This is a genomic window from Paraburkholderia sp., assembly GCF_035948235.1.
GTDB lineage: Bacteria > Pseudomonadota > Gammaproteobacteria > Burkholderiales > Burkholderiaceae > Paraburkholderia.
The window spans coordinates 1-57671 of sequence record NZ_DASZJJ010000301.1; the positions used below are offsets into that span (position 1 = coordinate 1).

Here is a 57671-nt window from a genome sequence, read left to right on the forward strand (position 1 = left end):
CTGATTATTGTATCAACTCCAGCAGTGCGTATGCCTACTCAGCCATTTTTGACCCCGCAAACCGGCGCGTCGCCTTTTTTAATTTCCACGATGTAAAGAAATACTCCTTTGACCAGATTAAGTCATGGGCAAAAGACGGCACTCATTTTCACATCAACCTGTCGGATGTTGAAAATCCGCTGATCAAGATCCCAACATCGAGGAATACAAGGGATTTGTGGTACGCCAAGCTGGATGCGATGATCAACGTCAGCCCAAAAAAGGCGCCCCAAAAAGCGTCGTCACCTGCTGATGATTATGATGATGCATTTGGGCCACGCGATCCCGCCTTCGCGGAGCTTGAATCTTTTTCTGACGAGGACATCCTTAACAATCCGGCTAATGAAGAAACCTGGTTCCGGCAGGTGTTTAAGCCTTATGAGGTTTTCGCAAAACAGGTTGACCTGCATCCCCGCCTGGTGAACTTCGAAAGTTCGAAGATTGGCGGAACCATACTTCACACCGCTTGCCTGATTAGCGATAAAGAGAAAGTGATTAAACTTGTTGATGCTGGGGCGAATATCGAAATCCTGAATAAGAGTGGTGAGGCCTGTGACTTCTCAACGTCGGCAGAGATAAAGCAACTGATTGCTCAGCTTCGAAAGCGGGTGCAGGTTTAAGCACCGAATCAGCTGGCTCCCCGAAACCACGTCCGTCCGGGTAAGCGAAGCGGTTCCGAATCGATTGCCCCGCAACGCATGCGGAGCATTCTTTTTTTGCGCCGCCAGTTTAGCTGCATATTGCTGCAGCCACTGCGGCGCCAGGAGCTTCAAGTAGAGCTTGATCGCTCGAATGCGTTCTTCGTATGAATACATGGACTAGCTCCTCATAGTCCAGGAATTCCGCCGCACCCCCAGGTACGACATTACTACTTTGCTCTTACAATAAAAACTTCGATAATTTATCTTATGTAAAATCACTGAGCAAAAAGTAAAGCCACCTTCCGATGGCTTTACCAAGCGCACATTCAATGATCCCGGCCGAAACCGCATGCCGCCGCGATTCACCAATCGCCGCTCAACGCGCTTCGCCAGAAACCGGCACACTCCGCATCGTCTCCCCAGCCGCTGTCCCACTGGCCACATCGCTTTCCCCATCGACCAGCGAAAGATCGCGCCCACGCGTCTCCGGCAGCAGCAAAGCCGCCGTCACCACCAGCAGATACGACGCACACGCGCACAGACCCATTGCCGCGCCAAGCTCGACGCGCGCGCCCAGCACGCCCACCATCGTCGGCATGACCGCGCCGACCGCGCGCCCCGCATTGCCGCACAAACCCTGCGCCGAGGCGCGAATGCGTGTCGGGAACAGTTCCGCCAGATACGCGCCGGTGCCCGCGGCCGTGCCCGATTGCAGCGTCCCGAGTACGAAGCCGAGCATGAGCGTGACCGGCAATGTAATCGGCGTGAGCGTATAGACGGCGACCGCCACGGCCTGCAGGCACGCAATCACGATAAAGGTGCGACGACGTCCGAAGCGGTCCGCCATCCAGCCGTTGAGAAATGCCCCTGCGAACGAGCCGAGGATATTGATCGCCAGATAGCCGCCGACGTTGGTGATCGACAGATGCAGCACAAGCTTCAGATACGCGGGCAGCCACGTAATCATCACGTAGTTGCCGCCATAGATGCCGAACGTGAGAAGAATCGCCTTGAACGTCGTGGCGCGCAGCGGGCGCGCGAACACGGCCCAGATGCCGGGTCTATCGGCAGCGGACGCGGCGCGCGCCTGCGCGAATACCGGCGCCTCTTTGATATGCCGCCGGATCCACAGCACCAGCAGCGTCGGCAACAAGCCGATGGCAAACAGCACGCGCCACGCAAGCGCCGGTTCGAGCGTACTGAAAATCAATGTCGAGAGCAGCACCGCCACGCCGTAACCCACGGCCCAGCCCGCCTGGAGCGAGCCCACGGCGCGCCCGCGCACCTGCGGGCGGATGGTTTCGCTGATGAGCACTGCGCCCACAGCCCATTCGCCGCCAAAACCCAGGCCTTGTAAACCGCGCGTGAACATCAGTTGCCAGAATGAATCGGTGAAGGCGGACAGCAGCGTGAAGGCCGAAAACCACAGAATCGTGATTTGCAGGATGCGCACGCGTCCGTAGCGATCGGCCAGAATCCCGGCGATCCAGCCGCCGAGCGACGCCATGATCAGCACCGTCGTGCCCAGCAGGCCGGCTTCGCCGCGTGTCATGCCCCACAGGGCGATCAGCGTGGGAATCGCGAGCGCGTACATCTGCGTGTCCATCGCGTCGAGTCCCCAGCCGCTGAAACACGCCCAATACGTCCGCTTCTCCGGCGTCGTCAGATCGGTGTACCACTTGAACATGCGTTGTCTCCGTGAGCCATGCCTGTTGCATTGGTTTCAACGATACAAAAAACGCACGGCTATCCAACATCGAGGGTAAACCTGAACGCAGCGCGACCGCCTGCTTCGTCAGCGAGGTAAATGCCCTGATTTCCTGTAGATCGCATGCCCCAAAGTCCCGCTACATGCGCCCTGCAACGCCCCCGGCGATCTGGCTCGATAAACCCGTCAGATAGTCTTCGTCATCGCACCCGATAAACAAAACAGATGGCGAAAGAACAAACTCGCAAGACGCTGAGTTAGAGAGGCCGCGAGGCCTCTCTTCTCTTTATCCCAATCAGAAGTCCGTCGTGACAGAGAACCATGCCGTGCGCGGTTCGGCCTGCGTCAGATAACCGCCCAGCGCCGAGGACCAGTACGAGCGGTTGGTCAGATTCGTCACCATCACGTTGAAGCTCGTGTCGTGCTTGAGGATCTGCGTCTTGTAGCGCGCACCCACGTCGAAGCGCGTCCACGACGGGATTTTCTGCGTATTCGCCGTGTCCAGATACTGCGAGCTGGTCCAGATCGCGCGGCCCATCAGCGTGAGGCCGTTCACTTGCGGTACGTCGTATTCGAGGTTGGCGTTGAACGTCCACGCCGGCACGCCAATCGGACGATTACCCTCTTCCGCCGCGTCGCCCGTATCGACCAGCTTCGCGTTGATATACGACACTCCGCCGATCAGACGCAGGCCCTTGAGCGGCTCGCCGTACATCGAGAATTCCACGCCGCGGTGCTGCTGGACGCCGTCCGTTTCGTAGATGTTGGTGGTGGCGTTGGTGTACGCGACCTGCTGCTTGATCTGGTAGATCGCCAGCGCGGCGCCGTAGTGATTCGCGTCGTACTTGATGCCCGCTTCGTACTGTTTGGCGCGGAACGGCGCCATCACCTGGCCGACGTTGGCCGTGCCGCTTGGCGCGACGCCGCCTTCTACGAGACTCTCCGCGCGGTTTGCGTAGATCGACAGGTTCGGCTGGAGCTTGTAGACGACGCCGAAAATCGGCGTAGTGGCGGAGTCGTTATATGCCGAATCCTGCACTTCCGTGCCGTAGCCATAGCCGTTTTCGAGGATGTCCTGGTGGCGCGCGCCGATTGTGAACAGCAGGCGGTTCTGGAAGAAGCCGAGCGTGTCCGAAACGACGAAGCTGCGCATCAGGATCGAGGTCGTGAGGCCCGGATCGGCGTAGCTGCCTGCACCGTAGGTGGACGCCGGGTAAGCGACGCTCGGCGTGTTGTTCAGGCTCGTCGCAAAGGTGCCGGTGCCGTAGCTCCAGTCATAGGCGGCGTATTCCGCGACGCGGTTGATCTGCCAGCCCGCGTTGACCTGGTTCGAAACCGGGCCGAGGTCGAACTTGCCGCGCACGCCCAGTTGCGCCGAAATCGCGTTTTCCTTGAGCGCGTCGCCCATGCGGTAGGCGCTGGCCGCGCCGTCGTCGTAGCTGATGGTCGAGTACTGACCAAGTTCAGTGGTGTGACGCGAGCCGACGCCCGCGTAGGCGGTCCAGTTCGGCGCGAAGTCGTATTCGCCGCGCAGCATGCCGACCGTGTCTTCCTGCTTCGAGTATGTCCACGGCTGTGCGTAGTTGTAGCTCGCCGACGGCGTCGACGGCATCTCGTCGCCCGTTACGAACACGCCCGGGCGGCCGCCCGTGATGTTGTTCTTCTGATAGAGGAAGTCGGCGTACAGGCGCAGTTTGTCGCCGCGATAGTCGAGCGAAATCGCCGTCTGCTGCGAGTGGTTGTCCTGATTCTGCACGGCTGTGCTGCCGCCCACCACGGTCTGGTTCACGCGGATGCCAAACTGGTCGTTGTCGCCAAAGCGTCTACCCACGTCCACATGCGTGCCGAGTTCGCCCGACGCGCTGCCTTCGACGGTCACGCGCGTGACCGGTTTGTCGTCGGCGACCTTGGTCTGCACGTTGATCGTGCCGCCCACGCCCGAACCGCCCGGCGACGCGCCGTTTACGAACGCGCTCGCGCCTTTGAAGATATCGACGCGTTCGATCGCGCCGGTGTCGACCATCTGGCGCGGCGTGAGGCCGTAGAAGCCGTCGAGGCCCACGTCGTCGGAATACACCTGGAAGCCGCGGATGATGAAGGTCTGCGAGAAGTTGCCGTAGCCCAGCGCCGTGCGCACGGCCGGGTCGTTGGCGACGACGTCGGCGATGGTCTGCGCCTGCTGGTCCTGGATCAGCTTCGACGTGTAGCTCGTCACCGAGAACGGCACGTCGAGCATCTTCTGCTTGCCGAGCACGCCAATTGACGCCCCGCTCGCCACCTGCCCGCCCGCGTAGGCCGGCGCGAGATCGCCCGGCAGTGTGTCGCGCGCCGCTTTCACGCTCACGGCGGGCAGAACCGAAGACGGCTGGGCGTTGCCCGTGGTGCTCGTCGTCTCTGCACTGGCTGCATTGCTGGTGGCGTCGGCGGCGTACGTCTGCACGGACAGGCTCGCAAGGGCGAGCGCTGCCGCAGCGAGCGGCGCAAGGCGGAACGCCTGCGCGGATGAAAAGGTGGTTCGGTTCATTGATCGGTATCCGCAGCGGGTGGCGGGTCTCGTGACCCAATATGCATCAAAGGCCGCGATGATATCGATAAATGAGAATGATTCCGATTTTAATTTCTATTCTTTCGGCGACGCGTTAATCGTTGGTAAGAAATGACCGTAGACGGGAGATTGAGCGCCGCGAGGTCTTATCGGCGTGGAGCCTTGTGGGGCAAGGCGGATCACGGGTTTGTTGTGTGCGCAAACTTGTAAGTCTGCGTAAAAAATGGCTGTTGCGAAAACGGTACTCCGTTTTCACACAGCCATTTGTGCCCTTTTTTTGGGGGCGTTTTACCGCGCTGCGATGCGCTCGTCGAGCGCTGCGCGCAGGGCCGTCACCACGTCGCTCCAGTCGTCGCGACGCGACTGGCGGAACAGTCGCGCATCGGCGTACCAGGGGCTGTCGTCGCGCTTCAATTGCCAGCGCCAGTCTGGCGTGAACGGCAGCGCGATCCACACGGGCTTGCCGAGCGCGCCCGCCAGATGGGCCACGGCTGTGTCGACGGCGATCACGAGATCGAGTTGCGCGACGAGCGCGGCTGTCGCTGCGAACGTAGTCAGCCGCTCGCCAACGTCGATCAGACGGCCGCGTTGCACGAGTGCCTCCGCGCATGCGCGGTCGCGCGGCTGCAGGTCTTTTTGCAGCGACACGAAGCACGCATCGGCGTCGAATAGCGGCGCAAGCTGCGCGAGCGCCATCGAGCGCCTGCGATCGTTCACGTGCCCCGTATTGCCCGCCCAGACCACGCCCACGCGCAGGCGGCTATCGTCCTTGCCGATCACATCGGACCATGCAGCGCGGGCCGAATCGTCGGCGTGAAGATAGGCTCCGGACGGAGCGAAATCCGCATTGCGCAGCGCGAGTGCGTGCGGCAGGCTCAACATTGGCAAGTGGTAGTCGAATGCGGGAACCGGCGACGATTCGCCGATCACGCTCGCCGCGCCCGCCACGCCCCGCAACAGATCGACTAGCGCATCCTGCACGCGCACGATCACGTTCGCGCCTTGCGCGTGCAGGCGCTCGACAAAGCGCACGAACTGCAGGGTGTCGCCGAAGCCCTGTTCCGCGTGTACGAACACCGTCTTGCTGGCGAGCGGCTGGCCCTTCCATTGCGTCGCATCCGCAAAGCCGTGCGACATCGTGCCGTCGCGCCAGCGCCATTCGTACTCGCGCCAGCCATGTTCGAATTCGCCGAGCAGCAGATTGGTTTGCGCGCGATTGGTGCGCGCGCCTGCGTCGTTCGTATCGATGGACAAGGCCTTTTTGAACTGGCGCAGCGCGTCGTCGAAGCGATGCAGGTCGCGCAAAGCGACGCCCAGATTCACATGCACGGCGACGAAATCCGGCTTGAGTTCGATTGCCCGCCGATATGCGTCGAGTTCTTCGTCGTAACGACCGAGGCGGCCAAGCAGCGTGCCGCGGTTGTAATGCACTTCGGGCGCTTGCGGGTAGCGGCGCGTCAGACGCGTGAGATACGCAAGCGCGGCGTCGCCCTGCTCCATCTGCACGAGCGACATGGCTGCGCCGTGCAATGACGCGGCGTGCTCGGGCACGAGCGCGAGCACGCGGTCGTAGAGCGCGACGGCGTCGGCGTGGCGTTGCGCGAGCTGGCAAATACGCGCGGCGTGTTGTAACTGCCCCGCCGATGTTGCGGGAGATAGCGCCCCGCGCCAGGCGAATTCTGCGGCACGCACGTAATCGCTACGCGACGCCCACACGAAGGACATCGCTTCCAGCGCGCCCGCGTGATCCGGGTCAGCTTGCAGGATCGATTGCAAAATCTGCTCTGCGGCGTCGATGCGGCCTGCGTTGAAGTGCTGCTGCGCTTGCGCGATCTGCGTAACGAAAGCGTCGGTCATGGGAACGAGGGGCGCTCGCGCCCCAATGAATGATGGGAATTGAAAATGTTGAAGCCGAATATAGCACATTTTCTTGTGCTATTAATCATTCGCAATATATCGCAATAAAGCGTAATTATCTAAATCTCAATGCTTCGTTGAATTACCATCGAAGCATGCAAAAAATGCGATTCATCGCGATTCGCCTGGTGGCGAAAAAGTTCCTTGTTTACGGGATATTTCCACTTCGAACGGTAATTTCATGACAGGCAAGAATAGGAAATGAAATCCGTATAAAGAATCGTGGCTGACTAACCACAATCGATAAAGAAGGTTTCAATTATCGCGTTATGCTCCGCGCTCGCTCCCTAAAGAGCGAATAACAAATCAATGGAGTAACGATGAAAAAGCACACCCTTTCCGCCCTCGCAGTCGCCACGGCGTCTTTCGCCGGCGCAGCACACGCACAGAACACGGTTACGCTTTACGGCCTGATCGATGCAGGCGTTCTGTACACCAGCAACCAGGGCGGCAGCTCGAACGTGCAGCAGTCGAGCGGCGCGCTCAACGGTAGCCGCTGGGGCCTGCGTGGCAGCGAAGATCTGGGCGGCGGTCTGAAGACGATCTTCGTGCTCGAAAACGGCTTCAGCATTTCGAATGGCACGGCCAAGCAAGGTAGCCGCATGTTCGGCCGCCAGGCATTTGTCGGTCTGTCGAGCGACCAGGCGGGTACGGTCACGCTCGGTCGTCAGTACGACAGCGTGGTCGACAACCTGGGCGGTCTGTCGCTCAACGGCACGCAGTACGGCGGCACGCTCGCTTCGCACCCGTACGACAACGACAACCTGAACAACTCGTTCCGCGTGAGCAACTCGCTCAAGTACCAGAGCGTGAACTACGGCGGCCTCAAGTTCAACGCGCTGTACGGCTTCTCGAACGAAGCGGGCGGCTTCTCGAACAACCGCGCGTACAGCGTCGGCGCCACCTATGCGTTCGGCGGCCTTACGGCAGGCGCGGGCTACCTGCAGTTGAACAACTCGGGTTCGACCATCAACAGCAGCGGCGCAGTAAGCGACGACTCGACCTTCACGGCTTCGCGTCAACGCACCTACGGCGCGGGCCTGAACTACGCGTTCGGCGCGGCCAACGTGGGCTTCGTGTTCACGCAGACGCAGCTGAGCAACCTCACGGCGATCAACTCGTCGAATGCGGGCGCAACCACGTCGCTCACCGGCGACAGCGCGCGCTTCAGCAACTACGAAATCAACGCCCGCTATGCCTTCACGCCGGCGGTCACGGTGTCGGGCGCTTACACGTACACGGACGCGAGCCTCGAAGGCGTGAGCCCGAAGTTCCACCAGTTCACGCTGCAAGGCGATTACGCGCTTTCCAAGCGCACGGACGTCTATGTCGAAGCCGCGTATCAGCGCGTCGTCGATGGCGAGGGCAAGATTCACGCCGACATCATGGGCGTTTCCGCATCGGATTCGAACTCGCAAGCCGTGGCGACCGTGGGCATCCGCCATCGCTTCTAATGCGCGTGCGCAAGATTCGTCGTAGCTAGCGCGATGAATCAATAAAAAGGGCTGGTAGACGCTTCGGTGTTTGCCGGCCCTTTTGCATTCCGCGCACGAATATACGCACGATTTCGCGCCACGCGCCACATTTCACCTGATTGTTCAGTCTCCCCATCTAGTCTTTTCAGAATCTGCCTCTTTTTGTTGGACAAAACCCTGCCTAGAATTCGATGCCTCGATTCACGTTCTCCTTTCGATCAAGGCACTCATGCAAATAGATACCCCAACGGCTCCAGTGTCGTTAGACGCAACGCCCACGTCCGCGAGTCAATGGCTATCTGTCGTCGCTGTCGCGATGAGCGCATTCGCATTCGTGACCGCTGAATTCCTGCCCGTCGGTTTGCTGCCGCAGATCGCGCACGATCTCGGCGTCTCGACTGGCATCGCGGGCCTGATGGTCACCACGCCTGGCGTGATGGCCGCGATTTCCGCGCCGATGCTTATTGTCGGCGCGGGCCGTATGGATCGCCGCTATGTCTTCCTGCTGCTCACCGCCGTCTTGCTGGTCGCGAATGTGCTGTGCGCCATCGCGCCCAATTTTACGGTCATGCTGACTGGCCGCGCCCTGCTGGGCGCGGCGCTCGGCGGTTTCTGGACGCTGGCGACGGCGGCCGCGCCGCGCCTTGTGCAAGGCAAGGACGCCGCCAAAGCCACGGCGACGATTTTGACCGGCGTAACTTGCGCAACTGTGATTGGCGTGCCGCTGGGGACGTTTATCGCGTCGTTCTCGTCGTGGCGGCTGGCATTCGCGGCCACGGCGGGGCTCGTGGCGCTTGCGCTGGTGGCGCAGGCCTTGCTCGTGCCCTCGCTGCCGTCGGCATCGGCGTTGCGTCTGGCCGCCTTCCGGGAACTGCTGGGCCGTTCGCACACGCGGCTGAGCATGCTAATGGTCGCGCTGGTGTTTGGCGCGCATTTTTCGACCTACACCTATATTGCGCCGCTGCTGGAGCATGACTTCTCGCTGAATGCGATGACGCTGTTGCTGTTGGGATTCGGCCTGATTGGCTTTTTCTCGAATGCGCTAACGTCGACGGTGATTTCCGGCCACCTGAAAAAATCCGTCGCGACGATGGTGTTGCTGCTGCTGGCCGCGCTGTCCTCGATGCTGTTGCTCGAACATTCGCCGATTGGCGAGACGGTCGGCATGCTGCTGTGGGGCGTTGCGTTCGGCGCGCTGCCGCTGTGCTTCAGCGTCTGGATCCAGCGTGATACGGCGGACCTTCCCGAAGCGGGCTCGGCCATGTTCGTGAGCGTGATTCAGGTGGCGATTGCGGCCGGATCGGCCGTGGGTGGCACGATCGTCGACCAGGCGGGCGTTCATGCCGACTTCCTGCTCGGATTGGGTCTTGCGCTGCTGGGTCTCGTGACGCTGCAACGGCTGGCCGCCTCTAAACAAACGTCCAACGCTGCCAGTCTCGATTGCGCGTGCGACGCATCGCTGGACTAACGTGTCTCTTGGCGGGCATGCTGAGCTAATTGCATGCCTGCCATACCGCTACCCGCCTCAAATCTCTCCGGCCACGCAATGTGGCCAAAATCGCTTCCCTCTTCTGCCGAATTGGCTATCTTTGTCTACAGATCGGCCTGAAACACACGGCCAGATGTTGGGAGCATGCATATGTCACAGGAATTGATCGTTGCGACTTTCGCGACGCTGGACGAGGCGCAGCGCGCCGCACGCGACTTCAAGAACTTTGAAACCGATGGTCAGGGCCTCAAGATCGAAAGCGGCGTCATGGTGCAGAAAGACCCATCGGGCACGCTGAAGGTCCTCGACGAGTACAGCCGCCCGCACTGGGGCACCGTGATTGGCGCGGCCACGGGTGCGCTCATCGGGCTGCTGGGCGGACCGGTTGGCGTGATCGCGGGGCTGACGATCGGCGCGGGCGCCGGGCTGGGCGCCCGCGAAATCGAAGCCCATCTGGACAGCAAGCTCACGAAGACCATCGAGGACGAACTAAAAGCGAGCAGTTGGGCGCTCGTGCTGGAATCGCACGATCCCGCGCCCGCTCAGATCGACGAAATCGTCCACGGTTACGGCGGCCAGGTGTTTCGTCAGGCGCTGGCCTGGTGAGAGATGCTCAGGCACAGCGCGCGATAAGAATTCCAGGGGAGGAACGATCATGGCGCAGCAATCGAATCAGCAAAATCAACCGCAACGCCGCGGCTTTCTGCACAACCTCAAATGGATGTTCATCCTCTGGTGCGTGGGCTTCGGCGCGACGGTGCTGCTCACGCTGCCGTTTCACTTCCTGGTCGAAGCGATGATGCGCAAATAAGCGCGCTGTCTGCCGCCGCGACTCAGAAGCGGTGCGTGATGCCGGCCAGCACCGCAACCTGATTCGCCGTTGACGAGGCGCTCAGGCCGTTGATGTTGGCGACAGCCGCATGTCCCGTTGAATCCGTGCCCGAAGCGTGCTGATACAGCCCGACGAGATAGAGCGACGAACGCTTCGAGAGAAACCACGTCGCGCCCAGATCGCCCTGCTGATAGCTCACGCTGTTCACGCCATAACCGTGCGTGTAGTCCCACGCCGCGCCCAGCAGCACCGAAGGCGTGACGTAGTAGCGCACGTTGAGTTCGGCGTTGTGGAATTTGGCGGCGCCTTCGTAACCCACGGGATTGAGGCTTGCGTGCGCGCCTAGATCGCGGAACTGCGTGTTGGTGTAGACCGCGCCCAGCGTCCACGCGCCGATCTGCCACGTGCCGCCTGCCGCCGCGATCTGCTCGTCGCCCGCCGACGCATAGCCCGAATACACGCGGCTCGCTGCCATATTGCTGGCACTCGTGCTAGACGTGGCGTTATTGCCGAAGTACGAGAAATTCGGGTCTTTGATGTGCACGAAGGCTGCGCCCAGCGTGAATGGTCCGCGCACGTAACCCGCGCCCAGTGACCAGATCGAATTGCGCGAGAATTCGCCCGCCACGCCACCAAAGCTATAGAGTCCGCTCACGCGAAAACCAGACCACGTGGGGCTGGTGTATTTCACGGAACTGTTCGAGCGGTAATCGTTATTGGTGTTGTCGAGGTCGCCAGGATGGCCGCCCAGATACGTGGCCCATTGCGTGCCCGCGATCATCGGCCCGATGAAATCCACCACGCTGTCGTACTGTCGCCCCATCGTGAGCGTGCCCGCCTGCGCGGACGCGAGTCCCACGTACGCCTGACGTCCGAACTCGTCGCCGCCCTGCTGGAAACCACCGCTCGTCGAGGAATAACCGTTTTCCAGATCGAAGATCGCACGCAGACCGCCGCCCAGATCCTCGCTGCCGCGCAGGCCCCAGCGGTTGCCCAGCACGTTGCTGCTGTTCATTTCGACCTGACGCTTGCCGCCCACGTTGTTTGCGTAGACGAGCGCGGTGTCGATGGTGCCGTAGAGCGTGACGCTGGTTTGCGCGTGCGCGGCGCCGGGCAGCGCCGCAACGGCAGCAACGGCAGCAACGGCGAGTGCAACGTGACGAGGGAGAAGACGTGCGGCGGTTCGGCGTGGCATGGTTGTTTTCCTCTTTCTACGATCAAAACAATAAGGACTCCGTTTTTATTGGCGAGAAGAATCACTCGCCGCACAGCGCGAAGTCGCAGGCTGGCTGGATGCGAGAGTGTCGCGATCCCGCACCCGGACGGTCAAACAAGAAAATAAATTCACGCCGAAAAGATTTTGTTATCGCCCGAAGCGATGCGTGCGCAAGCGACGTTTTTCGAAAGCGGAGAAGACGCCGGATTTCGGCGCGCTATGATGGCGATTTGCGACTGCCCCACACGAAGCCATGAATATCCGGTTTCTCGAGACCTTCATCTGGCTCGCCCGCCTGCAGAATTTCCGTCTCACCGCCGAAAAGCTGCACACCACCCAGGCCGCGGTGTCGAGCCGCATCGCCTCGCTCGAAGAGAGCTTCGACGTCCGCCTGTTCGATCGCAACTCGCGCTCGGCCACGCTCACGCCCGCGGGCCGCAAGATGCTGGCCTACGCCGAACGCATCGTGCGACTGGGCGACGAAATGCGCCGCGAAGTGGAGGACGCGAGCGGCGATGCGGGGCTGATCCGCATCGGCGTGGTGGAGTCGATTGTGCATAGCTGGTTTCCCGCACTGATGGCGCGCGTGCGCGAGCGTTTCCCGCATCTGGAAGTCGAAGTGACGAGCGACACCACGATTCATCTCGTGCAACTGCTGCGCGCCGACGCCGTCGATCTGATCCTGCAAACCGAGTCGCTGCCCGACCGCGAGTTCGCCAATCAACCCCTGTGCGAATTCCCCATGCGCTGGGTCGCGAGCCCCACGCTCGGTCTCGCAGGCCAGCACGTCGCGCTGGAGCGGCTGGCTGAATTGCCGATCGTGAGTTTTTCGCGCCACTCGGGCCCGCACACCGCCGTGGAGCGCGAATTCGCGCGCGCCGTCGAGCGGCCCGTGCGTATCAATTGCATCAGCTCGGTCGCGGCGATGATCCGCCTCGTGTCCGACGGCTTTGGCGTCGCCGCGCTGCCGCCCGCCATCATCCAGCGCGAGCTGCGCGACGGCTCGCTGGAAGTGCTCGACGTGGACAGCGCCTTCGCGCCGCTGCCGCTGGTGGCCAGCTACCGCCTGCAGAGCCACCCGCTGCCCGCCCGCATCGCCGAACTGGCCACGGAGCAGGCGCGCGCCTTCGTGGACGCGCTAGGGCCGGATCTGGAGGGACAGAGCCCGCCCGCTGCGCCGCCCAAAACCGCCCGCCTCCGTAAGCGATAAGAAAACTTTTTCAGGCCATATTTTTTTTCTTGTTGGACCGCAACGCGCCCGGCTCGCCAAACTGCGCTTATCCGATTCCCTTTTTTCAGCGCAGGAAGGTCCCGATGAGCCAGGCAGAAACCCTCACCCCCGCATCCACGAAGGCAGGCCAGCTCTGCATCTGGACGGATACCGATAGCGATTCGCACGCCGAGGCGGATTTCAACGCTTGGTACGACCGCGAGCACATGCAGGAACGCGTGGCAATCCCGGGCTTTCGCTTCGCGCGCCGCTTTCTTGCCAACGACGGCGGCGCGCGCCGCTATCTGGCGCTCTACGTGACGGCCTCTCTCGACGTGTTTCATAGCGACGCCTACCGCCAGGCGTTCACGGTGCAGACCGACTGGTCGATGCGCAGCTTCGCACGCATGAGCAATACGCAGCGCCGCGTGGGCGAGCAAAGCTTCGAGGCCGGTGCGGGCGAAGGCGGCCATGCGGCGATCTTCATCGCGCCGCCGGGCGCGCTGCAAAACGCGGCCTGGCGCGAAGCCGCGCACGCCGCCGCGCGGACGCCGGGCGTGCATGCCGTGCGCGTGTTTATCACCGACGCCTCGCTGTCTGCACCGCTCGCCACGCGCGACGGTGCGGCCAGCGCCGCGCCGCAGGATGCGCTCGTGATCGTCGAAGGCAGCTCGAACGCCGCCGCACGCGCAGCCGCCGCGCAACTCGCGACGCTCGCCGACATCGAGCCGAACGCCGATACGGTGCGCAGCTTCGACATGCTCTGGCGCCTCGCGGCGGCCTGAGACGGACAAGCGCCGAGCAGGACCCAACCACGACAACCAGAGCACACCACACGCACGGCGTGCCGCTTCCTCCCTTGGAGTATCCGATGAACTCTCTCGCCCAGACCGATTCGCCATCGTCACCCTCCGCGCCGCCGCCTTCGACGCTCGAACATCCGCGTGCGGGACGCGCCCGGCTCGCCACGGCCAGCATGGTCGGCACGTCGCTGGAGTGGTACGACTTCACCGTCTACAACACGCTCGCCGCGCTGGTCTTCAACCACCTGTTCTTCCCCTCGGTCGATCCGCTCGCGGGCACCTTGCTGGCGTTTTCGACTTACGCGGTGGGATATGTCTCGCGGCCGCTCGGCGGCTTGATCTTCGGCAACCTCGGCGACCGTCTGGGACGGCGCGCCGTGCTGATGCTCACGCTGGTCCTCATGGGCCTCACGACCGCGCTGATGGGCGTGCTGCCCACCTACGCGAGCGCGGGCATTCTCAGCCCGATCCTGCTGGTGAGCCTGCGCTTCGTGCAGGGCATCGCGCTGGGCGGCGAATGGGCGGGCGCGGTGCTGCTGGCGGTCGAGCACGGCGATCAGAAAAAACGCGGCCTGAATGCCTCGTGGGCGCAGGTCGGGCCTTCGTTCGGCACGCTGCTCGGCACGGGTTTCATTGCGCTGATCACGCTCGCGGTCGCGCCCGACTCGTTCCTGACCTGGGGGTGGCGCGTGCCCTTCCTGGCGAGCCTGCTGCTGGTCGGCTTCGGCCTGTGGGTGCGCAATAGCGTGGGCGAGACGCCGCAATTCGAAAAGCTCAATGAAGCCCATGCCACCGCCAAAGTGCCGGTCGCGGAAGTCTTTTCGCAACACTGGCGCAGGCTGCTGGTGGCGGGCGGCGCACGCATCGGCTCGGACGTGCTCTACGCGCTGCTCGTGGTTTTCACGCTGACTTATGTGACGACGGTGCTCAATCTTTCGCGCTCGCTTGCGCTGACTGCCGTGCTCGCTGGCACCGCCTGCAACGCTGCCACCGTGCCGCTGTTCGGTGCGCTGTCGGACCGCTTCGGGCGTCGCCCCGTCTACCTGGGCGGTGTGCTGGCCGCGATTGTCTGGGCCTTCGGTTTCTTCTCACTCGTGAATACTTCGCAGCCCGTATTGATCGTGCTGGCGGTGATGATCGGCCTCGTGATTCACGCCGTGATGTATGGCCCGCAGGCTGCCTTCGTCACCGAGCAGTTTCCGACCCGCGTGCGCTATGCCGGCTCCTCGCTCGCTTATACGCTCGCCGGGATTCTGGGCGGCGGTTTCGCACCGCTCATCATCGTCGCGCTGTTCCGTAGCTGGCATGCCACCACGGCGGTTTCGCTTTATGTGAGCGGCGCGCTGGTCGTCACGGCGATCGCACTGCTCGCCGCGCGTGAGACGGCGCATCGTCCGCTCGACGAATAAGCCCTCGCAGCCACGAAATCCCCTGTTTCAAGCGGTCCCGGCATGCGCCACGCGCGCCATGCCGCGGCCTCACACACCCCACGTTTTTGCATTTGAGCACCATGACCACGCTTTCCTTCACCGTTTTCCCCGTTGACGGCGCCGCCGCCACCGTGCCCGTCGAAATCGATACGCTCGTGATCGCGGGCTGGGCCGGGCGCGATGCGCAAGCCATCCAGGCGCATATCGACGAACTCGCTGCACTGGGCGTCGCGCCGCCGTCGAGCACGCCGTGCTTCTATCGCGTCGCCGCCGACCAGTTGACCCAGGCCGATACCGTCGAGGTGCTTGGCACGCATACCAGCGGCGAAATCGAATGCGTGCTGATGGACAGCCCACTCGGCACGCTCGTGACGATTGGCTCCGACCACACGGACCGCAAGGCCGAAGCCTATAGCGTTGCGGTGTCCAAGCAGGTCTGCGCGAAGCCGCTCGCGCGCGACGCCTGGCGTTACGCCGATGTGGCCGCGCATTGGGACCAACTGGAGTTGCGCGCCACGCTGATCGACGCAACCGGCAACGCGCGGCCGTACCAGCACGGCGCGGTGGACGGCCTGCTGCCGCCGCCCGCGCTCTGGCAGGGCTATGCCCAAAGCCACGCGCAAACGCCTGAAAACGCCGGGGCAGCACTGCCCGCACGTTGCGCGATGTTCAGCGGCACGCTGTCCGTACACGGCGAACTCGCAGCGATGACCAGCGGCGAGGGCTTCGAAATGGAACTGCACGACCCCGTGCTCAAACGCAGCCTGCGCCAGCGCTACCACGTGCGCGCCCTGCCCGTGGTCGCCTGACCTTCATCTCACGAGCCCGCCACCACCGATCATGCCGACGATGACCTTTTCGCCCGCCGCCCCGCTCCAGCAACTCGCCGATGCGCTCGACGCCGGCACGACCACCAGCCGCGCGCTCGTTGAAACTGCGCTCGAGCGCATCGCTGCCGCGGGCGGCGACGGCGCGCACGCCTTTATCCACGTCGACGCCGACGGCGTGCGCCGCCAGGCCGACGCCCAGGACGCGCTGCGCCGCGCAGGCGTCAGGCTGTCTCCGCTCGCGGGTTTGCCGGTCTCGGTGAAGGATCTGTTCGACGTCGCGGGCGAAACCACGCGCGCGGGCTCGCGGGTACTCGACGATGTTGCGCCCGCAACCATCGACGCGCTCGCCGTCGCGCGACTGCGCCGCGCGGGTGCGGTGCTGATTGGCCGCACCAATATGAGCGAGTTTGCGTTCTCGGGACTTGGCCTGAACCCCTGGCGCGGCACGCCGCGCTCGCCGTGGCGCGACAGCACCGATGAAAAGCCGCGCGTAGCGGGCGGTTCTTCGTCGGGCGCGGCGGCATCGGTTGCACAAGGCATGGCCGCGGCGGGACTTGGCAGCGACACGGGCGGCTCGCTGCGCATCCCGGCGGCATTCTGCGGCCTGACCGGCTTCAAGCCAACGGCGCGCCGTACCCCCACCGCCGGCATGTTCCCGCTTTCGACGACGCTCGACACCACGGGCGCGATTGCGCCCAGCGTAGCGTGCTGTGCGCTGCTTGACCGCGTGTTATCGACTCCACTCGCCGAAGACGCGACGCGCACGACGCTCGACGGTGTGCGCCTCGCGGTGCTCTCGAACTACGTGACCGAAGGCATGGACGCGACCGTCGCGCAGGCGTGGGAAGCGGCGCTGACAAAACTCGCGCGCGCAGGCGCGCGGCTCGTGCCCGTGCGCCTGCCGCTGCTCGACACGCTGCCCACGATCAATCGCTGCGGTTTTTCGCCGATCGAAGCGTACGCGACGCACCGCGCGCGCCTCCACACGCAAGCCGATGCCTACGATCCGCGCGTGCTCGCGCGCATCCGTCATGGCGAAGCCGCACGCGCCGCCGACTATCTCGACCTGCTTACCGCGCGCGCCGCCGCCATCGCCGAGGCCCGCGCTGCGCTCGCAGGTTTCGACGCCTTCATCATGCCCACGGTGCCTGTCGTGCCGCCCGCCATCGACGCGCTGGAAGCCGATCCCGCGCATTTCACCGCGACCAATGCGCTCGTGCTGCGCAACCCGTCGGTGGTGAATTTCCTCGACGGCTGCGCCGTGTCGCTGCCCTGCACGCCGCCAGGTGCGGCGCCAGTGGGCTTGAGCGTGGCGGGGCTTGCGCTTGCGGATGCACGCGTGCTGGGCATTGCGCAGGCGATGGAGAACGCGCTGCACGGATAAGGCGCGCGCTATTCAGTCCGCGTGAAATTGCGGCAGGACATCGGCGGCGAGTTCATCTAGAACCTCGCGCGCGGGCCGCTCGCCGCCCAGATTGAAGGTGACGTGATGCATGCCCGCGTCGCGCATCGCCTCCAGCAGCCCGACGAGCGCGAGCCGCCCCGTGCGATAGCCGAGCGGCACGGCCGTGGCCGGTTCGCTCGCGTCGTCGGCCAGTTGCAGGCGCATGGCGGTGCCGAAGGCGCGGAATGCGTCGGGTGCATTGGGCACGTTGCGCGCCACGGCGGCACGCCACAGCGCGTAGCGGGCGCGTTGAGCTTCCGGCTCGCGGTGGTAGGTCATCCAGCCGATCGAATGACGCGCGATCCAGTCAACGCTCTGGCCGCCCGACCCGACCGCGAGCATCGGCACCGGCGCGGCCGGACGCGGCAACAGGAAGAAGTCAGGTGCATCGGCTGGCGCGAAATCCGGCACGATGCGCGAGTCCGGCGCGAGCGCCGCAGCCAGAGTGTCCCAATGACGCCGATAGAGTTCGCGACGTGCCTCGCCGTCCCGGCCGAAGGCCGCGTATTCGGCGGGACGGTCGCCCGAACCCAGGCCCAGAATAAAGCGTCCTTCGGACAAATGGCTCACCGATACCGCACCTTTGGCAATATGCAGCGGGTGGCGCAGCGTCAGCACGATCGCGCCGCTCATCAGCACGGCGCGCTGCGTGTGTGTGGCCAGCGCGCCGAGCAACACCCACGGGTCGAGATGGCCGACCGGATCGGGATAATCGGCGCTATTTAGTGGCACGTCGCGTACCCAGAGCGCGCGAAAGCCCAGTGCATCGGCGTGTTGAGCAAGCGCAACCTGCGCGCGGAAATCGGCGATGTGGGTATCGGCGGACAGCACCGGAAGCGACAGGCCAATCGACAGTTGCGATGGCGCGAATACGCGCGCCGCAATGGAATTGGGGTTCTCGGCGAAGGCCATAGGGCTTTAGACGCTACCGGCTTTTTCGATCACGAGAATACGGGCCTCGCCCAGCGGATGCGCAACATGCTCGGTGCCGACCGAGGCATAAAACACGTCGCCGGTTTCGAGCACGGCCGAATGCTCGGCGCCGCCCTCGCGGTAACGCATCTCCACACGCCCATCGAGCACGGCGAACACTTCCTCGCCGTCGTTGACGTGCCATTTGTAGGGCTGGTCGGTCCAGTGCAGGCGCGTGGTGATGCCGCCCATGTTGGCGATGTCGAGCGCGCCCCAGGCGCGTTCGGCGGTGAAGGCTTTGCTGCGGATGATTTTCATGGCTAAGGTGGCAAATCAGATGGCGGATCGGGACCGCTGCGACTTTACGCCCTTACAGAGGTCAAGCGCGTATTGTCGTTCCACGATCCGCCAAACGTCCAGCCCGCCGGGTGCCCTCGCGCGCATCAGGGTCGTTCCAGCATCGCCATCGCCCGCACGATCACCAGCAGCACCGACATGCTCGCGCCGCTCGTCGCGCGCAATTCCGCGAGCAGATGGGCGTAGCGCTCCAGCGCCGCCTCGTGCTGCCCGCACCATTCGTCGACGAGTGCTTGGGCGTCGGCAGTCGGCGGAGCGTCGGCCAGCACGCTCATCGTCAGCGCGCGCTTGAGACGGCCGATTTCCGCGAGCGCCGCGGCGCGCGCCATGGTGTCCCAGTGCGTGGGCGTGGGCAGCGCCGCTGCGCGTTCACTGATCCAGCCGTAGTTCAGGCGCGTGCCCAGTGCGAAATACACCGCCGCCACCCATTCGAGCGGCCGCTCGCAGGCCGCCGCAACATCCGCGATATCGAGCAGCGCAACCGACAGTTCACCGCTCGCCACCCGCACCGCCAACGCGCTCTCCACGCCCGCGTTCACCAGCGCCGCCTGACGCGCCGATAACCCTTCAAGATCGCCGGCCGGCAGCAGCGTCGGCAATTGCGGCGCAAGCCGCTGCGCGGCGTCGCGGCAGCGCGCGATCAGCGTATTGACGCCCACGCCGTCCACCGCACCCGCCTGCAGATGGCGCAGGAACCAGAGCGCCGCGCGTTCGAGCAGCCGCGCGACATCGACGAACATGCTCGCCTGCACGTCGTCGGGCACGCGATTGTCGAGCGCGTCGATGTCGCGCCAGACCGCGTCCAGGTCGAACACGTCGCGCGCCATGATGCAGGCGCGCACGATCTCGCCGGGGCGCGCGTCGGTCTCCTCCATGAGCCGATGCACGAACGCGCAGCCCACGCGGTTCACCAGCGCATTCGTCAAATGCGTGGCAAGGATCTCGCGTCGCAGCGGATGGCGCTGCATTGGCGTGCTGAAGCGCTCCTGCAACGGCACCGGAAAATAGTCGATCAGGAGCGCAGCAACCAGCGGATCTTCGGGGACATCCGAATCGAGCAGCGCGTCGTAGAGCCACATCTTGCTGTAGGCGAGCAGCACGGCGCGCTCGGGCGAGGTCAGGCCGAGCTTCGCCGCCTGGCGCTCGGCCACCTGCTCGTCGGTCGGCAGGAATTCGATCACGCGATTCAGACGGCCCGCGCGTTCGAGCCAGCGCATCAGGCGCGTTTCGGCGTCGAGCAGTTCGGCGCTGTAGCGGCCCGCGATCGACAGCGCCTGGGTCTGATAGTAGTTGTCACGCAGCACCAGCAGGCCCACTTCATCGGTCATTTCCGCGAGCAGCGTGTTGCGCTGCTTGGTGGTCATCTCGCCGTCGGCCACTACGAGGCCCAGCAGGATCTTGATGTTGACTTCGTGGTCCGAACAATCTACGCCCGCCGAGTTGTCGATCGCGTCCGTGTTGATGCGGCCGCCCTTCTGCGCGAACTCGATGCGCCCGTACTGCGTGACGCCCAGATTGCCGCCCTCGCCCACCACCTTGCAGCGCAGGTCCGCGCCATTCACGCGCACGGCGTCGTTGGCGCGGTCGCCCGCTTGCGCGTTGGTTTCGTGCGCGGCCTTCACATACGTGCCAATGCCGCCGTTGTAGAGCAGATCGACGGGCGCCTGCAGGATCGCGCGAATCAGTTCGCTGGGCGTGAGCGCCGCCGCTTCGACGCCTAGCACTGCCTGAATCGCAGGCGACAGCGGAATCGTCTTGACGGTGCGCGCGAACACGCCGCCGCCCGCTGAAATCGCGGCGGGATCGTAGTCGGCCCAGCTCGAACGGTCGAGCGCAAAGAGGCGGCTGCGCTCCGCGAAGCTCACTGCCGTATCGGGATTCGGGTCGAGAAAGATATGCCGATGATCGAACGCCGCCACCAGCTTGATATGCGGCGAAAGCAGCATGCCGTTGCCGAAGACGTCGCCGGACATATCGCCCACGCCCACCACGGTGAAGTCGCTCGTCTGGGTGTCCACGCCCATTTCGCGGAAGTGGCGTTTGACCGACTCCCACGCGCCGCGCGCCGTGATCGCCATTTTCTTGTGGTCGTAGCCAACCGAGCCGCCCGACGCGAATGCATCGTCGAGCCAGAAACCATATTCCTGCGAAATCGCGTTTGCGTAGTCGGAAAAGGTGGCCGTGCCCTTGTCCGCTGCGACCACCAGATAGGGATCGTCGGGATCGTGGCGCACCACATCGGGCGGAGGCACGACCACGTTGCCTTCCAGGTTGTCGGTGAGGTCGAGCAGCCCGCGCAGGAAGGTCTGATAGCAGGCGATGCCTTCGCGCATCCATGCCTCGCGATCGGTGATGGGCGGCGGATTCTTCACGACAAAGCCGCCCTTCGATCCCACCGGCACGATCACGACGTTCTTCACCATCTGCGCTTTCATCAGGCCGAGCACTTCGGTGCGGAAGTCCTCGCGCCGGTCGGACCAGCGCAGACCGCCGCGCGCGACGCGTCCACCGCGCAGGTGGACGCCTTCCACGCGCGGCGAATAGACCCAGATTTCGAACATCGGCTTGGGTTCGGGCAGGCCCGGCACCTTCGACGGATCGAACTTGAACGACAGTGCGGGCAGCGGCTTGCCGTCGGCATCGCGGCGGAAGTAGTTGGTGCGCTGCGTGGCATTGATGACGCCGAGAAACTGCCGCAGGATGCGGTCCTCGTCGAGATTGGGCACCTGGTCGAGCGCGGCCTCGATGGCCTTGAGCGCCAGTTCCATGCGCGCCGTGCGCGCGGCCGTCACGACGGTGCCCTCGCCCGAGCGCGGATCGAAACGGATCAGGAACAGTTCGACCAGTTGCCGCGCGATGGCCGGATTGCCGGTGAGCGCGCGCTCGATATAAGCGTCGCTGAAGGTGGAGCCGACCTGGCGCAGATATTTCGCATAGGCGCGCAGGATGGTGACTTCGCGCGCGCCCAGATACGCGCGCAGCACGAGACGGTTGAAATCGTCGTTCTCGATGCGCGCGGTCCAGACCGCTTCGAAAGCATCTTCAAAGAGGTCCTTGACACGCTCGATGTCGAATTCGGCGTCGTCGGCCAGTTCCAGCCCGAAATCGTGGACCCAGGCCGGCTCGCAGCCTGGCACCAGAATCACGTAAGGCCGCTCTTCGTCAACGCGCACGCCCAGATGCTCGAGCATCGGCAGGCTGCGCGACAGTGCGATGGCGTCGCCCGCGCAATAGACCTTGAAGCGAAAGGCGCGCGGGCCGGCCTCGATGGGCCGGTACAGATTCATGGCGATGCGCCGCGTGCCCTGCACACGCTCGATCAGTTCGATATCGCGCACTGCCGTGCGTGCCGGGTAGTCGTCACGATAACCGGCCGGGAACGAATCGGCGTAACGGTGCAGCAGGCGCGTGCCCTGCTCCTCGCCGAACGCATCGAGCAGCGCATCGGCGAGATCGTCCTGCCAGCGGCGCGTGACTTGCACGAGCCGCGCTTCCAGTTCGCGCGTATCGACTTCGGGCATCGCGCCCGATTTGATATGGACGACGAAATGAATCCGCGCGAGTGTGGATTCGGACAGCAGCGGCGTGAATTCGACCGATTCGCCGTTGAACGCCTCGCTCAGCAACTGGGCGATCTTGCGGCGCAGGTCCGTGTTGTACTTGTCGCGCGCCACATAGACGAGACAGGACACAAAGCGCCCAAAGCGGTCGCGGCGCAGGAACAGGCGCGTACGCTGATGTTCCTGCAGGCGCAGAACGCCCAGCGCGATATCGTAAAGCTCGTCTTCGCTCGCCTGAAACAACTCGTCGCGCGGCCAGGTTTCCAGCACCGTCACCAGCGATTTGCCCAGATGACCCTTCGGCAGAAAGCCCGCGCGCTGCACGATGTTCGCGCATTTACGGCGCACGATGGGGATCTCGCTGATCGAGTCCATATAGACCGTGGATGTATAGAGCCCGACGAAGCGGCGCTCGCCGCATACCTTGCCATCCGCGCCGACGAGCTTGATGCCCACGTAGTCGAGATACCCCGGCCGATGCACCGTCGCGCGCGAATTGGCTTTGGTCAGAAAGATCGGCCACGCGCCCGCGATGATTTCGCGGGCCGCGGGCGGCAGCGGTGTGACATCGGCGACGCCGGGCGCGCGCAGGGATTCGCGCAGAATGCCCAGGCCCGAGCCTTCCACGCCGCGCAGGCCGTAGCCGCCTTCGTGCTCGACCAGCGCATAGTCGCGCTGGCCCAGGAAGGTGAAATGATCGGCCACCATCCATTCGAGGAAGGCGCGCGATTCGATGTCTTCCGCGCTGCTTTCGCGTGCCTTCATGGTCTTGATGGTCTCGCGCGCAACGCTCACGATCTTCGGCCAGTCCTCAACCGAGGCGCGCACGTCGCCCAGCACGCGGGCGATATCGTGGCGCAGTTCGTCGAGCTTTGCTGCGTCGCCACAACGATCGATTTCGAAGTGGATAAACGAGGCCAGTTGGGATTGACCGTCGTCGGCGCCGGCCCCGCCTACGTCCACGCGGGTGATGACGCCGTCCGGGCCGCGCCAGATGCGAAACACCGGGTGCATCGCCGAATGCAGGGCGAGTCCCAGCTTGTTCACCGCCATCGACACCGAATCGACCAGAAACGGCATGTCGTCGTTGACGATTTCGATGACGGTGTGATCCGAATGCCAGCCGTGCTGTTCGAGGATCGGGTTATAGACCCGCATGCGTTCCGTGCCGGGCACGAAACGCTGCGCCGTCTGCCAGTGCGCCATGGCGGCGCCGTAGAGATCGGCGATGGCGCGGCTGCGCAGATCGTCGGCATCGACGAAATCGTAATAGTGACGCAGGAAAGGCTCGACGATCTGGAAGGTCGATTCGGGTAGACGCGCACGCGCGAATTCCACGAGATCGGAGAGCAGATGGGCGACGAATTCCTCGTTCCTCGCTTGCATGGCGGACTCCTGGGACGGATGGCCATCGACTGCATCGGCGGGAGTCCATTATGCACCGGCACGGTGATCGAACGATGACTGCGTGCGCACGCTGCTTCTGCTTGCAGTGCAGCATCGTGATGCGCCACCGCGCGTCTTATTCCACCGACACCTCGCTGAGCATGCGCCACATACGCGGCAGCGTTCGCGCGGCGGCGCCGGTAACAGTCAGCCGTGCGTGCAGATGAAGGTCGCGGCTCGAACTGCCGATCATCAGATCGAATTCACCGGGTTCGACGATGCGCTCGCCGCGCGCGTCCGTGAAATTGAGCATATCCACGGGCAGACGCACGCGTACGCGCGCCTTTGCGCCCGCCGCCACGTCCACCCGCGCGAACGCCTTCAGTTCGCGCACCGGCCGCGAAGTGGAGGCGACGCGGTCGCGCACGTAGATCTGCACGACCTCGGTGCCCTCGCGCGCGCCGGTATTCTTCAGCGTGAAGGTGAAATCGAAGGTGCCGTCTTCGATGGCGGCGGTGTCCTCGGCCAGTTCGAGCGATTCGTATGCGAACGTCGTGTAACCCAGGCCAAACCCGAACGGATAACGCGACCCAAAGTGCCATGCCACCGGCGTGCCCGCGCTCTTGAGGCGGTGGTTATAGACGTAAGGCACGGCTCCCGCGCTGGTGGGCACCGAAAGCGGCAGCCGCCCACTGAAATTCTCGCGGCCCGTGAGCAACGCAGCCAGCGCTTCGCCGCCCTGCTCGCCTGGCGCGAATGCCATCACAAGCGCGGCCACGCGCGCTTCGTGCTCGCCGAGCGTGTATGGACGCCCGCCTGTCATGACCACCACCGTGGGCGTGCCCGTTGCAAGCACGGCGTCGAGCAACGTCTGCTGCACGCCCGGCAGCGTCAGGCTGTCCGTATCCGAGCCTTCACCGACCGTGCCCGACTGGAACAGGCCCGCGAGATCGCCGACAAAGACAATCGCCACGTCCGCCGCCCGCGCCGCTTCAACGGCAGCGTCGATCTGCGAAGTATCGGTGCTCAGCAAGGCGTCGTGTGCGTCGACGTCGCGCGTCGTCATGGCTACGTCGCCGGGGAACACAGGTGCGCCCGCGCGCCGCTCTTCGATGATCGCGCAGCCGCGCGCGTATCTGACCATCGACGCGCCCAGCGTCGCGCACAAGGCCTGCAAGGGCGTGGTCATCGACGAAGGAATGGTCTCGCCGCTGTTGATGAGGTGCACGGGGAAGCTGTAGCCCGCGAGCAGTGCGAGCGGATCGTCGGCGGTCGGGCCGATCACGGCGACGTGTTGCTCGCCGTCGTTTTTGAGCGGCAGCACGCCGTCATTTTTCAGCAGCACCGCCGATTGCAGCGCCACTTCATACGCCACGCCGCTTGCGGCCTCGCTGCGCAGGTTGATCCGCTGCGGGTCCGCATAGGGCTTCTCGAACAAGCCGATCTCGAACTTCACGCGCAGCACGCGCCGCACCGCCGCGTCGATCGTGCGCTCGTCGATGGCGCCGCGCGCGAGCGCCGCTTTCAGATGCAGTGCGCACTCATGGCCTGGCAGTTCGATATCGAGGCCCGCGTTGAAGGTTTGCGCAGCGGCATCGGCGGCGTCGTGCGCGGTGCCGTGATGGGTGTAGAGCAGATTCACGCCTGCATAGTCGGCCACAATCAGGCCGTCGAAGCCCCACTTCTCGCGCAGCACGCCTTGCAGCAGTTCGTGGTTCGCATGGCAGGGCACGCCGTCGATATCGTGATACGCGGGCATCACTGAACCAGCGTTGGCTAGCTTGACCGCCATCTCGAACGGCAGCATGAAAGTGTCGTTGAGTTCGCGCGGCCCGACGTGCACCGGCGCGTGATTGCGCGCGCCCTCACTCGCCGAATGCGCGACGAAGTGCTTGAGCGTGGCGAGCACGTCGCGGCGCTCGCCTTGCAGCCCCTGCACGTAATGGCAGGCCAGCACGCCCACCAGATAGGGATCTTCGCCGAAGGTCTCTTCGGTGCGGCCCCAGCGCGGATCGCGCGAAACATCGAGTACCGGCGCAAGCCCCTGGTGGCAGCCAATCGAACGCGCCTGCTCGCCGATTGTCGCGCCCACGCGTTGCACCAGCGCGGGATTCCACGTCGCGGCGTAGTTCAGCGACGAGGGAAACAGCGTTGCGTCCTTCGTCATCAAGCCGACCAGACATTCTTCGTGCGCCATCACCGGAATGCCCAGCCGCGTGCCCTCCACCATCTGGCGCTGCAAGGCGTTGAAGGCTTCGACACCCGCTTGCGGGTCCACCGTATGCGTGCCGAGCGGCCGCGTGACCTGGCCGAGCCCGTGGCGCAGGAGCGTATCGAGCGGCACGCCCGTATCGCGTTGCGCGAAATCTTCGGTGCGCCACGCGTGCTCGCCGTTTGCGCGCAGCTTGAGCCATACGGCGTGTAACTGGGCGATTTTCTCGTCCAGCGTCATACGCGCCAGCAGATCGTCGCCACGTGCTGCGACGCTGGCATCGGCACGGCGATAGAGCGGAACCTCGCTATGGTGATCTAGCGACATCAATACACTCCATTTAAATTAGTATGACTGATCAATTAAAAAGATGCAGCGCTCGCGCGTGATATGAATCGCGTGCGGCTTAGTTCAGGCGACGCAAGGCCATGTCGCGATCGTCGAATAGATGGCAGGACTCGGCGGGTAAGGCGATCTGGACGATCTCGTCATCGTTGAGGCGGCTGTCGCCCGGCAGCTTGGCGATCAGCGTACCGCCTGCGCCATGGGTCTGGGCGAGATGCACGTAGCTATGCTCGCCCATGCACTCCACCAGGCGTACGCGGCACGCAAGCGCCTGTTCCGTGCGCGTGCTGGCGGCAATGCGCAGATGCTCGGGGCGAATACCCAGCGTGACTTTCATGCCCTCGCGCGCGTGTCCTGGCTCGACGCGTGCGAGCAGCCGCTCGCCGCTGTCCAGCACGACCTCCACGCCGCCCTCGTGGGCACGCGCCACCGTGGCCGCGAAGAAGTTCATGGTCGGCGAGCCGATGAAACCGGCCACGAAACGGCTCTTCGGATGGTGATAAAGCTCCAGCGGCGCGCCCGCCTGCGCGATGCTGCCGTGGCGCTCCATATCCTTGCCGGCCTGCAACAGGACGATGCGGTCCGCGAGCGCCATTGCCTCCACCTGATCGTGCGTCACATACACCACGCTGGCCTCGCGGAACTCGCGATGCAGCCGGGCGATTTCCGTGCGCGTCTGCACCCGCAGCGAAGCATCGAGGTTCGACAGCGGCTCGTCGAACAGGAATACGCCCGGCTCGCGCACGATGGCGCGCCCAATCGCCACGCGCTGCCGCTGGCCGCCCGAGAGCGCGGCGGGACGACGCTCCAGCAGCGCGTCGAGTTGCAGTGCGGCGGCGGCGCGGCGCACCTTCGTATCGATCACGGCCTTGGCCGTCTTTGCCTGGCGCAGCCCGAATGCCATGTTTTCGTACACGCTCATATGCGGATAGAGCGCGTAATTCTGGAACACCATCGCCACGCGGCGTTGCGCGGGCGCGACTTCGTTCATGCGCTGGCCGTCGATACGCAGTTCGCCTTCGTTGATCGATTCGAGGCCGGCGATCATGCGCAGCAGCGTAGATTTGCCGCAACCGGACGGCCCGAGGAACACGCAGAACTCATTCTTGCCGACGTCAAGCTGCGCGTTGCGAATGACCGCCTGGCCATTCGCGTAAGCCTTCTGCACGTTGTTGAGCGTGATGCTTGCCATGTGTCTTGATCCGTTCCAGTTGCTCTTCGATTCAGCCAGTTAGCCCTTCAGCGAGCCCGCCATCATCCCCTTGATCACCCGCTCCTGACCGAATGCATAGGCGACGATCAGCGGCAGTGACGTGAGCGTAACGACGGCCAGCATCGCGGGCACGTTCGACGAGTATTGCCCCTGAAAATCCCACACCGCGAGCGGCAGCGTGCGGTGCTCCGAGGTCGAGGTGAGCATGTAGGCAAAGATAAATTCGTTCCACAGGCCGATGCCGTTATAGATCGCCACGGTCGCGAGGCCGGGCCCCGAAAGCGGAAAGAACACTCGCCAGAAGATCTTGAACGGCCCACAGCCGTCGAGTTGTGCGGCTTCTTCAAGCTCGCGCGGAATCTGCCGCATGAAGCCCGTGAGGATAAAGATCGAGACCGGTAGACTCAGCGCGACATACGGGCCGATCAGCGCGAACGGCGTGTCGTAGAGGCCCAGATTGCGCGTGAGCAGATAGATCGGCACGAGCGTGGCATGTAGCGGCACGATCATGCCCGCGACGATCAGGCCGAACAGCGGCTTGTTGAGCGCGAAGCGCATGCGCGCGAACGCATAGGCCGCCATCGCGCTAACCATCACGATTAGCACGACCGAGACACCCACGACGAATACGCTGTTGCGAAAGTACGTGAAATACTGGCCTTCGAGCACAGCGGCGTAGTTGCCAAAATACAGATGCGCAGGCAGCGCCCACACCGGCGAAGAAAACGTTTCATCCTGGGTTTTCAGGCTCGTCGCCACCACGAACAGGAAGGGCAAAGTCGTGACGGCGAGCCAGATCAGCGCCAGCAGCGGCACGCCCACGCGGATATTTCGCATTCGCATAACAGGTTGCGTGCGCATCGTTCAGACCTCTTCGGCGTAACGGCGCGTGAAGCGCAGCGACAGGGCCGCCACGGCGCACACGATGAGGAACATCGCCGATCCAATGGTGCTGCCGTAACCCATCTGGAACGAACTGAACACGGTGCGGTACATATAGGTGGCCATCAATTCGGATGCGCCCTCGGGACCGCCTCCCGTCATCACATAGATGAGGTCGAAATAGCGCAGCGAGCCGAGAATCGAGAGCAGCACAGCGGTGCGCATCGTGCCCTGCAGATGAGGCAGCTTGATGCGCCAGAACGTGGTCCATTCCGAAGCGCCGTCGAGGCGCGCGGCTTCCACGATCTCGGCGGGCAGCGACGACAGGCCCGCGAGAAACAGGATCATGTAGAACGGCGTGTTCTGCCAGCAGATCACCGCGATGGTCGAGCCCAGTGAAAAATGCGGATCGCCGAGCCAGTCCTTCGCCAGTCCGTCGAGTCCGAAGGCATGCAGCGCGGCATTGAGCGGGCCGAAGTTCGGATCGTAGATATTCTTGAACAGCACGCCAATGGCGACGCTCGACATCAGCAGCGGCAGGAAGTACAGGATCTTGAGCAGGCGCGAGCCACGCCCGGCTTTGTCAAGCAGCACGGCCAGCGCGAGCGCGATCGGCAGCTCCACGATCACCGACGCGGCGGCCAGGATCGCATTGTTGGCGAGCGATTGCCAGAACACGGCGTCGTGGGCAAGCTTCACCCAGTTCGCGAGGCCGACAAAGCGCGCGTTGCTGCCCAGCCCGTTCCAGTCGAGCAACGAAAGCCGCAGGCTGGAGACGAGCGGATAAAGCAGGAACACGGCAAGCAGCAGCACGGCAGGGGCGAGGAAGGCCGCTGCCACGAGCCATTGGGTTGGCAGCAGGCGCCAGCGGCGTTCGGGAGCGGCGGTAAGGGCGATGTTCACGGGCATGGGTGTGCCCGCCCCTTGCGGGTGCGGGCCATGATTATCATCGATAAGGATGGCGAATGAAGCGTCAACCGCCTGCCTTCGCGGCGTCCTGCATCTGCTGCGCCGCCGCCTGTGGCGTGACGGAGAGACCGAACAACGCCTGGGTCGTGTCCTTGTGCAGTTCACCCAGCCGCGGCGGCAGCGCCTGGTCGTACCAGAGCTGTACGTTCGGCGCCTGCACGATCAGGCTTTGCAGGCGCTTGAGGAACGGATCGTCGAGCGCCACGTTCTTGACCGGCGGAATCTTGCGGTCGCCCACGCGCGCACGCATCGAGACATCGTCGGTCAGCGACTGGATCAGCTTGAACGCGGCGTCCGGGTATTTGCATGCGCTCGAGATACTCAGGAAGCCGTCGCCCACAGTGCCAATCACGTCGCGGGGGTCGCCCTTGCCGCCCGGCACGCTCGGGAACGGGAAAAAGTCGAGCTTCGCCGAGAAAGCGGGATTCTCATTGGCGATGGTCGAAGCCTCCCAGCCGCCCATCAGTTCCATGGCCGCGCGGCCCGAGTACAGCAGGCGTCGCGAAGCGCCCACGTCGTAGTCCAGGCCGTTATAACCCTGCGCGAAGGCGCCCGCTTTCACGAGTTCCTGAATGTACTTGCCCGCCTCTACGAAAGCCGGATCGCCAAAACCCTTGCCGCCGCCCTCCACCGCGCCGCGCACCACGTCCGGACCGCCGATGCGATCGACGAGGTACATGTAGTACATCGAGCCGGTCCACTTGTTCTTGTTGGCGAGCGCGAACGGCGCGACGCCGTGAGAGGTCAGCACCTGCACTACATGCATGAGCTGGTCCCACGTGGCGGGCGGCGTGAGGCCGTACTGCTTGAAGAGATCCTTGTTGTAGAAAATCACGGCGGCCGAGGCGTTTTCGGCGGCCACACCATAGGTCTTGCCGTCAAAGGTCACAGCTTTCCACGAGGCGGGCAGGAAGCGCTCACGGAAAGCGGCGTCCTTCTGCAGATAAGGCGTGAGATCGACGATCTGCCCGGCCTTCACGTATTCGTTGAGCGGGCCGCCTCCCCAGGACTCGAACACACAGGGCGGCTGGCCGGCGCCAAAGGCCACCTTCAGCTTGGTCTTATAGGCGTCGTTGAGGATGTGCGAATTTTCAACCTTGTAACCGGGGTTCTTCTGCTCGAAGCGATCCGACGCGTCGCGCAGGATCTTGCTCGATGTGGCATTGGTCTGCTGGTCCCAGGTGGTGATGATCTTCGCGTCCTGCGCCTGCGCCGTGGTCAACACGCCCGCTGCGGCTAGCGCCGCTAACAGTGCCGCCCGTCCAATCGTCTTCGTTACCGCCGTGTACGCCATTCCGATGTCTCCGGTTTCTGGTTTTATCGATCATCGCTTAACGTTAGCCTTAACGTTACGGCATGGTAGTAAGATCGCCGCTCGCTCACCAGACGGTGTTAACCCGCAAGAAATGGCGTAGTGCGGTATCCATACAACGCCCGTGCAGCAACGTGGCCAGCGGCGCAGAGAGGAAGCATGGGCTTCTGCTAGAATGATTTCCACTGTAACGATAGCGTTACCAGCAATCGTCCTGGGTGCGCTTCATCTACCTTCATAACAAGCTCGTCGCATGACCAAGCAAAATCCCACGCTGGCGGATGTCGCGCGGCTCGCCGGCGTGTCCCAGATGACGGCCTCGCGTGCGCTCAACGGACGTCCCGGCGTCTCGCGCGAAACCCGCGATGAAGTGCTGCGCATCGCCTCGGACATCGGCTACGTCGTCAACCGTACCGCGCAAAAGCTCTCGGGCGGGCGCAACGGCATCATCGGCATCATGACGCCCACGCTCGACACGCAATTCTCTAGCGAGTTGATCCTGGGCGCGGGCCGCGCCGCGCGCGCGGCGGGCTGTGAGGTGCTGGTGTACACCGTTTCTGACGATAGCCACTCGCACCAGGAACTCATCAAGCTGGTGCGGCAGTTTTCGGACGGCCTGCTGGTGATCCTGCCGCGCGAAACCATGTGCCTGGACGCGCTTGCAGCCGCACACGTGCCTGTCGTAGTGGTCGATCAGCGCGGCACGCTCAACCGCTTCCCTTCGGTATCGGTCGATAACTACGGCGGCGCCTGCATGGCGGTCGAGCATCTGATCGCGCTGGGCCACGCACGCATCGCCTTCCTGGGCGGCGACGAAGCGATCGAAGGCGTACGCGACCGGCAACGCGGGTATAACGACACGCTGGCGCGCCGCGGCCTCTCGCGCGACCCGGCGCTGGTCGTGAGCGGCGATCTCTCGCAGATGACGGCGTTCGAAGTGGCGTCGGGCCTGCTCAAACTACCCGATCCGCCCACGGCGATTTTCACGGCCAACGACCAGAGCGCATTCGGCGCAATCGCAGCGGTGCGCGAAGCGGGCCTGCGCGTACCCGACGATGTATCCGTGGTGGGCTTCGACGATATCCCCATGGCCGAGCAGTTTCACCCCGCCCTGACCACCGTGCGTCAGCCGTTCCAGCAGATGTCGAGTTCCGCCGTGAACGCCCTGCTCGCACAGATCGCGGGCAACGACGCCGTGGCGCAGCGCACGACCTTCCCCGCCGAACTCGTCGTGCGCCAGAGCACGGCGCAGGCGCCGGAACACGCGCAGCACGCCGCCACGCGCAAGGGCCGCGCGCACGCAAAGAATTAGGCAGGATGCCGAATTAATCGTAAGTCAAGCGCGCATCCACGTTCTACCAGATGATGTCGAGATGCGTGAGTTCGCGCATGCGCGCATCGGGCGTCACGAGCGGGACGCCTAGCGTGCGCGCGGTCGCGGCAATGAGGCGCTGGGGCGGCGGCAGTTGCGGCGACATGGTGGTGGCGCGCACTGCGATGGCCGTGTCCACGGGCACCATGCGCACGCCCTCCAGCGAGGCGAGCGTGGCAAGCCAGCGGCGCGTATCCATCGATAAGGCAAGCCGCCCGTTCTCCACGAACTGCGCCACCTCCAGCACGCTGATGGCCGAAATCAGCACTTCCGAGTCGTCCAGTGCGGCTTCGATCGCGGCGCGCGCTCGCTCGCTCAACGCCTGATCGCCGCGCAGCCAGTAGACCAGCGCGCAGGTGTCCAGAGCAACCATGACCGTATGTCCCGTGCGTTATTCGTTGCGCGGCAACGTGGCAGGCTGGCCTTCTCCCTCGATATCGCAATGGACGATGGAGGCGCGCAGCGCTTCGAGCGGACTCTTGCGCTTCGCACGATAAGGCCGGATCTCGATGGTCGGCTCGCCGCGGTCGGTGACCACCACGCTTTCGCCGAGCAATTCGACCTGGCGGAACAGTTCACAGGCTTTGGCCTTGAACATCGCTTTGGACACGCGCTTTTCCATCGAAGGATCTCCACCTTGCCGGCGCGCCTGATTATGGTTTTGGGAACTTCGTGGAAATTCGCAACGATACGCCGCGCGCCTGGAGCGTTATCGCTAACGTTCGCAAGATAGCATGTGATCGCGAGGCGCTTCAAGTGCGCCTGGGCAGGGGTATTCCCCATGCGCGAAGCGAGGAGAAAAAAGGAAGCCGGCGCGTCAGGGTTGGAGGATAACGACCGCGCCGGCGCGGCGCGGGCCAATGCTGGCCGCGCCTGTCCATAGGGACTATTGCATCCGTGCCGCCCGAATCAGAACAGATGCATCACGCCCGCGAATACGCCGAACTGGCCCTGACCGTAGTTGGGGTTGCCGTTCGCCGACGATCCCGTGGTCGGGTCGTAGTCGTTGTTTCCGTATGAACCGTTGCCCAGGTTGATGTTCGACGTCGAACTGTTGTGTACGTAGCCCGCTTCCGTGTAGAGGAAGGTGCGCTTGGACAGGTTGTAGGTGCCGCCCAGCGTGTAGAGCGTGGCGTTGCCGTTGCCATGGTTGGCGTTGGCGTGGAAGACCGCGGCCGTGATGGCCGCGGCGGCGTTGATCTGCCACGCCGCGCCGACCCATTCGTGGTCCACGGCGGTCGGTGCGGAAACGCCGTCCGGTTGCGAAGCGTCGGTTACGCCCACGCTTGCGTTGGTGGCGTTGGGTGCGCTCAGGTGCTGGTAGCCCGCGTAGAACTTGACCGGACCGAACACCAGCGTGCCGCCCGCAAGGATCGAGCGCGAGTGCTGGTAGACGTCGTTGAAGGTACCGTCCGCGCCGCGCACTTCGTCATAGATCACGCGGAAGTCGCCCAGCCCGTACGAGTAGACCGCCTCGATGCCGTCCGTGCGGCCCTGGCCGGTGGGCGTGGAAGCGGCATTCCATTTGGTGTTGTTGGTGAGCGCGTATTGGCCGCGCATCTGGAAGCCGCTCCAGCTCGGCGTCTGGTATTCGAAACCGTTGGCGGCGCTCGCCCAGTTGCGTCCGCGCACCAGCGTCGCGATCGCGTAACGCTGCATCAATTGCGGATCGGCGCCCCAGCTGTCCTGCGAGATTTCGCCCGCACCCAGGTTGCCCATCTTGAAGGTACCGTAGCGATCGTTGTCGAATCCGACGATGGCATGACGGCCGAACAGCGCGCCCGCGGACTGGCCGTTCTGCGTATTCAGCTGCCCTTCCAGCTTGAAGATGGCCTTGGTACCTCCGCCGATATCCTCCGCGCCCTCCAGCCCGAACCACGAACAACCCCAGTCGCCGCTTTCCGCGCTGACTGCGTGCTTGTTGCCCGGCAAGCCGGTTTCATACTGGATGCCGTTGTCGATGCGGCCATACAGCGTGACCTGGCTTTGCGCCTGGGCGGCGGATGAGGCCGTAGCCAGCACGGCAAGGCCAATAAGCGTCCTTTTCATCAGGTATCCTATATTTTTTCGTCTGTCTCCAAACCACGTCCCGGCTGCTCCGGGCTTGCCGTCGCAGCAACCTGAAATGCCAGCGGCACTTCGGGAGCCGATTATAGGAAGGCCTTCTAAGGCTGCGTCGCCTTTACGCGCCAGGGAAAATGCGCCCCGTCTCTAACGTTGTTTCCACTAAAGAATTACGCTAACGCTAACGTTATGACCACATGGAGTGGTCAGTTCTGCGGGACGAGCGCGTACCTGTGTATCGTGGGAGGCAAACCGGACGTCGGAGCAAGCATTGCGCTGGTGGTCAGCGCGCTAACCGTCCAGGCGGTCGGTCAAGTACGCACGGTGCACCTGTCGCGTGCGCGCGACGCGACGGTTGCAGACGCGTTCGGGCGCCCTGGGCACGTAATCTGCTGGCGGCATGCTATGACATTCAACGCGCCCATCGAAAACGTCAGGCGAAAAGGACAAACCGGCATGGATGACGATCTCCGGTTACCGCAGCCCGGCCGCACCCCGATCTGGCTCGGGCTCGCGGGTGTGCCGCTTATCTGGCTGCTGCACCTGGCGCTCTGCGTGACGCTCATCTCGAACGCCTGCGACGACTTCCAGCGCAACGGCACGCTGAGCTGGCCTGCGGTCGAGCGGATCGTCGTTGGCGCGTCGGTGATCGCCCTGGTGGCGTCGGCGGTGATTGCGGTGGCTGCCGGCCGCGCCTGGCGGATCATCGCCACACAGGTGCCCGGCAAGCGCGATCCTGCCCGCTTTATCGCGTGGTGCGGCGCAACGGCTGCGGTCGCTTTTACGGTGGGCCTCGCCTTCTCATCCTGTCTGTTGATCGTCGTGCCGATTGACCGGCTTTGCGCGACTTTTCACTAAGGCTCTAACGCCCAACTCCGTCGGCCTCTTACTGAAGGGGTCGAACCATCTTTACATTCAGATTTCGATTTGCCATGCGAAGTGGCTGCATCTCGCCCAATTGACTCGTTTGCTCTGCAAGTAAAGTCATAGGCGTCAGGAGGCCCATACCTATAGCGAGCGCTTCCTGGTTTCAGGGAGAGAGCAGTGAATTCAATTAGTTATCCGATCTATCTGGCGCTTGGCGCATTGCTGGCGAGCGCAGTCATTGGGCAAGCTCAGGCGCAGGAAGTCTATGTCACGGGCGGCACGCTGGGCGCGGGTCTGGGCGGCGCGCTCAATCTGAGCCCGCATTTTGGCGTGCATGCCGACGCCGAAGGTTTCGGCCTGAGCCATACCGTCACCGTGGACGACAACCGTTACGACGGGCGTCTCACGCTTGCGCAAGGCGGCACGTATCTGGACGTGTTTCCGTTCGCTTCCAGCGCGTTCCGGGTCACGGCTGGCGCACTATTCAATGGTGACTCGCTGAGCGCAAAGCTGGCGCCGAATGCGCAGGGCAATTACAACATCGGCGGTCAAACCGTGCCGGCGCTCGGCCCCGCTCCATCCGCCAAAGTTACGCTGCCGCATGTGATGCCGTATATCGGCATCGGTTATGGGCACAAGAAGCCGGCGCTGGGTCTGGGCGTGTCGTTCGATCTGGGCGTGGCGTATGGCCGTCCGCGCGTGGACTACGATGTGCCGTCGGTGTACGACCCATTCGTCACGGACCAGAACATCCTCGACGAAGAGCAGAAGTTCACGGAAAAGGTGACCCGCTACCACTGGTATCCGGTGGCGCAGGTCGCCCTCACGTATCGCTTCTGAGCGCGATGTCTAGCGCTTTTTAAATACGTCGATCGACGAAAGCGCGTGGCCCTTGAAGTCGAACAGCGTATTGTTGTCCCACTGGTCGCCCGCGCCCACCTTCCAGCCGACGTTGGGCGTGGGGATCCATTCGGGTTCCCACCAGAAGACGCCTTTGCCGCGCCTGTTCGGGATGCCCTTCACGACGTTCGTGAGCGCGGCGAAGAACTGCGCCTGGCCTTCGGGCGTAGGCGGGAAATTGAGCGTGCCGGTGTTGGTCATCGAGTTGGGCTCGGAGTCGCCGTCGCTCGTGGTCCACGGGTAGGCGGTCTCCACGACGATGATGTCCTTGCCGTAGCGCGTGGCCAGATCGTTGGCGTTGTTCTGCAGATCGTCGAGTGAGCCCTGCCACTGCGGGTAGTACGAAAGCCCGATCAGGTCGAAGTTCACGCCGCGCTGCACGGCGCTATCGAACCACCAGCGGCTCTTCGCGTTGTCGCCGCCGCTGTCGATATGCAGCATGTGCCTGATGTGCGGATCGACGGATTTCACGGCGTCGTGCGCGGTCTTGAGCAGTGTCGCAAGATTGTCCCACTGGTCGTATTTGCCTAGCGGCCAGAGCATGCCTCCGGTGATTTCGTTGCCGGTCTGCACCCACTCGGGCCGCACGCCCTCTTCACGCAGCATGCGCAACACGCCCGAGGTGTATTCGGACAGCAACTCGCAGGTCTGCGCGAGATCCTTGCCCGCCCACGCGTGCGGCGGATATTGTTTGCCGGGATCGGCCCACCAGTCGCTGTAGTGGAAGTCGATCAGCACGCGCAGGCCGAGTTCGGCTGCGCGGCGCGCCAGCACACGTACATGCTTCGCGTTGTTGTAGCCAACTGCGGGGCTTTGATTGGCCGGAAAATAATCAGGATTGCCAGGGTCATTCCAGACCTTGATGCGGATGGCGTCCAGCCCATGCCGCTTGAAGATGCGCAGGCAGTCGTCGGCCTTGCCATGGTCGTAGAAGCGCGCGCCGTTGGCTTCCAGTTCCAGCAGCGTCGACAGGTCCGCGCCCATCGCCAGGCGCTCGCCGCTGCCGCTTGCGTCGCCTGTCAAGGCCGATGCCGCAAACGTGGGAGCCGCACCCGATGCGAGCGCGGTGCAGGCCAGCCAGGACAGCATCTCTCTTCTTTTCATCTGTGCTCCTCCATCGTTCATCGTTATCAGGCGGCCCGCAACGGCGCGGCCCGCTACGCTTGAGCGTTCTTTTTAGCAATCAAACTGGATCGCGCCACGCGCACACGTCACCGGTGTCAAGCGACGCCTCGCCCAGCACGAATTGCGCATTCGCGGGCGCTGGCGCCGCCGCACGCGCATCGCCAAAGTTGAAGGCGAACGTGAGGCCGCCGCGCCGCGCGAGACGCAGCCCTTCGGGCAAGGTCTGGAGTGCGAGGCCCGCCGCGCGCGCCGCATCGGCCAGTACGGTGCGATGCAGTTCGTGCGTGAGCCAGGCGGCGACATAACGCACGCGGCCATGCGCGAGCAGCGCGGGCCAGCCGTCGGTGAAGCTCGCTTGCACGGCCGTGCCTTCATTCGCGCGCACGTGTTCGCGCCAGTGCAGCGCCGTGCCCGGCACGTCACTTACGCTCAATGCGGGCGCAAGCGTGGGCCGCAGCGACTCGACTTCGAGCACCTGCATCGGTATCGCGCGCTGCAACGGACCGGGCGGCAACGCACCGGGGATCGCGAAGTCGCTGGTTTTGGAGCCGCTGCGCGGACCAAACACCCATTGCGCGTCGCTGCGCTCGATCTGATCGACCAGAGCGTCGTCGATCACGGCCAGCGACGGCACCACCACGAGGCGATACACAGAGAGATCCGCGTGACGCGACACGATATCCACGTCCAGTCCCTGTTCGCGCATCGCACGGTAATAGTCGAACGCCAGCGTCTGATAATCGAAGGCCGCGCCGTGGCGCTGGATCTCGAACATCCATTGCGTTTCATAGTCGAATACCAGCGCGACTTGCGCACGCGCGGGCGCCGCGAGCGTGCGCAGCACCTCGCTTTGCGCAATCTCCTGCGCCGCGCGCGCCACTTCCTTGCCGCCCGGCGACAGTTCGTTGTTCGGCAGATTCAAGCCCGAATGCATCTGCTCCTGCGCATAGGGGCATTGGCGCCAGCGGAAGTACGAGACCAGTTCTGCGCCGTGGGCGAAGGCCTCATAGGCCCACAGACGCACCATGCCAGGCGCGGGCACCGGATTCCACGGCGCCCAGTTCACAGGGCCCGCCTGCTGTTCCATCACCCAGAAGCGGCCCGCGCCAATGGCGCGATAGCGATCGTGGTCGAAGGCGGAGACATCGGGGTGCGCCGTGCGCGCATAGCGCGCCTTGTCGGCTTCGGGCAGGCCGATCACTTCGGTGCGCGCGATCGGATAGCTGTCCCACGTGGCGACGTCGATCGCCTTGTCGGCGGCGAAGCGGTAGTGATCGAAGGTCGTGAAAAAGCCCATGAAGTTGTGCAGCACGTCTGCGCCCGGCGCGTGACGGCGCAGCACATCGGCCTGCTCGCGATGAAAGCTCGCCACTTCGTCCGACATATAGCGGCGGAAATCCAGCAGGTGCGAGGGATTCGCGTCGGTAGGCGTGAGCACCGGCAGGCCGATCGATTCGAACTTCGGGTACTCCATGCTCCAGAACACGTTGCCCCACGCGCTATTGAGCGCGTCGATACTGCCGTAGCGCTGTTGCAGCCACGCCTGGAAGCGCCGCTGCGCCGCAGGAGAATAGCTGGGCACGGTCTCGTGGCAGCCGAGTTCGTTGTCGGTCTGCCAGGCGACAATGGCGGGATGCCGGCCGTAGCGCTGCGCCATCGCCTCGGTTATCCGTACGCATTCCTGACGATATCTCTCGCTGGCGATATCGTAGTGTCGCCGCGAGCCGTAGTTCCAGCGCGTGCCGTCCGCGCGCACCGGCAGCATGTCGGGATCGCGTTCGACCAGCCATTTCGGCGGCGACGCCGTGGGCGTGCCAAGCACGAGTTTCAGGCCTTGCGCAGCGAGCGTTTCGATCGCCTCGTCGAGCCATGTCCAGTCGTATTCGCCCGCGCGCGGCTCCATGCGGCTCCAGGCGAATTCGGCGATGCGAACGTGCGAGATGCCCAGTTCGGCCATGCGGCGCGCGTCGTCGGCCCACATCACGCGCGGCCATTGTTCGGGGTAGTAGCAGACACCGATTTGCATGAGTGAAAACCCGGTTCAGATAAGCGAAAAAAAACAGGCGGTAGAAAAAAAGGACCTTCGGCATAGCAATGCCGGACAGGAGGTCAGCCCTTGCTGGCGCCGAAGGTCAGTCCCGCGACAAAGTGTTTCTGCATGGCGAAGAACATCAGCACGGAAGGCAGCGCCGCGAGCACCGATCCCGCCGCGACCAGATTCCATGCGGTCGTCCACTGCCCCTTGAGGGCGGCTACGCCCACGGTGATGGGCGCGGCGTCGTCGCCTTGCGTGAGGCACAAGGCCCAGAAGTAGTCGTTCCAGACAAAAGTGAAAACGAGAATGCCGAGCGCCGCGAGCGCCGGACGCACCAGCGGCATGACGATGCGCCAGTAGATCGTCCACTCGCTCGCACCTTCCACACGCGCCGCTTCAATCAGTTCGAACGGCAACTGCTTGATGAAATTGCGCAGGAATAGCGTGCAAAAACCGGTCTGAAACGACATGTGAAAAATGATCAGCGCCCAGACCGTGTTGTAGAGCCCCACGCTCAGCGCCATATCGCGCACCGGAATCATGAGAATCTGGATCGGCACGAAGTTGCCCGCGACGAAGGCGAACAGCACGGCAGTATTGCCGCGAAATCGATAGGTCGAAAGCGCGAAGCCCGCCATGGATGCCAGCACGATCGCGCCGATCACCGAAGGCACTGTAATCAGTACGCTATTGGCGAAGTAATGGAGCATCGGCGTTTGCGTGAGCGCCGCGCCGTAATTGTCGAAGAGCGCGAAATGCTTCGGCCAGCCCCAGTAGTCGCCTTGCTGCAATTCGTCGGTGGAACGGATTGAGGTAATCAGCACAGCGAGCATCGGCAGTAGCCAGATGAGCAGCGCAATCGGCAAGGAGATCTTGTAGAGCGTGCGATTCGCGGGTTTCCATCGTTCGACGGGAAGCGGATACATGTGCGGAAACTCCCTTGTTTTCAGCGTTCTTCGCGCAACATGCGGCGCAGATGGAACACGATGTAGACGAGCATGATGGCGAACAGCACCACGGCAATCGAGGCGGAATAGCCTTCGCGGTAGTATTTGATGGCCTGGTCGTACATGTAGTACGCAAGCACCGTGGAGCTATCGAACGGACCGCCGCCACTCATCACGGCAATCAGGTCGAAGCTGCGCAGCGCGCCAATCACAGTCAGCACGATCGCCATGAAGGTCACCGGGCGCAGTTGCGGCAGGATCACGTGCCAGAAGAGCTTGACGCCTTTCGCGCCTTCCATGCGCGCGGCTTCGACGATTTCCGGGTTGATCGATGTGAGGCCCGTGAGATAGAGGACCATGCAGAACGGCGTCTGCGGCCACAGCGCGGCGAAAATGATGCCGAGCGTGACGAGTTTGGGGTCGCCCAGCACCGGCACGCCATGGCCAAGAATCAGGCGCAGCAGGCCGAAGGTGGGATCGTAGAACCACGAGAACACCAGCCCCACCACCACGCCGGAAAGCACGAAAGGCGCGAAAAACAGCGACTTGACGATGCGGATGCCGCGCACCTGCTGGTTCAGATACAGCGCGAACATCAGGCCGACCGGCGGCGCCAGCAGGAACAGCACGAGCCACAGCAGATTGTTCTTGAGCGCTGTGTAGAAGGTGTCGGTCTGGAACAGTTCGACATAGTTCGCGAGACCGACGAAGGTCTTCGTGGTCATGCCGTCCCAGTTATAAAAGCTCAGCGCGATGCTGTTGACGATCGGATAGAGCACGCAGAGCGTGAACAGCGCGCAGCCAGGCAACAAAAACCAGAGCGCCGCGCGGTTCTGCTTGCTGCGTACGGTCGATTTGCGCTGCGTGCGCGCCGCGCCGAGCGGGCGCGCGACTGTATCGGACATGATGAGGCCTCGCCGAATGATTCAGATTATTCGGATTACGAATTACATGAATTGCTTGCTGGTTGTTAGACCCCGGCGCAGTGCGCCGCCGGGGCCTCCAGCAAGAAGACTTACTTGTGGTAGATGCGTTGGCGCGTCGCTTCAAGGCGCACGAGCAGTGCGTCGATCTGCGACGGATCGCTGTAGAACTGCTGCATTGCCTTCATGCCCTCGTCGGCCATTTCCTTCTGCATGTCGCGGTCGTAGAACTGCGCAATGCCGCCGCGCGTATTCGCAAGCGTCTGGAAACCAACCTTCGAAATTGCGTCCTCAGGTTCGGCGGCCTTGTTGTTCGACGGCAGTTGACCCCAGCCGCGCGCGAGATCGGCGTTGATCTGCGGCGTTTCCATGAAGGCCAGCAGGCGGCGCGCGTCGGTCTTGTTCTTCGCTTTCGCGGGAATCAGCAGCACGTTGACGGGACCGTCTTCGGCGGTCGGCACGTTGGCGTCAATCACCGGGAAGCGGAAAAAGCCCACGTCCTGCTTCATCGTCGCCGGGAAGCTGGCCGAGAAGAAGGTGCCCATCAGCATCATCGCGGCCTTGCCGTTCACGAGCAGCGGCGCGACCGAATCGACGTCATAGGACAGCGCGTTTTCCATGAAGTAATGGTCGTCGATCAGCGTTTTCCAGGCCGTAAAGACCTTTTTCACGCGCGGATCGGTATAGGGTATTTCGCCTGCCATCAGTTGCTGGTGGAACGCGTTGCCATTGATGCGCAGGTCGAGATAATCGAACCACGCGGCCAGTGTCCAGCTATCGCGTGCCGCCACGGCGATCGGCTGCACGCCGCTGGCTTTGAGCTTCTTGCAGGCATCGAGGAATTCATCCCAGGTTTTCGGCTCGGCCTTCACGCCTGCTTTCTGGAACAGGTCCTTGCGATAGAAAAAGCCGTAGGCATCGTAGCCCAGCGGCGCGGCGTATTGCTTGCCCTTATACGTGGAGGCTTCTTTCACCGATGCATACTGCTCGTTCCAGCCGTTCTTCGCCCAGTCCGGCGACAGGTCTTCCAGCAGCCCGCGCTGCGCATAGTAGGCCATGCGCTCGCCGTCGTGCCACGACACCACGTCAGGCGGATCGGTCGCCAGCCAACCGCTCATCTGCACCTTGTAGGCCTCCTCGGTCACATAGGAAACCTTAAGATCGACATCCGGATTGGCCTTCTTGAACTTGTCGAAGGCGTCCTGCCACGTCGAGCGCTGGTTGCCACGCGCGGACACGTTGACGGTAAGCGTGCCGGCGTCGGCCGCGCCGCTGGCCAGCGTGGCGGCGACCAGCGCCACGGCGGCCGTGGCGCGGGCGAGTGTGCCGAACGTGCCGAAATTACGGAAGCGGTAAGCGAACATCAGGTGTCTCCTTGGGTTTGCCTTGCCTTGGTGAATGACCCGCTCTAGCGGCGGGGTATTGCTGTGAATTCAAGCCAGCGCAATCGCGGGCAACGCCTGCGCCGCAAGCCGCCGCCGCGCCACGCCCGCCTCGTCGAACAGATGGCAGGCGTCGGCGGGAACGCGCACACGCAGGCGCTCGCCCACGCTCACGGACGTGTCGCCAGGCGCTTTCGCCACGAGCGTGCCGCCCGCGTGATCCGCATGCAGATAGCTGTGTTCGCCCAGGCGCTCCGCAATGACGGTCACGCACGCAATCGACTGGCCGTCGCCATCCAGACGCAGATGCTCGGGCCGCACGCCCAGCGTTACGCGCTGGCCGCGCTGAAGGCCGTGCCCATCGACGCTTGCAAGCAGCGTTTCGCCGCCATCGAGCGTCACGCGCACGCCGCCCTGCTCGACCGCATCGACCTGCGCATCGATGAAATTCATGCGCGGCGAGCCGATAAAACCCGCCACGAAGCGCGACTTCGGATGGTGATACAACTCCAGCGGCGCGCCGCTCTGTGCGACGCTGCCGTGTTTTTCCATTTCTGCGCCAGCGTGCAGCAGCACGATGCGATCGGCCAGCGTCATCGCTTCGACCTGATCGTGCGTGACGTAGACGACGCTGGCGTTCTCGAAACGTTGATGCAGACGCGCGATCTCCACCCGCGTGTGGCTGCGCAATGCGGCATCGAGATTGGACAGCGGCTCGTCGAACAGGAACACGCCGGGTTCGCGCACAATCGCGCGGCCGATCGCCACGCGCTGGCGCTGGCCGCCCGACAGCGCCTTGGGATGACGATCGAGGAAGGCTTCGAGTTGCAGACTGCGCGCGGCGTCGCGCACGCGACGCTCGACTTCGGCCTTGGGCACCTTGGCGATCTTCAGGCCGAACGCCATGTTCTCGAACACGGTCATGTGCGGGAACAGCGCGTAGCTCTGGAACACCATCGCCACACCGCGTTCGGCGGCGGGCACGTCGTTGACCACGCGCCCACCAATGCGCAGTTCGCCGTCGCTGAGTTCTTCGAGACCCGCGATCATGCGCAGGAGCGTGGATTTCCCGCAGCCCGACGGGCCGAGGAACACGCAGAATTCGTGATGGCCGATGTCGAGATCGACGCGCCGGATCACCGGCGGATGGTCGCCGTACTGCTTACCGACGTTCGACAACTGGATCGTCGCCATGGATGTGTCTCCTCCTTTGTTGCCGCGTTGTCTCAGGCGCTTGCGCCGTAATCATCAGATTTAAGCGCTTAAATTCTACGCGATAAATTTAGCCGGGGGGCTTGTGCGACGGTCATTTAACCGCTTAAATTTCTGGGCGGCAAAACCGCATGCAAATCGGTCCCGGCTTGGTGTGGGTGAAAATTATCAAATCCCAGCCACGCTTTGCAACATTTGAATCACGTTCCCTGAATGTGGGAAACGTCACGAAAAACCCACTAAACCCCCGGGTAAACGCCATAAAAAGGCAGGACATGGTCACCTTGTCAGAAGTCGCGCGGCACGCGCGCGTCACCGCCGCCACCGTTTCGAACGTGCTGCGCAACCGCGAAAAGGTCCGCCCGGAGACGGCGGAGCGCGTGCTCCAGGCCATCGCCGAACTGGGCTATCGGCCCAACCTCAACGCACGCGCGCTGGCGCAGGGCCGCTCATCGACGCTCGCGCTGATGCTCTCGAATATCGCGAACCCGTTCTACCCGGAGTTCGTGCTGGCCGCCGAGCGCGCCGCGCGCAAGTCCGGACATTTTCTGATGGTCTGCAACACCGACGACGACGCGCAGATCGGCCGCGCCTACCTCAACCAGATCGCCGGCACCTTCGCGGACGGCGTACTGGTGATGAACACCGACATCGCCATGAACGAGCTGTGCATTTCGGCGATGCATAACGGGCCGATCCTGCTGGCGATGTGGGAGCACCCCGAAAAACCGCCCGCGCTGCCGTGCGTGGCGGTCGACTTCGCGCAGGCGGGGGCGCTCGCGGCGAAGCATCTGCTGGAACTTGGACACCGCAAGATCGGCATGCTGATCGGCGACGGCTGCGGCGGTTTGCAGGACGCGCGCTCCGATGGCTTTCGCGCCGCGCTGGCGGCAGGCGGTGTAGCGCGCGCCACGGCCGAAATGCAGGTGCGCGATTCGATCGACGCGGGTCACGAAGCCTGCATGGCGCTCATGCAGCAACACCCGCAACTCACGGCGATTTTCGCGTCGAACGATCTGCTCGCGATTGGCGCGATCCAGGCTTTGATCGGCATGGGACGCGCGGTGCCCGACGATGTTTCGGTGATCGGCATCACCGATATTGCGCTTGCACACCAGGTGCGCCCCGCTCTCACCACGGTCGCGATTCAGACCGCCGCCGTGGCGGAATTGTCGATCAGCCGTCTGATCGCGCTTATCGGCGCGCCGGTGCAGGAACCGTCGATGGCGATCGGACCACCGCCCGAGCTGATCGTGCGCGATTCCACGGGACCTTGCAAAACGCGCGCGCATCGTTGAGCGCGCAACGATATCAGGTCGCGCGCCAGCGTATCACCAGCGCGAACACCGCCACCACGGCGCAGAAAATCGCCAGCCACGAAAGCAGATTAGCGCTTGCCACAAGGGTCGCCTGCGTTTCCACCATCGTCGCCATGCGCATCATGTCGGGCATGGGCGGCATGCCGCCCAGATCGAACACGGTGATGCGATCCACCAGCCGCGAGCGCGCGATCGCCTCGCCATATTGCAGCCAGAGGCTTGCCGCGCCGGTGCCCGCAGCCGTCGCAATCTGGCGCACGATGTTCTTGAATGCGTAGGCGTGCTGAAAATCGTCCTCGGTGAAGTCGACGAAGGTCATGCCCGCCACCTGCGCCATCACAAACGGCACGGTGAGGCCTTGCAGAAAAAGCGCGGGCAGGATCACGGCCATCGATACATCGGTGAGCGTGCGCAGCGAAAGCATCAGTAACGCCGCCGAAAACATCACATAGCCGAGCGAAATATAGCGGCGTCGCCCGAACACCTTGGGCGCCACCACCGAAAAACACATCATCGCCAGCAGGCTTAGCAGCGATGCCCAGGTGAGCACTTCGCCCGTCACCTGGAAACCAAAGCCGAAGCCGCTTTGCAGCAGCGTCGGAATCAGGTAATTCCAGAGCCCGTTGAGGAAATAGTAGATCGCGTAGAACAGCAGGCCGACGAGATAGCTGCGCCCAAGCAATGCGTGCGGGTCGAGCCACAGATTCGGCTCCCGATGCAGCCGCAGGAAGGCCGCGCCGACCAGCAAGAAACCCACCAGCGGCGTCAGCGCGACCGAAGGCGAGCTGGCGAGCTCGTAAAAACGCAGGTCGCCCAGCCCATGCATGAGCACCATCGCGCCCAGGCCGAACAGAATCACCACCCACCAGTCCATCGGATCGATGTCGATTTCCCACAGGTCGCCCGGCGGCGTCACGCGGCTCGGATAGGTGAGCACCACCAGCACCAGAACCGCTAGCGCGAGCACCACCTGAATCACGAATACCATCTGCCACGCGGCGCTTTCCACCAGCACGGCGGCCAGCCATGGCGTCACCGCCGACAGCCCGAACGAGCCGATATTGAAGCCGATAAAGAGCGGCGCGCGTTCATCGCGCGCCGACACCAACTGGATCAGAATGCGCGCGGCGGCAAACAGCCCACCCGCGCCGAAGCCCTGCACCGCGCGCGCAAACGTCAGTTCAAGCGGCGTATCGCAAAGCGCGCAAAGTAGCGAGCCAATGGCCGCGACGATCAGCCCGCCGATGGTGTAAGAGCGATAGCTCGTGTGCCGCGCGATGCGGCCGAGCATGAGATTGGCCACCGTCGCCATGGCGGCGTACGAGGTCATGCTCCAGAGGAAATCTTCCGGCGACGCATGCACGCCGCCGCGAATGTGTGTGCCCGCGATGCCCATCATCGACGAAGCGACGAAGTCCACGCCCGTCGCGCCGCCCAGCGCAATCGTGAAGAAGAACACACGCAGCGACGAGAAATGCGGCAGCGCGCGCAGTTTCATTGGGGCGCTCCACGCGTGCGCTGCTTGTAAGGCGTTGGTCGGGTGGCGTTGCTGGGCGTCACGCGGGTTCCCCTTCGCCGTCGTGGCGGCGTGCGAATCAGTGTAGCAAAGCACGCGTGATGCTTTGCTCGACGTCTACCGCCTAGAACCGGTCGATCATGCCAAACTGCACGCCACGCACCGACGCGCCCGGATACGACGGCGTGAGACCCGTGACGTTCACGCCCTTGAGCGTGAATTCGCCCTGCCCGCGATTACGCAGCCAGCCTGCGCTGGCGTAGAGCAGCACGCGCTTGCTCAGGTCGTATTCGCAGGCGGCGCTGAACTGGTCGGCGTTATTGTCGCCGCCCGAGCGGTCGCGCAAATAGGTGTAGCCCAGCGAGGCGCGAAAGCGCGCATTGACGGCATAGCGCGCCGAAACCGATACGCCGTCGTTGTGATAGCTCGTGCCGCCGTCGCCGTTAAAGAACGACAGAAAGCCAGTGACCGGACCATACACGTAAGAAACGCCGCCCAGATTGGCGCGCAACGCGCCGTCACCGTGCGTTTGCTGATGTGCGTACGAGATGCGGAACGGGCCGTTGCGATACGCGAAGGTTTCGATACTGCCGGCGATGCCATTGCCGTCGGCATCGGTCGAATCGCGCAGCGAGGCCATCAGCGTAGTCGAAAAGCCGTGAAATTCCGGCGAAAGATACGTGATCGCATTGCTCTCGTAAGGCGTGATCTTGGAGAGATTGTCGAGGCCCGAGGCGATCGTGCCCGCGCCGAACGCGTCCAGCCCGCCTTTGAACGGAATATAGATGGGCGAATACTGGCGGCCCACCCGCAGCGTGCCGTACGGCGTACCCAGACCGATCCAGGCCTGGCGGTTGAAGATGGTGTTGCTCACGGCCAGCGTGCCGTTGCCGGAACTGAAGCCATTCTCCAGATCGAACAGGATTTTCAGGCCGCTGCCGATATCTTCGGCGCCGCGCAGACCCAGGCGCGAACCGCGATACGCGCCCGAGTCCATGCGCGCGACGTAGCCCGAACCGGGATTGGTGATTTCGATACTCGTGTCGATCGCGCCGTAGAGCGTGACCGAGCTTTGCGCGTGGGCGCCGATGGCATGGGCCGCCAGCGCGCTCAGTGCCACGCGCCGGACGTACCTGACGCGCCGGATGCTTGACACACGACGGGCGTTGCAAAGTTGGCTCATGTCGGGAACAGGATAAAGCAGAAAAAAACAGGCAAAAAAAACGGCATGCCAGGCATGCCGCTTCCGGTATTTCACCGTGTATTGCGAGGCTCAAAACGCCCTCGCAATACACGGTCGGTACATCAACGCGCCTTAGTTCGGCAGCGCGTAAGCGATCACATAATCGCCCAGCTTCGTGCCGAAGGAGCCGTGGCCGCCTGCTGCGATCACGACGTACTGCTTGCCGTTGATCGAGTAGCTCATCGGCGTGGCCTGGCCGCCTGCGGGCAGACGGGCTTCCCAGAGCTGCTTGCCGTTGTTCACGTCGAACGCGCGGATGAAGTTATCCGCCGTAGCGCCGATGAACGCCACGCCGCCAGCCGTGACCATCGGGCCGCCCAGCATCGGCATACCCATCTTGAACGGCAGCGGGATCGGCGAGCTGTCACGCACGGTGCCGATACGCTTCTTCCAGACGATTTCGTTGGTCTTCAGGTCGATACCGGCGATATAGCCCCATGCCGGCTGCTTGCACGGCAGACCGAACGGCGAGAGGAACGGGTTGAGCGTGACGCCGTACGGCACACCGTACTGCGGCTGGATGCCCGATTCCGTGCCGCTGCCCTTGGCATTCGGTTCCGGTTCCATCGGATTGCCCGGACCGCGCGGGATCAGACGCGAGACGAACGGCAGCGCGATCGGGTTGGCGATGGCGATCTGACGATCGGTGTCGAGCGCAATGCCGCCCCACTCGAACATGCCCAGGTTGCCCGGGAACACCAGCGTGCCTTGCAGCGACGGCGGCGTGAAGGTGCCTTCATAGCGCAGCTTGTGGAACATCACGCGGCAGACCAGCTGGTCGTACATCGTCGCGCCCCACATGTCCTTGTCCGTGAGCAGATTCTTCGGACGGAACGTGAGTTCGGAGAACGGCTGCGTCGGCGAGGTGCGGTCGCCAGGCGCCGCGCCTTGCGGCACCGGCATTTCGGGCGCGGGCACGACGGTTTCGCCAGTGCGGCGGTCGAGCACGAACAGGTTGCCGGTCTTGGCCGGGCCGTACACGACCGGCACGGTCTTGCCGTCCTTGGTCGTGATGTCGGCAAGCGTCGGCTGCGACGGCATGTCCATGTCCCACAGGTCATGGTGAGCGGTCTGGTAGAACCAGGCCAGCTTGCCCGTCGATGCATGCAGCGCCAGCAGGCCGCTTGCGTAGCGTTCCATCTCCGGCGTACGGTCGCCGCCCCAGATGTCCGGGGTGCGCACGCCCATCGGCAGATAGACGATGTCGAGCTTCGCATCGTAGGCAGCGGGCGCCCACGAGTTCGGCGAGTTCCAGGTGTAGTGCTCGCCCGGGCCCGGGATGTGGTTCGGGTCCTTCGCGCCCGGATCGAACGCCCACAGGAGTTCGCCCGTACGCACGTCGAAGCCGCGGATCACGCCCGACGGTTCGCGGTTCGAGAAGTTATCTTCCACCGCGCCCGCGACGATGATCACCTTGCTGGTGATGATCGGCGGCGAAGTCGGCTCGTACATGCCTGCGGTCGTGACCGGCATCGCGTGCTGCAGATCGAGATCGCCGTTGTTGGCGAAGCCCGAGCAGCGCTCGCCCGTCAGCGCGTCGAGCGCGTACAGGTGGCCGTCGTTGACCGGCAGATAGATACGGCGCGAGCAGGCGCCCGTCACCGCGGCGGCAGCCGTGGTGGAAGCGTCGCTAGCCGGAGCCGCAGCAGCCGTGGCAGCCGGTGCGGTCGCGTCCGATGCAGCAGCCGTGGTGGCCGAAGCAGCAGCGTCCGAAGCAGCGGCAGCGGCGTCGCTGGCGGGAGCCGCAGCGGCATCAGCCGGGGCTGCGGCGTTCGCCGTCAGGTCGACGTACGACACGCCACGGCAGGTCACGTGCTGGAACGACGGATCGGTCTTGAGCTTCGGATCGAAGGTCCACTTGAGCGTGCCGCTCTGCGCGTCGAGCGCGAAAAGCTTCTGGTGCGGCGAGCACAGGTAGAGCAGATTGCCGATCTTGATCGGCGTGACTTCGTTGGTGATTTCGACCGGATCGTTCGGGCCTTTCATGTCGCCCGTGCGGAACGTCCAGGCCACCTGCAGGTTCTTGACGTTATCCGGCGTGATCTGCTGCAGCGGCGCGTAGCGCGTGCCTTCCTGGGTGCGGCCGTATGCGGGCCAGTCGGCGGAATCGATGCCGTTGGCGTTGGCGGCGAGCGAACCCGTCGACGACGCCATCGTGCCGTTGACCGTCTGCGGATCGTTGAAGCAGGCGTACACGAGCACGCCGGCCCAGATCACGAGCGCGCCAACGAGCGACTGCACGCCGAGCTTGCGCGGCGCTTCGAGACGCCAGCTCACGAGCAGCAGCAGCCACACGCCGAACACGACGAGCACGCCCGAGCGCGGTGCGAGCGCCCAAAAGTCGGGACCCGACTCCCACAACGACCAGATAGCGGTGCCCACGAGCACGAGCGCGTAGAGCACGAGCGCGGTGGGACTGCGGCGGTACAGCAGCCACGTGACGGCCAGCAGCACCACGCCGGTCACGACGTAGTACGCGGAGCCTCCGAGCGACAGCAGGTACGCCCCGCCTATCAGCAGAAACAGCGATGTGAGCGCGATGAATAGTAGTGTGATGACGCCGATGAACCCCGGCGACGATGTTGATTCTCTGGATCTGGACATGATGATCTCAACCTTCTTTTGAGGACGCCGCTTACATCGCCTGTCACACGATGCCTGCGGCGAGGCGCGCCAGCGCGAACGCCGGCGAGTCGTCCAGCCGCTGCGCTACGCCCGCAGTGGCCGGCTATGCGGAAAACGCTCCGCGAAAAGCCTGTTGCTTTAAATGCTTTAGAAGTTGTGCATCATCCCGACGTACGCGCCCGTCTGCCCCTGGCCCACATTCGGGCTGGTGGGCGAGCTGGAATCTCGCGAGGTCGCGAATACCGAGAAGTTGCCGTTCTTGCTGTTGTCCACGTAAGCGACCGTGCCGTACAGGAAGGTGCGCTTGCTCAGGTTATAGGTGGTGCCCAGCGCGTACAGCATGGCGTGGCTGCCCGGATCGTGCGATGCGTCGCCGCTGCCTTCGCCCACGTGAATGTAGAAGGCTGCCGTGGTCACGGCCCACTTGGGTGTGGCCTGATAGGTCGCGCCAAGCCAGTAGTGATCGGCACTGTCGGCCACGCCCACCGGCGAATCGGGCGCCGCGTAGTGCGTGTAGGCCGCCTGGATCTTCCACTTGTCCAGACGCAGGTTGCCGCCCGCGAAGTATTCGCGCGACGACGAGAAGATGTTGGAGAAGCGGCCGTTCGAATCGCGCAGCTCGTCATAGATGCCGCGCAGGTCGAACAGCGTCGAGTGGTAGGTCAGCATGATGCCGTCCGAGCGGCCAAAGTCGCCATCGGCGCCATTGTTGAAGCCGCTCGTCTGGTTGCCGAAGGCGTACTGGCCTTGCACGTCCAGACCGTGCCACACGGGGCTGTGGTATTCGACGTTATTGCTGGTCTGCTGCCAGTTGCGCCCGCGCACGAGCGACGCCGACGACACGGCCTGCTGCACGAACGGGTCGAATTCCCACACGCCGTCGCTGTCGATAAAGAGATTGCGGCCGGCCTGGATTTGCCCCCACGTATCGTTTTTCAGGCCGACATAGGCGCGGCGCGAGAACAGCTTGCCGCCGCCCGAGGTGCCGTTCATGATCTGCAGCGCGGTTTCCAGGTCGAACAGCGCGCTGGTGCCGCCGCCCAGATCCTCGGTGCCCTTCATGCCCAGCATGCTGGTGCCCCAGTCGCCGCCTTCGGCGCTCCAGCGGCTCGACTGGCCGCCGCTGCCGTTGGCAATGTGATTCAGATATTCGACACCGCCGTCTACGCGGCCGTAAAGTGTCACGCTCGATTGCGCCGACGCAGCCGTGCTGGCTGCGAGCAGGACCATGGCGCCCAGTTGATTTTTCACGTCAGCTCCCAGGTGGATTCTTCTTTCGTTGTCCGTGCCGGTCGGGCCGCCTGAGGCCACTTGCGTGGCTTCGCTGCGCTTAAGCGCCTTGCAGTCCGTCAGCCTGGTTCGGTTGTCCCAAAAAAGGCCGTGCCGAAAGCAATGTCACGGGGCGACTGAACCCGCTCCGCTGGGGATGCTCCGCGCTGTGCCCGGCGGCAACGCATTTATTCGATGCGTACCGCCAGAAGCACATGACGCCTGAAAAATATAGCGCGTCATCTGGAATGGTGCTTTCTGGCTGGTCGCAGCGGGGCCGGACTATAGCAGTCCGGAGCGACTTCTGCATCCACCTTTACGCAATTGGGCAAAACCCGCACGGGGTTTTGCCCAATTCCACGCGAGCCGCAGAATCAAGACGTTCGGTCGGGTTGAATGAGTAGCATGTTCCGTACCTTACTTTTTCTTTTCAACGCATTCAGAGCCGAGTGACGCACGCGCCTGCCAGCGCTGCGCCTCGTCGAGAAAAGCGCTTACCTGAGCAGGTATCGTGGCTGCGTGGCGCACGGTGCACCAGACGCGCAGCGCGGGTGGATCGGGGAAAAATGGCAACTCCACCAGGTCGCGCCGTGTTTCGATGACGGGGCGTGCGACCAGCATCACCGCGTCCATCTTCAGTGCGAGCGCGATGCCCGGCACCGAGGCCGCGCACATCAAGGTGCTTGCGGGCGCAACCAACCCTGCCCGCTCGAATACTCGCTCGACAAAGCGCTGTTGCGCGCCGCTCGGGTCGGTGTAGATCCAGCGCGCCTCGCTTAGTGCGTCGAGCGATGTCGCCTGCGCATAGCGGCCGTTGCTTGAAGTGACGAGCGCGAAGGTCGTCTCGAACACGAGGCGCGAGCGGCCGTCCTGCAGGTTAGCGGCCAGCGTTTCGGAGAACGACGGCACGGCATGCAGCGCGACGTCGAGCGTGCCGTCGTCCAGACGATGCAGCATCTGCTCGCGCTGATATTCGTAGAGTTCGACCTGCACCGAGGGATGGCGCGCCATGTAGTCCGCGACCAGATCCGGCGCGATCAATACCGACACCGCTGGCGTCAGACCGATACGCAGATGACCGCCATGCTGGCCGCGCAGCGCGCCGAGTTCCTCGTGCGCGCGTGTCATTTCGGCGACCACGGCCTGGGCGCGCGGCAGGAAGGCGCGCCCCGCTGCGCCAAGCGACATGCCGTGCGGCGTGCGCTCGAAAAGCTGCACTTCGAATTCGCTTTCGAGTTCGCGAATCGATTTGGAGATGGCGGCCGTTGTGCGGTTCAGGCTCGCAGCGGCGCGGGTCAGACTGCCGCCTGCTGCGAGCGCAAGAAACGCATGGAGTTGGTGCTGCTTCATGTGGGCAGGATGGATGGCCAGGATCGGCGGATATTAACGCGCCGTTGCCACAGCAGGCCACGCACGCTCGCGCGGATCAGCGGATCAGCGGATCAGCGGATCAGCGCGGGCGCTGCGTTTGCGTCCAGCGGCCAGAGCGGGCGGCGCACGTTTCTCCAGCCGACTTTCGTATAGTTGCGTTGCAACGGACCGCCCCCATCGACGTACAGCACGCGGCTCGCAATCGGCCCAAAGTGCGCGTGAAAGTGATTGACGGACTTCACGAACACCATGCGCTTCGTGCGCGGATCGATGCCCACCTGCTCGAAGGCTTCGAGGCTGAACGCCTGGACACGCTGCGTCGTGAGCACGATCTCCACGCCGTCGATGCGGATCGCGGCGGCGTCGCCGCATTCCACCCGGCTCGGGCCGAAGCGCTGCCACGCGCCGCGCTTGAGGGCGATGACCTCGGCGATGCCGTCCACGGGCGTCCCCGAAGTCGACGCGACCTTGCCGCCGATACGCAACGGCAACACCGCACCGAGCCCGGCGTCGAAGCACAGTTGCACTGCGCCCGGGTCCCAGAACGGGCCGGTCGCGACGTTTTTCACGCCGCGCGCGATGAGGCGCGCGAGCACATCGGTGTTGTCGGACGGCGCGCCGCCGCCGGAATTGTCGGTGGGGTCGGCAATCACCACGGGGCCGGGCTTCGTGGCATCCAGCGGCGCGAGTCCTGCGTCGATGGCCGCGTCGATCGACAGCAGCGGCGAAGCCGTCTGCCCGCGCATGGCTACCAGCGCCTCGCCCAGTTCGCGCGCCACGGCCTCGCCGCGCGCCTTGTCGTGCGCGTAGACCAGCACGCGCGTGCTCAGGTCGGCGGTGTCGCCATAGATGAAACCGTGCACGATCGAGATCGACACGATGCCCGCCTGCGGGTCCGCCTCGATCGCCTTCGCGCGATCGACCAGCGCGCGCATGGCCGCGCCCGTGGTCGGATACGAGTCGATCTGGCGGCAGTCGAACAGCGACGCGCGCGGGCGCGGCATGCCCTCCACCATTGCCTTGACGAGGTCGATCACACGCTCGGCCTGCTCGACGGTGTCGGTGTGCGGGTACTCCTTGTAGAGCACGATCACGTCGCTATGGTCCAGGCGCGTGTCGTTGACGATACAGTGCGGGTCGAACTCCACGCCGATCACGCAATCTTTGCCCACCAGTGCGCGCACGCGGGCGATCAGGTCGCCTTCGGGATCGGGATAGCCATGGGCGATCATGCCGCCGTGCAGGCCGAGCATCACCGCATCGACGGGCAACGCCGCGCGTAGTTCTTCGAGGATGCGATCGCGCAGGGTTTCGTAGGCTTCGCGGCTTGTGATGCCTGCGGGCGTGGCGCGAAAACAACTGCCTTCGATCAGCCGGAATTCGCCTCGCGCGGCGCGGCGTTTGGCGGCCCAGAGCAATTCCGCGCCGGCGGGAGGTGTTTCGCCCTCGGGGCATGTGCCTGGCGGCAGGTGGCCGCGCATGAACATCTCGAGGCTCGTGGGCAGGTTGACGAAGGCGTTGGTCTCGGTGAGCAGACCGGCGACAAAGCATTTCATGGCAGCACTCGGAAGCAAAAAAATCGGATGGATTGACGGTTCTAGCGCAGCGGGAAACGACAGCCCAGCGCGGCCACGCTTGCGATCAGCGCGCCGCTCGTGAGGAACGCGAAGGCGGCGGTCCAGCCCGCGTGACCGATCAGCGCGCCCACCACGACCGGCGAAATCGCGCCCGCCAGTTGCCCGGCGAAGTTGATCAGTCCTGTGGTGCGGCCGGCCACGCCAGCCGGAAAGTGCTTGAGCGGAATCGCGAACACGCCCGCATAGACGACGTCGAAGGCGAGCATGCACAGCGTCCAGCAGGCGATCAAAGCGGCCATCGATCCGACGAAAAGCATTGCCGCCGCGAACACCGCGCTCGCCAGCGCGCCGCCCGTGAGCAGGTATTTCAGGCGAGCAGCGCGCAGACGGTCGATGGCGAAGCCCGCGACATTGGTGCCGACAAAACTGGCCAACAGCGGAATCGCCGAGACAAAACCGATATGCAGCAGGTCGATGCCGCGCGTGCGCATGAGCCAGATGGGCAGCCACGCCTGCAAGCCGAGCGCGAGTACGCAGCAGCCGAACCAGCTTAGCGATACGCGCCAGACCAGCGGATCGCGTGCGATGTCGCGCCAGCGCGGCTGGGCTTTCACGGCGGTATCGGCTTGATCGGCATGTTCGATACGTTCGCGGCGCGGCACGACGAGCAGTGCTAACGCCACCACCGCGCCCAGTGCGCCGAGCAAGACGAAAGTCTGACGCCAGCCAAACTGCGCAAGCGTCCAGCCGACCGTGGCCGCGCCCGCCGCGCTGCCAAGGAAAACGGTGCTGCACAACAGCGCCTGCACGCGCGCCCGGACATGCGGCGGGAAGGTCTGCACGATGGCCGTGGAGCTGGCGGGCGCGAAACTCCCCTCGCCGATGCCGAACAGCAGCCGGAACGCCAGCAGCGAAGCGAGCGACCAGGCCGCGCCCGTGAGCGCCGTGAACAGCGACCAGAGCGCAAGGCAGCCCACCAGCACACGGCTCGCGCCGAAGCGGTCGGCCAGCGCTCCGCCGCCCAGTTGCATGAGCGCGTACGTGGCATAGAACGCGCCCAGCACGTAACCCTTGGCCGCATCGCTCAGGCGCAGTTCGTGAGAGATCGGAATGATGGCCGTGCCGATCACAATGCGATCCGTATAGGCGACAGCCCAGGCCGCGAACAACGCGACGAGCACAATCGCCTGACGCGCCCGGCTGGCGGATTGGGGTGTGGCCTGAGATGGGGCGGGCGCGGCTACGGCGGCGGTCATAAGCGTCTCGTTCGGCATCGATCTCGTTGTGCCAGCAACGATAGCCGTGCGATGCGCCTGGAACCAGCGACTTCAGTTGCGGGGGATCAACCGCCGGTTAAGACCGTGCCGCCCTGCCCCTTGAGCACGCGCTCGGCGGCCACGGCGAGAATGCAATCGACGAAATATTCAGCGGGCCGGGTGATCTGCGCCTCGGGCGGCGCAAACAGATAAAGCTGCAGCGCGGGCGGCCGCACCGGCAGATCCAGTTCCACAAACGCGCGGCCTAATTCCGCTGTCTCCAGCGTGTGACGCGTCCACGCGAACACCGCGTCGTTATTGAGCGCGAGACCGTAAAGCAGGCCGTATGAGGTGCAGCGCGTGATGCGCTGCGGCGCGGCCAGACCGGCCTGCTCGAACAGCGCGCGGATATTGGCCGGGTAGCTGTCGGTGGCGTCGGTGTGAATCCATTCGGCGTCCTGCAGTTGCGCAAGCGAAGTCGCCTGGGCGAAAGCGCCGTTGGCGCGCGTCACAAACACGGATTCGAAGGCGAACAGCCGTCGCACCGTGCCGGTTTCGTCGCCGGGACTGCTCGGGAAAGCCGCGAAAGCGAGATCGAGCGTGCGGTTGCTCAGGTTCTCGCGCAACTGGTTGAAGCCCAGTTCGCGGAATTCGACGCTCACCTGCGGCCAGTGGCGGCGGAAATCGACAAAGGCTTCGGCCAGGCCTGCCGTACCTGCAATCGGCGTCACGCCAATCACGAGTTTGCCGGTGCGCTGGCCCTTTAAGTGCGCGAGGTCTTCTTCCGCCCGTTCGAGTTCGCGCACCACGGTGCGGGCGCGCTGGAGCAGCGCGGCGCCCTCGGCGGTCGGCACGACACCCCAGGGATTACGCTCAAAAAGGCGCACGCCGCACTCGTCCTCCAGATCGCGCACCGCTTTGGTAATGGCCGGCTGCGTGACATGCAGACGCCGCGCCGCGCCATTGATACTGCCGGTCGCGGCGATTTCGACCAGCGCGCGCAGTTGGTGGATTTTCATAGGCGGATTTTCATGATGCGGTGGATATTACCAGTGGTTATCGACATACGCATTTTTGCTTTTTTATTTTGACCGATCGTCCTTAGTCTGTGACTCCAGAAGCCGTCGCCCGTACGGCCAGTCAAGAGAACCCAGACATGACGCAATCCCACGCCATTCCGAACACCGCCTCATCCGTCGCCGAACGCGCCGCACTCGTGGAAACGCTGCGCGAGCGCCGCGCGCCTTTCGTGCAGATCCGCCACGACATCCACGCGCATCCCGAACTGGGTTTCGCCGAAACGCGCACGTCCACGCTGGTCGCGCAAAAACTCGCCGAATGGGGCTATGAAGTGACGACGGGCATCGGCGGCACGGGCGTGGTCGGGCGCATCCGGCGCGGCGCGGGCGAGCGCGCGATCGGCCTGCGCGCCGACATGGACGCCCTGCCGATCCAGGAAAACACCGGCCTGCCCTACGCCAGCACCGTCGCGCAGACCATGCACGCCTGCGGCCACGACGGCCACACGGCCACGCTGCTGGCGGCGGCCCATTACCTCGCGACCGACGCCGTGTTCGACGGCACGCTCAACGTGATCTTCCAGCCCGCTGAGGAAGGCCTGGGCGGCGCCTCGCGCATGATCGCCGACGGTCTGTTCGAGCGCTTCCCGTGCGACCAGGTGTTCGCGCTGCACAACGCGCCGGGCCTGCCGGTGGGGCATTTCGCGGTGCGCCACGGCTGCATGCTGGCGTCCTCCGACACGGCCACGATCACCGTGACCGGGCGCGGCGCGCACGGCGCGATGCCGCAACTGGGTTGCGATCCGGTAGTTGCGTCCGCAAGCATCGTGATGGCGCTGCAAAGCATCGTGGCGCGCAACGTCGAACCCACGCGCGCCGCCGTGGTAACCGTGGGCGCGATTCACGCAGGCAAGGCCGGCAA

General features: G+C 64.0%; 44 protein-coding genes (1 of these 44 running past the window's edge). 15 read left to right on the top strand and 29 right to left on the bottom strand.

Annotation, left to right across the window (positions count from 1 at the left end):
- The coding region (locus VG320_RS26770; protein ID WP_327203087.1) for a hypothetical protein at positions 1 to 659 on the top strand (659 nt) is incomplete at its 5' end.
- A 397-nt stretch (positions 660 to 1056) separates the two neighbouring features.
- Here VG320_RS26770 and VG320_RS26775 read toward each other — a convergent pair.
- The 3 genes from VG320_RS26775 to VG320_RS26785 form a co-directional block, all read right to left on the bottom strand.
- Positions 1057 to 2367: an MFS transporter gene (locus VG320_RS26775; protein ID WP_327203088.1), complete on the bottom strand. Its 1311-nt coding sequence runs from the start codon at positions 2365 to 2367 to the stop codon at positions 1057 to 1059.
- A 316-nt stretch (positions 2368 to 2683) separates the two neighbouring features.
- Positions 2684 to 4912, bottom strand: a complete 2229-nt coding sequence (locus VG320_RS26780; protein ID WP_327203089.1) for a TonB-dependent receptor — start codon at positions 4910 to 4912, stop codon at positions 2684 to 2686.
- 309 nt (positions 4913 to 5221) lie between these two features.
- Positions 5222 to 6790: a tetratricopeptide repeat protein gene (locus tag VG320_RS26785; RefSeq protein ID WP_327203090.1), complete on the bottom strand. Its 1569-nt coding sequence runs from the start codon at positions 6788 to 6790 to the stop codon at positions 5222 to 5224.
- Between the two features lie 380 nt (positions 6791 to 7170).
- Between VG320_RS26785 and VG320_RS26790 the strand changes: the two genes are divergently transcribed.
- The 4 genes from VG320_RS26790 (at position 7171) to VG320_RS26805 (ending at position 10625) form a co-directional block, all read left to right on the top strand.
- Entirely contained in the window at positions 7171 to 8304 is a 1134-nt protein-coding gene (locus tag VG320_RS26790) for a porin (protein ID WP_327203091.1), read from the top strand.
- Between the two features lie 250 nt (positions 8305 to 8554).
- Positions 8555 to 9793: an MFS transporter gene (locus VG320_RS26795; RefSeq protein ID WP_327203092.1), complete on the top strand. Its 1239-nt coding sequence runs from the start codon at positions 8555 to 8557 to the stop codon at positions 9791 to 9793.
- Positions 9794 to 9964: 171 nt separating this feature from the next.
- Positions 9965 to 10420: a DUF1269 domain-containing protein gene (locus VG320_RS26800; protein ID WP_327203093.1), complete on the top strand. Its 456-nt coding sequence runs from the start codon at positions 9965 to 9967 to the stop codon at positions 10418 to 10420.
- Positions 10421 to 10469: 49 nt separating this feature from the next.
- On the top strand, positions 10470 to 10625 hold the full coding sequence (locus VG320_RS26805; RefSeq protein WP_327203094.1) for a hypothetical protein: 156 nt from the start codon (positions 10470 to 10472) through the stop codon (positions 10623 to 10625).
- Positions 10626 to 10647: 22 nt separating this feature from the next.
- On the opposite strand, the gene VG320_RS26810 is transcribed toward VG320_RS26805, so the two are convergent.
- Entirely contained in the window at positions 10648 to 11841 is a 1194-nt protein-coding gene (locus VG320_RS26810) for a porin (protein ID WP_327203095.1), read from the bottom strand.
- Positions 11842 to 12115: 274 nt separating this feature from the next.
- On the opposite strand from VG320_RS26810, the gene VG320_RS26815 reads away from it, so the two are divergent.
- The 5 genes from VG320_RS26815 (at position 12116) to VG320_RS26835 (ending at position 17519) form a co-directional block, all read left to right on the top strand.
- Positions 12116 to 13072: a LysR family transcriptional regulator gene (locus tag VG320_RS26815; protein ID WP_327203096.1), complete on the top strand. Its 957-nt coding sequence runs from the start codon at positions 12116 to 12118 to the stop codon at positions 13070 to 13072.
- 104 nt (positions 13073 to 13176) lie between these two features.
- On the top strand, positions 13177 to 13857 hold the full coding sequence (locus VG320_RS26820; protein WP_327203097.1) for a hypothetical protein: 681 nt from the start codon (positions 13177 to 13179) through the stop codon (positions 13855 to 13857).
- Between the two features lie 86 nt (positions 13858 to 13943).
- A complete protein-coding gene (locus tag VG320_RS26825; RefSeq protein ID WP_327203098.1) occupies positions 13944 to 15284 on the top strand; it encodes an MFS transporter in 1341 nt (446 codons plus the stop codon).
- A 101-nt stretch (positions 15285 to 15385) separates the two neighbouring features.
- On the top strand, positions 15386 to 16114 hold the full coding sequence (locus tag VG320_RS26830) for a DUF2848 domain-containing protein (RefSeq protein WP_327203099.1): 729 nt from the start codon (positions 15386 to 15388) through the stop codon (positions 16112 to 16114).
- A 40-nt stretch (positions 16115 to 16154) separates the two neighbouring features.
- Positions 16155 to 17519, top strand: coding sequence for an amidase (locus VG320_RS26835; RefSeq protein ID WP_327203141.1), 1365 nt, complete (start codon positions 16155 to 16157; stop codon positions 17517 to 17519).
- 12 nt (positions 17520 to 17531) lie between these two features.
- Here VG320_RS26835 and VG320_RS26840 read toward each other — a convergent pair whose 3' ends face one another.
- From VG320_RS26840 to VG320_RS26875, 8 genes are all read right to left on the bottom strand, one after another.
- Positions 17532 to 18491 carry a TIGR03571 family LLM class oxidoreductase gene (locus tag VG320_RS26840; protein ID WP_327203100.1) on the bottom strand — a complete coding sequence of 320 codons (960 nt, stop codon included), beginning with the start codon at positions 18489 to 18491 and terminating at the stop codon, positions 17532 to 17534.
- A gap of 6 nt (positions 18492 to 18497) precedes the next feature.
- A complete protein-coding gene (locus VG320_RS26845) occupies positions 18498 to 18809 on the bottom strand; it encodes a cupin domain-containing protein (protein WP_327203101.1) in 312 nt (103 codons plus the stop codon).
- A 125-nt stretch (positions 18810 to 18934) separates the two neighbouring features.
- Complete coding sequence (locus VG320_RS26850) at positions 18935 to 23794, bottom strand: NAD-glutamate dehydrogenase (protein ID WP_327203102.1); 4860 nt, start codon at positions 23792 to 23794, stop codon at positions 18935 to 18937.
- A gap of 136 nt (positions 23795 to 23930) precedes the next feature.
- Complete coding sequence (locus VG320_RS26855) at positions 23931 to 26333, bottom strand: glycoside hydrolase family 3 N-terminal domain-containing protein (RefSeq protein WP_327203103.1); 2403 nt, start codon at positions 26331 to 26333, stop codon at positions 23931 to 23933.
- Positions 26334 to 26412: 79 nt separating this feature from the next.
- Positions 26413 to 27543, bottom strand: coding sequence for a sn-glycerol-3-phosphate ABC transporter ATP-binding protein UgpC (locus tag VG320_RS26860; RefSeq protein WP_327203104.1), 1131 nt, complete (start codon positions 27541 to 27543; stop codon positions 26413 to 26415).
- Positions 27544 to 27582: 39 nt separating this feature from the next.
- Positions 27583 to 28407, bottom strand: a complete 825-nt coding sequence (locus VG320_RS26865; RefSeq protein WP_327203105.1) for a carbohydrate ABC transporter permease — start codon at positions 28405 to 28407, stop codon at positions 27583 to 27585.
- A gap of 21 nt (positions 28408 to 28428) precedes the next feature.
- On the bottom strand, positions 28429 to 29355 hold the full coding sequence (locus VG320_RS26870) for a sugar ABC transporter permease (protein WP_327203106.1): 927 nt from the start codon (positions 29353 to 29355) through the stop codon (positions 28429 to 28431).
- Between the two features lie 64 nt (positions 29356 to 29419).
- Positions 29420 to 30709: an extracellular solute-binding protein gene (locus VG320_RS26875; RefSeq protein ID WP_327203107.1), complete on the bottom strand. Its 1290-nt coding sequence runs from the start codon at positions 30707 to 30709 to the stop codon at positions 29420 to 29422.
- 271 nt (positions 30710 to 30980) lie between these two features.
- Between VG320_RS26875 and VG320_RS26880 the strand changes: the two genes are divergently transcribed.
- The gene (locus VG320_RS26880) at positions 30981 to 32039 is read left to right on the top strand and encodes a LacI family DNA-binding transcriptional regulator (protein ID WP_327203108.1); all 1059 of its coding nucleotides are present in this window, start codon (positions 30981 to 30983) and stop codon (positions 32037 to 32039) included.
- Between the two features lie 43 nt (positions 32040 to 32082).
- Here the strand turns inward: VG320_RS26880 and VG320_RS26885 are convergent, their stop codons facing one another.
- The 3 genes from VG320_RS26885 to VG320_RS26895 all read right to left on the bottom strand — a co-directional run bounded on the left by VG320_RS26885 (position 32083) and on the right by VG320_RS26895 (position 34148).
- The gene (locus VG320_RS26885) at positions 32083 to 32472 is read right to left on the bottom strand and encodes a type II toxin-antitoxin system VapC family toxin (protein WP_327203109.1); all 390 of its coding nucleotides are present in this window, start codon (positions 32470 to 32472) and stop codon (positions 32083 to 32085) included.
- 18 nt (positions 32473 to 32490) lie between these two features.
- Entirely contained in the window at positions 32491 to 32709 is a 219-nt protein-coding gene (locus tag VG320_RS26890; protein WP_414696127.1) for a type II toxin-antitoxin system Phd/YefM family antitoxin, read from the bottom strand.
- Between the two features lie 299 nt (positions 32710 to 33008).
- Positions 33009 to 34148: a porin gene (locus tag VG320_RS26895; protein ID WP_327203111.1), complete on the bottom strand. Its 1140-nt coding sequence runs from the start codon at positions 34146 to 34148 to the stop codon at positions 33009 to 33011.
- A 471-nt stretch (positions 34149 to 34619) separates the two neighbouring features.
- Between VG320_RS26895 and VG320_RS26900 the strand changes: the two genes are divergently transcribed.
- Together VG320_RS26900 and VG320_RS26905 are read left to right on the top strand one after the other, a co-directional pair.
- A complete protein-coding gene (locus VG320_RS26900) occupies positions 34620 to 35021 on the top strand; it encodes a hypothetical protein (protein ID WP_327203112.1) in 402 nt (133 codons plus the stop codon).
- Between the two features lie 186 nt (positions 35022 to 35207).
- Positions 35208 to 35870 (top strand): hypothetical protein, encoded by a 663-nt coding sequence (locus VG320_RS26905; protein ID WP_327203113.1) that lies wholly within the window; start codon positions 35208 to 35210, stop codon positions 35868 to 35870.
- A gap of 9 nt (positions 35871 to 35879) precedes the next feature.
- Here VG320_RS26905 and VG320_RS26910 read toward each other — a convergent pair whose 3' ends face one another.
- From VG320_RS26910 to VG320_RS26935, 6 genes are all read right to left on the bottom strand, one after another.
- On the bottom strand, positions 35880 to 37034 hold the full coding sequence (locus tag VG320_RS26910) for an arabinogalactan endo-1,4-beta-galactosidase (RefSeq protein WP_327203114.1): 1155 nt from the start codon (positions 37032 to 37034) through the stop codon (positions 35880 to 35882).
- A 79-nt stretch (positions 37035 to 37113) separates the two neighbouring features.
- Positions 37114 to 39081: a beta-galactosidase gene (locus VG320_RS26915; RefSeq protein WP_327203115.1), complete on the bottom strand. Its 1968-nt coding sequence runs from the start codon at positions 39079 to 39081 to the stop codon at positions 37114 to 37116.
- 83 nt (positions 39082 to 39164) lie between these two features.
- Positions 39165 to 40016 (bottom strand): carbohydrate ABC transporter permease, encoded by an 852-nt coding sequence (locus VG320_RS26920; RefSeq protein WP_327203116.1) that lies wholly within the window; start codon positions 40014 to 40016, stop codon positions 39165 to 39167.
- A 20-nt stretch (positions 40017 to 40036) separates the two neighbouring features.
- Complete coding sequence (locus tag VG320_RS26925) at positions 40037 to 40942, bottom strand: sugar ABC transporter permease (RefSeq protein ID WP_327203117.1); 906 nt, start codon at positions 40940 to 40942, stop codon at positions 40037 to 40039.
- Between the two features lie 110 nt (positions 40943 to 41052).
- Complete coding sequence (locus VG320_RS26930; protein WP_327203118.1) at positions 41053 to 42324, bottom strand: ABC transporter substrate-binding protein; 1272 nt, start codon at positions 42322 to 42324, stop codon at positions 41053 to 41055.
- Positions 42325 to 42393: 69 nt separating this feature from the next.
- Entirely contained in the window at positions 42394 to 43536 is a 1143-nt protein-coding gene (locus tag VG320_RS26935; RefSeq protein ID WP_327203119.1) for a sn-glycerol-3-phosphate ABC transporter ATP-binding protein UgpC, read from the bottom strand.
- Between the two features lie 293 nt (positions 43537 to 43829).
- Here VG320_RS26935 and VG320_RS26940 point away from each other — a divergent pair, with 293 nt between their 5' ends.
- The gene (locus VG320_RS26940; RefSeq protein WP_327203120.1) at positions 43830 to 44852 is read left to right on the top strand and encodes a LacI family DNA-binding transcriptional regulator; all 1023 of its coding nucleotides are present in this window, start codon (positions 43830 to 43832) and stop codon (positions 44850 to 44852) included.
- Positions 44853 to 44865: 13 nt separating this feature from the next.
- On the opposite strand, the gene VG320_RS26945 is transcribed toward VG320_RS26940, so the two are convergent.
- The 8 genes from VG320_RS26945 to VG320_RS26980 all read right to left on the bottom strand — a co-directional run bounded on the left by VG320_RS26945 (position 44866) and on the right by VG320_RS26980 (position 56749).
- Positions 44866 to 46371, bottom strand: coding sequence for an MFS transporter (locus tag VG320_RS26945; RefSeq protein ID WP_327203121.1), 1506 nt, complete (start codon positions 46369 to 46371; stop codon positions 44866 to 44868).
- Between the two features lie 142 nt (positions 46372 to 46513).
- Positions 46514 to 47572, bottom strand: a complete 1059-nt coding sequence (locus tag VG320_RS26950) for a porin (protein ID WP_414696128.1) — start codon at positions 47570 to 47572, stop codon at positions 46514 to 46516.
- Between the two features lie 132 nt (positions 47573 to 47704).
- On the bottom strand, positions 47705 to 50236 hold the full coding sequence (locus VG320_RS26955; RefSeq protein ID WP_327203123.1) for a glucose/quinate/shikimate family membrane-bound PQQ-dependent dehydrogenase: 2532 nt from the start codon (positions 50234 to 50236) through the stop codon (positions 47705 to 47707).
- Positions 50237 to 50404: 168 nt separating this feature from the next.
- Positions 50405 to 51487, bottom strand: coding sequence for a porin (locus tag VG320_RS26960; RefSeq protein ID WP_327203142.1), 1083 nt, complete (start codon positions 51485 to 51487; stop codon positions 50405 to 50407).
- A gap of 456 nt (positions 51488 to 51943) precedes the next feature.
- Positions 51944 to 52876 (bottom strand): LysR family transcriptional regulator, encoded by a 933-nt coding sequence (locus VG320_RS26965; RefSeq protein WP_327203124.1) that lies wholly within the window; start codon positions 52874 to 52876, stop codon positions 51944 to 51946.
- A 92-nt stretch (positions 52877 to 52968) separates the two neighbouring features.
- The gene (locus VG320_RS26970; protein WP_327203125.1) at positions 52969 to 54453 is read right to left on the bottom strand and encodes a M81 family metallopeptidase; all 1485 of its coding nucleotides are present in this window, start codon (positions 54451 to 54453) and stop codon (positions 52969 to 52971) included.
- A 41-nt stretch (positions 54454 to 54494) separates the two neighbouring features.
- Entirely contained in the window at positions 54495 to 55730 is a 1236-nt protein-coding gene (locus VG320_RS26975) for an MFS transporter (protein ID WP_327203126.1), read from the bottom strand.
- An 86-nt stretch (positions 55731 to 55816) separates the two neighbouring features.
- Positions 55817 to 56749, bottom strand: coding sequence for a LysR family transcriptional regulator (locus VG320_RS26980; RefSeq protein WP_327203127.1), 933 nt, complete (start codon positions 56747 to 56749; stop codon positions 55817 to 55819).
- A gap of 137 nt (positions 56750 to 56886) precedes the next feature.
- Between VG320_RS26980 and VG320_RS26985 the strand changes: the two genes are divergently transcribed.
- Positions 56887 to 57671, top strand: the 5' portion of a protein-coding gene (locus VG320_RS26985) for a M20 aminoacylase family protein (RefSeq protein ID WP_327203128.1). 442 nt of this gene lie beyond the right edge of the window; the window shows 785 of its 1227 coding nt (coding positions 1-785); the start codon lies at positions 56887 to 56889; its stop codon lies off the right edge, out of view.

Coding starts and splice junctions, on each gene's coding strand:
- VG320_RS26875 (WP_327203107.1), bottom strand. CDS start 30,709: ATGGCGTACACGGCGGTAACGAAGACGATTGGACGGGCGGCACTGTTA.
- VG320_RS26880 (WP_327203108.1), top strand. CDS start 30,981: ATGACCAAGCAAAATCCCACGCTGGCGGATGTCGCGCGGCTCGCCGGC.
- VG320_RS26805 (WP_327203094.1), top strand. CDS start 10,470: ATGGCGCAGCAATCGAATCAGCAAAATCAACCGCAACGCCGCGGCTTT.
- VG320_RS26790 (WP_327203091.1), top strand. CDS start 7,171: ATGAAAAAGCACACCCTTTCCGCCCTCGCAGTCGCCACGGCGTCTTTC.
- VG320_RS26900 (WP_327203112.1), top strand. CDS start 34,620: ATGGATGACGATCTCCGGTTACCGCAGCCCGGCCGCACCCCGATCTGG.
- VG320_RS26850 (WP_327203102.1), bottom strand. CDS start 23,794: ATGCAAGCGAGGAACGAGGAATTCGTCGCCCATCTGCTCTCCGATCTC.
- VG320_RS26810 (WP_327203095.1), bottom strand. CDS start 11,841: ATGCCACGCCGAACCGCCGCACGTCTTCTCCCTCGTCACGTTGCACTC.
- VG320_RS26840 (WP_327203100.1), bottom strand. CDS start 18,491: ATGGCCTTCGCCGAGAACCCCAATTCCATTGCGGCGCGCGTATTCGCG.
- VG320_RS26910 (WP_327203114.1), bottom strand. CDS start 37,034: ATGAAAAGAAGAGAGATGCTGTCCTGGCTGGCCTGCACCGCGCTCGCA.
- VG320_RS26940 (WP_327203120.1), top strand. CDS start 43,830: ATGGTCACCTTGTCAGAAGTCGCGCGGCACGCGCGCGTCACCGCCGCC.
- VG320_RS26870 (WP_327203106.1), bottom strand. CDS start 29,355: ATGCCCGTGAACATCGCCCTTACCGCCGCTCCCGAACGCCGCTGGCGC.
- VG320_RS26855 (WP_327203103.1), bottom strand. CDS start 26,333: ATGTCGCTAGATCACCATAGCGAGGTTCCGCTCTATCGCCGTGCCGAT.
- VG320_RS26980 (WP_327203127.1), bottom strand. CDS start 56,749: ATGAAAATCCACCAACTGCGCGCGCTGGTCGAAATCGCCGCGACCGGC.
- VG320_RS26865 (WP_327203105.1), bottom strand. CDS start 28,407: ATGCGAATGCGAAATATCCGCGTGGGCGTGCCGCTGCTGGCGCTGATC.
- VG320_RS26930 (WP_327203118.1), bottom strand. CDS start 42,324: ATGTTCGCTTACCGCTTCCGTAATTTCGGCACGTTCGGCACACTCGCC.
- VG320_RS26815 (WP_327203096.1), top strand. CDS start 12,116: ATGAATATCCGGTTTCTCGAGACCTTCATCTGGCTCGCCCGCCTGCAG.
- VG320_RS26945 (WP_327203121.1), bottom strand. CDS start 46,371: ATGAAACTGCGCGCGCTGCCGCATTTCTCGTCGCTGCGTGTGTTCTTC.
- VG320_RS26950 (WP_414696128.1), bottom strand. CDS start 47,572: ATGAGCCAACTTTGCAACGCCCGTCGTGTGTCAAGCATCCGGCGCGTC.
- VG320_RS26785 (WP_327203090.1), bottom strand. CDS start 6,790: ATGACCGACGCTTTCGTTACGCAGATCGCGCAAGCGCAGCAGCACTTC.
- VG320_RS26795 (WP_327203092.1), top strand. CDS start 8,555: ATGCAAATAGATACCCCAACGGCTCCAGTGTCGTTAGACGCAACGCCC.
- VG320_RS26925 (WP_327203117.1), bottom strand. CDS start 40,942: ATGTCCGATACAGTCGCGCGCCCGCTCGGCGCGGCGCGCACGCAGCGC.
- VG320_RS26775 (WP_327203088.1), bottom strand. CDS start 2,367: ATGTTCAAGTGGTACACCGATCTGACGACGCCGGAGAAGCGGACGTAT.
- VG320_RS26780 (WP_327203089.1), bottom strand. CDS start 4,912: ATGAACCGAACCACCTTTTCATCCGCGCAGGCGTTCCGCCTTGCGCCG.
- VG320_RS26835 (WP_327203141.1), top strand. CDS start 16,155: ATGACCTTTTCGCCCGCCGCCCCGCTCCAGCAACTCGCCGATGCGCTC.
- VG320_RS26860 (WP_327203104.1), bottom strand. CDS start 27,543: ATGGCAAGCATCACGCTCAACAACGTGCAGAAGGCTTACGCGAATGGC.
- VG320_RS26845 (WP_327203101.1), bottom strand. CDS start 18,809: ATGAAAATCATCCGCAGCAAAGCCTTCACCGCCGAACGCGCCTGGGGC.
- VG320_RS26975 (WP_327203126.1), bottom strand. CDS start 55,730: ATGACCGCCGCCGTAGCCGCGCCCGCCCCATCTCAGGCCACACCCCAA.
- VG320_RS26920 (WP_327203116.1), bottom strand. CDS start 40,016: ATGTATCCGCTTCCCGTCGAACGATGGAAACCCGCGAATCGCACGCTC.
- VG320_RS26935 (WP_327203119.1), bottom strand. CDS start 43,536: ATGGCGACGATCCAGTTGTCGAACGTCGGTAAGCAGTACGGCGACCAT.
- VG320_RS26825 (WP_327203098.1), top strand. CDS start 13,944: ATGAACTCTCTCGCCCAGACCGATTCGCCATCGTCACCCTCCGCGCCG.
- VG320_RS26885 (WP_327203109.1), bottom strand. CDS start 32,472: ATGGTTGCTCTGGACACCTGCGCGCTGGTCTACTGGCTGCGCGGCGAT.
- VG320_RS26965 (WP_327203124.1), bottom strand. CDS start 52,876: ATGAAGCAGCACCAACTCCATGCGTTTCTTGCGCTCGCAGCAGGCGGC.
- VG320_RS26970 (WP_327203125.1), bottom strand. CDS start 54,453: ATGAAATGCTTTGTCGCCGGTCTGCTCACCGAGACCAACGCCTTCGTC.
- VG320_RS26820 (WP_327203097.1), top strand. CDS start 13,177: ATGAGCCAGGCAGAAACCCTCACCCCCGCATCCACGAAGGCAGGCCAG.
- VG320_RS26830 (WP_327203099.1), top strand. CDS start 15,386: ATGACCACGCTTTCCTTCACCGTTTTCCCCGTTGACGGCGCCGCCGCC.
- VG320_RS26960 (WP_327203142.1), bottom strand. CDS start 51,487: ATGGTCCTGCTCGCAGCCAGCACGGCTGCGTCGGCGCAATCGAGCGTG.
- VG320_RS26800 (WP_327203093.1), top strand. CDS start 9,965: ATGTCACAGGAATTGATCGTTGCGACTTTCGCGACGCTGGACGAGGCG.
- VG320_RS26895 (WP_327203111.1), bottom strand. CDS start 34,148: ATGAAAAGGACGCTTATTGGCCTTGCCGTGCTGGCTACGGCCTCATCC.
- VG320_RS26915 (WP_327203115.1), bottom strand. CDS start 39,081: ATGCAAATCGGTGTCTGCTACTACCCCGAACAATGGCCGCGCGTGATG.
- VG320_RS26955 (WP_327203123.1), bottom strand. CDS start 50,236: ATGTCCAGATCCAGAGAATCAACATCGTCGCCGGGGTTCATCGGCGTC.